48 protein-coding genes, 3 tRNA genes and 2 pseudogenes (2 of these 53 cut by a window edge) are annotated in these 56,378 nt (G+C 73.0%); 11 read left to right on the top strand and 42 right to left on the bottom strand.

The genetic code is table 11. The features are described 5' to 3' along the window. Together KVS67_RS02105 and KVS67_RS02100 are read right to left on the bottom strand one after the other, a co-directional pair. Positions 1-1,399 carry the 5' portion of an APC family permease gene (locus tag KVS67_RS02105; RefSeq protein WP_063189600.1) on the bottom strand. It extends 263 nt beyond the left edge of the window, so 1,399 of the gene's 1,662 nt are visible here — the first part of the coding sequence; its start codon is at positions 1,397-1,399; its stop codon lies beyond the left edge, outside the window. Between the two features lie 26 nt (positions 1,400-1,425). Next, positions 1,426-2,958, bottom strand: coding sequence for an NAD(P)/FAD-dependent oxidoreductase (locus tag KVS67_RS02100; protein ID WP_063189598.1), 1,533 nt, complete (start codon positions 2,956-2,958; stop codon positions 1,426-1,428). A gap of 162 nt (positions 2,959-3,120) precedes the next feature. Between KVS67_RS02100 and KVS67_RS02095 the strand changes: the two genes are divergently transcribed. Next, the gene (locus KVS67_RS02095; protein ID WP_063189596.1) at positions 3,121-3,813 is read left to right on the top strand and encodes a TetR/AcrR family transcriptional regulator; all 693 of its coding nucleotides are present in this window, start codon (positions 3,121-3,123) and stop codon (positions 3,811-3,813) included. A gap of 96 nt (positions 3,814-3,909) precedes the next feature. On the opposite strand, the gene KVS67_RS02090 is transcribed toward KVS67_RS02095, so the two are convergent. From KVS67_RS02090 to KVS67_RS02035, 12 genes are all read right to left on the bottom strand, one after another. After that, the gene (locus tag KVS67_RS02090) at positions 3,910-4,989 is read right to left on the bottom strand and encodes a hypothetical protein (RefSeq protein WP_063189594.1); all 1,080 of its coding nucleotides are present in this window, start codon (positions 4,987-4,989) and stop codon (positions 3,910-3,912) included. A gap of 243 nt (positions 4,990-5,232) precedes the next feature. After that, positions 5,233-5,308: transfer RNA gene (locus KVS67_RS02085), tRNA-Ala, on the bottom strand. 122 nt (positions 5,309-5,430) lie between these two features. Then, positions 5,431-6,096, bottom strand: a complete 666-nt coding sequence (locus KVS67_RS02080) for a histidine phosphatase family protein (protein WP_063189586.1) — start codon at positions 6,094-6,096, stop codon at positions 5,431-5,433. Between the two features lie 13 nt (positions 6,097-6,109). Then, on the bottom strand, positions 6,110-6,535 hold the full coding sequence (gene rsfS, locus KVS67_RS02075) for a ribosome silencing factor (protein ID WP_002853902.1): 426 nt from the start codon (positions 6,533-6,535) through the stop codon (positions 6,110-6,112). Next, entirely contained in the window at positions 6,532-7,179 is a 648-nt protein-coding gene (nadD, locus tag KVS67_RS02070; RefSeq protein WP_087113835.1) for a nicotinate-nucleotide adenylyltransferase, read from the bottom strand. Before nadD ends, rsfS begins: the two co-directional genes overlap by 4 nt. A gap of 74 nt (positions 7,180-7,253) precedes the next feature. Next, positions 7,254-7,475 carry a hypothetical protein gene (locus tag KVS67_RS02065; RefSeq protein ID WP_010078833.1) on the bottom strand — a complete coding sequence of 74 codons (222 nt, stop codon included), beginning with the start codon at positions 7,473-7,475 and terminating at the stop codon, positions 7,254-7,256. Between the two features lie 79 nt (positions 7,476-7,554). Continuing rightward, entirely contained in the window at positions 7,555-8,904 is a 1,350-nt protein-coding gene (locus KVS67_RS02060; RefSeq protein WP_063189581.1) for a glutamate-5-semialdehyde dehydrogenase, read from the bottom strand. A gap of 73 nt (positions 8,905-8,977) precedes the next feature. Next, on the bottom strand, positions 8,978-10,183 hold the full coding sequence (gene proB / locus KVS67_RS02055; protein WP_063189580.1) for a glutamate 5-kinase: 1,206 nt from the start codon (positions 10,181-10,183) through the stop codon (positions 8,978-8,980). 3 nt (positions 10,184-10,186) lie between these two features. Next, on the bottom strand, positions 10,187-11,734 hold the full coding sequence (obgE, locus tag KVS67_RS02050) for a GTPase ObgE (RefSeq protein WP_063189578.1): 1,548 nt from the start codon (positions 11,732-11,734) through the stop codon (positions 10,187-10,189). A 169-nt stretch (positions 11,735-11,903) separates the two neighbouring features. Beyond that, positions 11,904-12,161 (bottom strand): 50S ribosomal protein L27, encoded by a 258-nt coding sequence (rpmA, locus tag KVS67_RS02045; RefSeq protein WP_002853915.1) that lies wholly within the window; start codon positions 12,159-12,161, stop codon positions 11,904-11,906. A 51-nt stretch (positions 12,162-12,212) separates the two neighbouring features. Then, positions 12,213-12,518: a 50S ribosomal protein L21 gene (gene rplU / locus KVS67_RS02040; protein ID WP_002853919.1), complete on the bottom strand. Its 306-nt coding sequence runs from the start codon at positions 12,516-12,518 to the stop codon at positions 12,213-12,215. Positions 12,519-12,750: 232 nt separating this feature from the next. Then, positions 12,751-15,972 carry an Rne/Rng family ribonuclease gene (locus tag KVS67_RS02035; protein ID WP_082836628.1) on the bottom strand — a complete coding sequence of 1,074 codons (3,222 nt, stop codon included), beginning with the start codon at positions 15,970-15,972 and terminating at the stop codon, positions 12,751-12,753. A 397-nt stretch (positions 15,973-16,369) separates the two neighbouring features. On the opposite strand from KVS67_RS02035, the gene KVS67_RS02030 reads away from it, so the two are divergent. After that, positions 16,370-17,029 carry a vitamin K epoxide reductase family protein gene (locus KVS67_RS02030; protein ID WP_063188728.1) on the top strand — a complete coding sequence of 220 codons (660 nt, stop codon included), beginning with the start codon at positions 16,370-16,372 and terminating at the stop codon, positions 17,027-17,029. Between the two features lie 86 nt (positions 17,030-17,115). On the opposite strand, the gene ndk is transcribed toward KVS67_RS02030, so the two are convergent. Together ndk and KVS67_RS02020 are read right to left on the bottom strand one after the other, a co-directional pair. After that, positions 17,116-17,538, bottom strand: a complete 423-nt coding sequence (gene ndk, locus KVS67_RS02025; RefSeq protein ID WP_063188730.1) for a nucleoside-diphosphate kinase — start codon at positions 17,536-17,538, stop codon at positions 17,116-17,118. 75 nt (positions 17,539-17,613) lie between these two features. Next, positions 17,614-17,958 carry a DUF4233 domain-containing protein gene (locus KVS67_RS02020; protein ID WP_354436019.1) on the bottom strand — a complete coding sequence of 115 codons (345 nt, stop codon included), beginning with the start codon at positions 17,956-17,958 and terminating at the stop codon, positions 17,614-17,616. On the opposite strand from KVS67_RS02020, the pseudogene KVS67_RS14375 reads away from it, so the two are divergent. Further along, positions 17,933-17,995, top strand: a pseudogene (locus tag KVS67_RS14375) (hypothetical protein); the annotation flags it as partial. The gene KVS67_RS02020 and the pseudogene KVS67_RS14375 overlap by 26 nt on opposite strands. 115 nt (positions 17,996-18,110) lie before the next feature. On the opposite strand, the gene KVS67_RS02015 reads toward KVS67_RS14375, so the two are convergent. The 13 genes from KVS67_RS02015 to KVS67_RS01955 form a co-directional block, all read right to left on the bottom strand. Beyond that, positions 18,111-19,664, bottom strand: a complete 1,554-nt coding sequence (locus KVS67_RS02015) for a folylpolyglutamate synthase/dihydrofolate synthase family protein (RefSeq protein ID WP_063188734.1) — start codon at positions 19,662-19,664, stop codon at positions 18,111-18,113. Continuing rightward, positions 19,664-23,080: an isoleucine--tRNA ligase gene (gene ileS, locus KVS67_RS02010; RefSeq protein WP_063188736.1), complete on the bottom strand. Its 3,417-nt coding sequence runs from the start codon at positions 23,078-23,080 to the stop codon at positions 19,664-19,666. Before ileS ends, KVS67_RS02015 begins: the two co-directional genes overlap by 1 nt. A gap of 278 nt (positions 23,081-23,358) precedes the next feature. Next, positions 23,359-23,994: a TIGR03085 family metal-binding protein gene (locus KVS67_RS02005; RefSeq protein WP_063188738.1), complete on the bottom strand. Its 636-nt coding sequence runs from the start codon at positions 23,992-23,994 to the stop codon at positions 23,359-23,361. Positions 23,995-24,076: 82 nt separating this feature from the next. Beyond that, on the bottom strand, positions 24,077-25,513 hold the full coding sequence (locus KVS67_RS02000) for an FAD-dependent oxidoreductase (protein WP_166437397.1): 1,437 nt from the start codon (positions 25,511-25,513) through the stop codon (positions 24,077-24,079). Continuing rightward, positions 25,510-26,778: a uroporphyrinogen-III C-methyltransferase gene (gene cobA / locus KVS67_RS01995; RefSeq protein ID WP_063190239.1), complete on the bottom strand. Its 1,269-nt coding sequence runs from the start codon at positions 26,776-26,778 to the stop codon at positions 25,510-25,512. Before cobA ends, KVS67_RS02000 begins: the two co-directional genes overlap by 4 nt. Further along, the gene (locus tag KVS67_RS01990) at positions 26,775-27,698 is read right to left on the bottom strand and encodes an ABC transporter permease (RefSeq protein ID WP_063190238.1); all 924 of its coding nucleotides are present in this window, start codon (positions 27,696-27,698) and stop codon (positions 26,775-26,777) included. Before KVS67_RS01990 ends, cobA begins: the two co-directional genes overlap by 4 nt. After that, positions 27,688-28,413 (bottom strand): ABC transporter ATP-binding protein, encoded by a 726-nt coding sequence (locus tag KVS67_RS01985; protein ID WP_036316899.1) that lies wholly within the window; start codon positions 28,411-28,413, stop codon positions 27,688-27,690. Before KVS67_RS01985 ends, KVS67_RS01990 begins: the two co-directional genes overlap by 11 nt. A gap of 31 nt (positions 28,414-28,444) precedes the next feature. Further along, entirely contained in the window at positions 28,445-29,785 is a 1,341-nt protein-coding gene (locus KVS67_RS01980) for a sulfate adenylyltransferase subunit 1 (protein ID WP_036316896.1), read from the bottom strand. Further along, the gene (cysD, locus tag KVS67_RS01975) at positions 29,785-30,720 is read right to left on the bottom strand and encodes a sulfate adenylyltransferase subunit CysD (RefSeq protein WP_002855962.1); all 936 of its coding nucleotides are present in this window, start codon (positions 30,718-30,720) and stop codon (positions 29,785-29,787) included. The genes KVS67_RS01980 and cysD overlap by 1 nt, the downstream gene beginning before the upstream one ends. A 32-nt stretch (positions 30,721-30,752) precedes the next feature. Next, positions 30,753-31,478, bottom strand: a complete 726-nt coding sequence (locus tag KVS67_RS01970; RefSeq protein ID WP_036316893.1) for a phosphoadenylyl-sulfate reductase — start codon at positions 31,476-31,478, stop codon at positions 30,753-30,755. Continuing rightward, positions 31,475-33,190, bottom strand: coding sequence for a nitrite/sulfite reductase (locus KVS67_RS01965; RefSeq protein WP_036316987.1), 1,716 nt, complete (start codon positions 33,188-33,190; stop codon positions 31,475-31,477). The genes KVS67_RS01970 and KVS67_RS01965 overlap by 4 nt, the downstream gene beginning before the upstream one ends. 117 nt (positions 33,191-33,307) lie before the next feature. Further along, a complete protein-coding gene (locus KVS67_RS01960) occupies positions 33,308-34,057 on the bottom strand; it encodes a sirohydrochlorin chelatase (RefSeq protein WP_036316890.1) in 750 nt (249 codons plus the stop codon). Between the two features lie 43 nt (positions 34,058-34,100). Further along, positions 34,101-34,895 carry an SDR family oxidoreductase gene (locus KVS67_RS01955; protein ID WP_036316887.1) on the bottom strand — a complete coding sequence of 265 codons (795 nt, stop codon included), beginning with the start codon at positions 34,893-34,895 and terminating at the stop codon, positions 34,101-34,103. A 139-nt stretch (positions 34,896-35,034) separates the two neighbouring features. On the opposite strand from KVS67_RS01955, the gene valS reads away from it, so the two are divergent. Together valS and KVS67_RS01945 are read left to right on the top strand one after the other, a co-directional pair. Then, positions 35,035-37,719, top strand: coding sequence for a valine--tRNA ligase (valS, locus tag KVS67_RS01950; RefSeq protein WP_063190237.1), 2,685 nt, complete (start codon positions 35,035-35,037; stop codon positions 37,717-37,719). A 361-nt stretch (positions 37,720-38,080) separates the two neighbouring features. After that, complete coding sequence (locus KVS67_RS01945; protein WP_036316984.1) at positions 38,081-38,416, top strand: membrane protein; 336 nt, start codon at positions 38,081-38,083, stop codon at positions 38,414-38,416. 83 nt (positions 38,417-38,499) lie between these two features. Here the strand turns inward: KVS67_RS01945 and KVS67_RS01940 are convergent, their stop codons facing one another. The 7 genes from KVS67_RS01940 to KVS67_RS01910 all read right to left on the bottom strand — a co-directional run bounded on the left by KVS67_RS01940 (position 38,500) and on the right by KVS67_RS01910 (position 44,742). Then, positions 38,500-39,117, bottom strand: coding sequence for a DsbA family protein (locus KVS67_RS01940; RefSeq protein ID WP_063190236.1), 618 nt, complete (start codon positions 39,115-39,117; stop codon positions 38,500-38,502). Positions 39,118-39,133: 16 nt separating this feature from the next. Then, a complete protein-coding gene (clpX, locus tag KVS67_RS01935; RefSeq protein WP_217564730.1) occupies positions 39,134-40,477 on the bottom strand; it encodes an ATP-dependent Clp protease ATP-binding subunit ClpX in 1,344 nt (447 codons plus the stop codon). Between the two features lie 128 nt (positions 40,478-40,605). Beyond that, positions 40,606-41,271, bottom strand: coding sequence for an ATP-dependent Clp protease proteolytic subunit (locus KVS67_RS01930; protein ID WP_002855988.1), 666 nt, complete (start codon positions 41,269-41,271; stop codon positions 40,606-40,608). Positions 41,272-41,312: 41 nt separating this feature from the next. After that, entirely contained in the window at positions 41,313-41,930 is a 618-nt protein-coding gene (locus tag KVS67_RS01925) for a ClpP family protease (RefSeq protein ID WP_036316875.1), read from the bottom strand. A 264-nt stretch (positions 41,931-42,194) separates the two neighbouring features. Beyond that, complete coding sequence (gene tig, locus KVS67_RS01920; RefSeq protein ID WP_063190234.1) at positions 42,195-43,649, bottom strand: trigger factor; 1,455 nt, start codon at positions 43,647-43,649, stop codon at positions 42,195-42,197. 42 nt (positions 43,650-43,691) lie between these two features. Continuing rightward, positions 43,692-43,765 (bottom strand) — tRNA-Pro (locus KVS67_RS01915). An 83-nt stretch (positions 43,766-43,848) separates the two neighbouring features. Next, on the bottom strand, positions 43,849-44,742 hold the full coding sequence (locus tag KVS67_RS01910; protein WP_063190233.1) for an SDR family oxidoreductase: 894 nt from the start codon (positions 44,740-44,742) through the stop codon (positions 43,849-43,851). A 76-nt stretch (positions 44,743-44,818) separates the two neighbouring features. On the opposite strand from KVS67_RS01910, the gene KVS67_RS01905 reads away from it, so the two are divergent. Beyond that, positions 44,819-44,889: transfer RNA gene (locus KVS67_RS01905), tRNA-Gly, on the top strand. 122 nt (positions 44,890-45,011) lie between these two features. Here the strand turns inward: KVS67_RS01905 and KVS67_RS01900 are convergent. The 4 genes from KVS67_RS01900 to KVS67_RS01885 all read right to left on the bottom strand — a co-directional run bounded on the left by KVS67_RS01900 (position 45,012) and on the right by KVS67_RS01885 (position 48,918). Then, positions 45,012-45,923 carry an Fpg/Nei family DNA glycosylase gene (locus tag KVS67_RS01900; protein WP_063190232.1) on the bottom strand — a complete coding sequence of 304 codons (912 nt, stop codon included), beginning with the start codon at positions 45,921-45,923 and terminating at the stop codon, positions 45,012-45,014. Next, the gene (locus KVS67_RS01895; protein WP_060974239.1) at positions 45,924-46,397 is read right to left on the bottom strand and encodes a ribose-5-phosphate isomerase; all 474 of its coding nucleotides are present in this window, start codon (positions 46,395-46,397) and stop codon (positions 45,924-45,926) included. A gap of 86 nt (positions 46,398-46,483) precedes the next feature. Then, positions 46,484-48,049 carry an NAD(P)/FAD-dependent oxidoreductase gene (locus KVS67_RS01890; RefSeq protein WP_049146108.1) on the bottom strand — a complete coding sequence of 522 codons (1,566 nt, stop codon included), beginning with the start codon at positions 48,047-48,049 and terminating at the stop codon, positions 46,484-46,486. Between the two features lie 14 nt (positions 48,050-48,063). Next, a complete protein-coding gene (locus KVS67_RS01885; protein ID WP_049146105.1) occupies positions 48,064-48,918 on the bottom strand; it encodes an alpha/beta fold hydrolase in 855 nt (284 codons plus the stop codon). Positions 48,919-49,099: 181 nt separating this feature from the next. Between KVS67_RS01885 and KVS67_RS01880 the strand changes: the two genes are divergently transcribed. From KVS67_RS01880 to KVS67_RS01865, 4 genes and pseudogenes are all read left to right on the top strand, one after another. Continuing rightward, positions 49,100-49,870: an IclR family transcriptional regulator gene (locus tag KVS67_RS01880; protein WP_041104802.1), complete on the top strand. Its 771-nt coding sequence runs from the start codon at positions 49,100-49,102 to the stop codon at positions 49,868-49,870. Between the two features lie 137 nt (positions 49,871-50,007). Continuing rightward, positions 50,008-52,647, top strand: a complete 2,640-nt coding sequence (gene pepN / locus KVS67_RS01875; protein ID WP_082836675.1) for an aminopeptidase N — start codon at positions 50,008-50,010, stop codon at positions 52,645-52,647. Positions 52,648-52,783: 136 nt separating this feature from the next. Beyond that, positions 52,784-53,215 (top strand): annotated as a pseudogene (locus tag KVS67_RS01870) (OsmC family protein); the annotation flags it as partial. Between the two features lie 168 nt (positions 53,216-53,383). Then, entirely contained in the window at positions 53,384-53,857 is a 474-nt protein-coding gene (locus KVS67_RS01865; protein WP_197458595.1) for a globin, read from the top strand. Between the two features lie 37 nt (positions 53,858-53,894). On the opposite strand, the gene KVS67_RS01860 is transcribed toward KVS67_RS01865, so the two are convergent. Further along, a complete protein-coding gene (locus KVS67_RS01860) occupies positions 53,895-54,605 on the bottom strand; it encodes a hypothetical protein (RefSeq protein WP_063190231.1) in 711 nt (236 codons plus the stop codon). Between the two features lie 77 nt (positions 54,606-54,682). Between KVS67_RS01860 and KVS67_RS01855 the strand changes: the two genes are divergently transcribed. After that, on the top strand, positions 54,683-55,702 hold the full coding sequence (locus tag KVS67_RS01855; RefSeq protein ID WP_063190230.1) for an acyl-CoA thioesterase II: 1,020 nt from the start codon (positions 54,683-54,685) through the stop codon (positions 55,700-55,702). Positions 55,703-55,888: 186 nt separating this feature from the next. On the opposite strand, the gene ettA is transcribed toward KVS67_RS01855, so the two are convergent. Then, a protein-coding gene (ettA, locus tag KVS67_RS01850) for an energy-dependent translational throttle protein EttA (RefSeq protein WP_063190229.1) crosses the window boundary here: on the bottom strand, positions 55,889-56,378 show its 3' portion. It continues 1,193 nt past the right edge of the window; 490 of the gene's 1,683 nt are visible here — the last part of the coding sequence; its start codon lies off the right edge, out of view; it ends in the stop codon at positions 55,889-55,891.

The raw sequence follows: 56,378 nt of genomic DNA, 5'->3' as shown, positions 1-56,378 counted from the left end.
ACATCACCAGCAGCACGAGGCCGCCGATCAGCGGGAACAGGAAGGTGGTGAGGGCGTTGCCCACCGAGGTGAACCACTCGCGGCGGAAGTACCAGACGCAGGCCAGGGCGGTGATGCCGTAGTAGAAGCAGATCATCAGGCCCAGGGCGGTGATGGTGTCCCACAGGGCGTTCTCGGAGAGCAGCCGCGTGACGACGTAGAAGAGGCCGGCGAAGCCCGCACACACCCAAGTCGCGAAGGCCGGGCTGTTGAACCGGGGGCTCAGCTCGGCGAAGCGCGCGGGCACGGCCCGGTAGAAGCCCATCGCCAGCAGGGTGCGGGCCGGGGAGACCATGGTGGACTGCAGGGAGGCCAGGGAGCTGACGAGGATCGCGCTGGACATGATCACGGCGAAGGGGCCCAGGATCGGGCCGGCGAGGACCGCGAAGATCGACTCCTGGTTGTCCGGGTTGCCCGCGCCCAGGCCCTCGGAGCCGATGCCCGCCCAGGAGATCACGGCCAGGGCGGACAGGATGTAGACGGCGATGATGACGAACACGGTGACGGCGGCGGCCCGGCCGGGGGTGCGCTCGGGGTCCTTGGTCTCCTCGTTCATCGTGAGGGTCACGTCCCAGCCCCAGAACAGGAAGATGGACAGGGAGACGCCGGCCGCGACCACACTGAAGTCGCCCGCGGTGAACGGGTTGAACCAGTCCAGCTGCACCGGGGTGGGGTCGAAGCCCGCACCACGGGAGGACTGCGTCAGGGCGGCGATGGCGAACGCGCCGAGGGCCAGGATCTGGAAGGCCACCAGGATGTACTGCAGGTGCTTGGTGGTCTCCATGCCGCGGTGCGAGATCCATCCGGCCAGGGCCAGGTACACCACGGTCAGGGGGATGTTGACCCACAGGTTGCCGGCCAGGTCCGCGATGGCCTGGCTCCCGGTGATCTGGGCGAGCAGCAGGAACGTGAAGTCGACGGCGACGGCCGCCAGGTTGGACAGCACGATCACGGAGGCCGCGATGAGCCCCCAGCCGCCCATCCACCCGACATACGGCCCGAAGGCGTGCGTGGCCCAGGTGAACGACGTGCCGGAGTCCGGCACCCGTGTGTTCAGCGCCCGGTAGCCGAGGGCCACCAGGAGCATCGGGATGAAGCCGAGCAGCAGGATCGCGGGCACGTGGGTGCCGACGGTGCTGATGGTCGGCCCGAGGCCCGAGGTCAACGTGTAGGCGGGGGCGACGACGGAGACGCCGATCACCACGGCCCCGAGCAGGCCGACCTTGCCGGCCTGGAGCCCCTTGTTGCTCACTCCTCCCGGGTTGAGGAGGTTGACCTGCTCGATGGCGGAGGTGGTCGGGTACACGTGCTCGTGTCCCTCGCTGTCGACGACGCGGCGTCGTGGGGTGGATGCGCTCATGAGGATGTCCTTGTCCGTGGGGCCGGTCAGCCGGTGGGCTGCCCCGCGTCGGTGGCTTCCCGCTCGGCGATGGCCAGGGCGGCGGCCTCGCCCATGCGGATCGCGCCATCCACGTGCTGGTAGCCCTCGGCGGCGATGTCCGAGCACGCGTAGTGGATGGGGCCGGTCGGGCGGTTCTGGAGGTGGCCCCAGCGGGAGAGCCCGCCGAGGTCGTAGCTGGTGGCGTAGGCGCCTCGGGTCCACTCCTCGGCGGCCATGTCCGAGAGGAAGAACGCGATCGGCTCGAGAGTCCGGGGGCCGAGGTACTCGGCCATGGCGCCGAGGATCGCGGCCTTGCGCTCCTCCTCCGGCAGGGCCCACATCTGCTCCGCGTACACGTCGGACACGAAGCCGACGAGGGTGCCGTGCGGGTCCTCCTCGCCCGGGGCGCCACCGGCCAGGTTCTCGCCGCGGTTGGTGTTGTCATAGATCTCCTGGACGAGACGGCCCCCGCCGAAGCACGTGCCGGACAGGCCCTCCTCGCGCCAGAACGGGGTCTCGTACACGGCGTGCACCTTGATGACCAGGCCCATGGAGATGTGCTGGTGCGCGATCTGCTGCTCGCGCGGCATCGGCGGCTCGAAGGAGATGCGGCTGTAGAGGTTCGGCGGGACGGCCAGGACCGCGTAGCGGGCGTGCACCTCGTAGTCGTCAGTGAGCGCCACGACGTCGCCGGCGGCGCCGTCGTGCGCCACGCCGTTGCGCACGTCTGCGGCCACCCCGTTCTTCTCGTCCGCGGTGGTCGGGTCCGGCTCGGCCCAGCGCAGGGTGCGCACCGGCTGGCCGAGGACGACGTCGCCGCCCAGCTCGGCGGCCATGGCCAGGGACACGGACTGCATGCCGCCCTCGACGCGCTTGTCCAGGATGAAGTCCTCGTCCACCAGGTTGCGGAACGACCCGGCCGAGGCGGCCATGAGCAGGGCCTGGAGCATGGAGAAGGTGTGGGAGGGCTTGGTCAGCATGCCGGAGGCGATGTAGATGGAGACGTTGTCGATGGCCTCCGGGTCGTCGGACTGCTGCTCCAGCCAGTGGCGGAAGGAGATCTTGTCCAGCTCGGCGGCCCGCGGGTGCTCCCACGGGGCGGCGGCGTCGATCTCTGCGGTCAGTTCGTCGATCTTGGCGATCAGGCGATCCATCTCCCGGTCCGTCTTCTCGGCCACCGGGAAGTCGAGGCCGTCGTAGACGTGGCGTTCTCCGCGCGGGTCCACATAGACGTTGCGACCCTCACGGAAGCGGGAGAACGTCGGCAGGCCGAGCTCCTCCACCAGGGAGATGAGGCGGGTCTGGTCCGGGGAGATCCACTGGCCGCCGATCTCGATGAAGTGGTCCTTGCCGTCAGTGCCCTCGACCAGGCCATTCCAGGTGCGGCCACCGACGCGCCGGCGCGCCTCCAGGACGGTGACAGACAGGCCCTGGGCCTTCGCGGTGCGGGCGGCCATGAGGCCGGCGGGGCCGGCGCCGATCACGACGACGTCGCTCGTCCGGCGCTCGCGGCCGACGGTGGCGGGGGCGGTGGTCATGGGGGTGCTCCTCTGGCGGGGACGGGGCATCGGGCAGAGCCCTGGTGAATGCCGTTCATTTAGAGTGTCGGCGCTCACTGTACGGGCCGCGCGCCGGGAAGGGAAGGCCGGTCCGTGGCCGGCCTGACACCTCCTGTCCGTCCGACGGGTCAGAATGGCCGGATGGACGAGACCCCTGAACCGCCCCGGACGCGCCGCCGCCGCGGACGACCTCTCTCCCCCGCTCTGAGCCGCGAAGCGATCGCGGACGCGGCGCTCGCGGTCGCCCGCACCGAGGGATACGAAGGGCTCACCATGGCGGCGGTCGGCCGTCGCCTGGGCGTGGCGCCGAGCGCGCTCTACAACCACATCCGCGGCAAACATGAGCTGCTCGTCCTGCTGCAGGACGCCGTGATGGGCGAGGTCTCGCTCACCGAGTTGGAGGCCGCGATCCGGGGCGAGGCGCCCGTCGTCGCCGCCCTGCGGGCGTGGGCGCGCTCCTACCGGGACGTCTTCGCGGCCCATCCGCCGCTGATCCCGCTCATCGCCACCCTGCCGATCGAGGGAGCCCCGTCGACGCAGCGGGTCTACGAGACGGTGTGCGCGGTGCTGGCCCGGACCGGCCTGGCGCCGGAGCAGGTGCTGGCCCGGGTGATCGCGCTCGAGTCGTTCATCTACGGGTCTGCGTACGACGTCGACGCTCCGGCCGACATCTTCGAGGTGGCGGGGGCGCAGGAGCGGCTGCCCGCGCTTGGCGCGGCCGCCGAGGCGTTCCGGGCGGGTGGGGGCACGCGCGCGACGGGGGCGCGGAACCCGTACGCGGACGCACCCTTCGAAGAGGGACTGGACCTGCTGCTCGCGGGCCTCGGCGACTGACGCGCGGGCCGCCGGCCGCGTGTCATGCCGGCACGGACGCGCCGCCCCTCCGCGTGAGAGGGGCGGCGCGTCGACGGATCTGTGTGCGGCGGGCTGTCAGTCGGTCAGACCCAGACGACGGCGGGCCGCGACCAGCACCCCCGCGGCGGCGGCGCCGAGGCCGGCCAGCCACCAGCCGGTGGACTGCCCCGTCTCGACGGTGTCCGGGGTCGTGTGCTGCTCGTCGGCGTCGTCCTCGACCGGAGCGGGCCGCTCCTCCTCGTCCTCCGGAGCCGGGGCGGCCTCGTCGCCCCGGAACGCGGCGAGCGCCGCGGCGGTGTCCGGGTCGGTCAGGTCGAGCGGCTTCCCGTTGAGGACGCCGTCCTCGGCATCGAGGAAGCCGTCGTACGCGGCGGGGATCTCCTCGCCGACGTGCACGGTGACGGTCTGGACATGGGCGACGTGATCGCTGTGGAAGTCGACGGTGAAGGTGTCCGTACCGACGAAGCCCTTCTCGGGGATGTACCAGGCACGGAGCTCGGAGTGCTCCGAGTCACGGAACGCGAAGACCTCGCCGTGGGCCGGCTCGGACACGACCGCCGCGTAGGTGTTCTCCATCGTCGGCGCGGCGACCAGGTGGACGATCTCGGCGCCCTCCACCCCGGGAGCCGACTGCATGGCCGAGTCCCAGACCAGGGGCCGGTCCCCGAGGTGGGCCGCCTGGGGGCCGTCGACGGAATGCACGGCCGCCCCCTGATCGTCGGCGAGGTCGGTGTCCGCCTGGAGCGTGATGCCCATGTTCAGCATCTGCCCGTCGGCCACGACGTCGTACCGCACCAGGCCTGCGCCGGCCGCGCCGAGCGCGCGGCGGGTCTCGAGGACGTCCACCGCACCGCCGTCGATGACGTCCAGGGCGGTGAACTCGACCTCCTGGCCGCCCTCCAGGCGGGTGCCGTCCTCGGCCACCGGGGTGAGCGTGAGCGTGAGGTCCTCCGGGTCGTAGCCGTCGTAGGTCTGGAAGAAGGCGGTGGTGACGTTCTCGTGGTCGACGGCCTGGAAGTAACCGGACTGGGGGCCGTGGGCGTCGTCCCAGGCGGCGGCGGGGCCGGCGAGGGCGACGGTGGTGACGAGGCCGGCGGCGGCGACGGCGGCGGGCAGGTGACGGAGGGAGGGACGACGGGTACGGATGACGGACATGGCAGCTCCTCACTGAGTCGGCCGGACAGGGCCGGCGGCCCCCGCCTCTGCAGCACCGGTGTTCCGGGCTCCACGGGTGGGGACGCCTCGAGTCTGTCCGCCCAGAGCCTGCCGTGAAAGAGCTGTGCGACGTCGATGCGTGATCGACGCTGGACCGCAACCCGGCCGTGACCGGCGGGTCTCGACGGCGAGCTGGCCGTCACGACGACGAAGGCCCGGTCCGCACGGACCGGGCCTTCTGACTGGTGGAGGTAAGGGGATTCGAACCCCTGACCTTCTGCATGCCATGCAGACGCGCTACCAACTGCGCCATACCCCCAGATGTGGGCGTCACCCGCGATGTTCACGCGCCGTTTCCGGCCCGTTCGCCTCGCTGGCAACTCGACCAGCGTACACGGTCCCCCGCGCGGGCGCCAAATCGGCGTCCGGGCCGAGGCGCCCTCAGATGTTGTAGCCCTCGAGGGTCCAGTCGCCCCAGCCCTCGGCCCCGGTGTCGGGAGTGAACGCGCCCTGCAGCACGGCGGCGCGGGCGTTGCCGATCCGCTCCATCGCCGCGAAGGCCTCGCCCTCGTGACGCAGGAGCAGCCCCGTGGCCGCGCGGATCAGCGCACCGTGGGCCACGGCGAGCAGGGTGTGGGCGCCACCGTCGCGCGGGGTGTCCGCCCAGTGCGGGGGCACGTGTCCGCGCAGCGCACGCAGGGCCCGCTCGCCGCCCCCGCGCAGGGTCTCCCCGCCGACGGGACCGGCGTCGAGCGCCGGCTCGGCCCGCCAGAGGCGGTGCTCGTCCGGCCAGCGTTCCGCGATGGCACTGAGCTCCAGGCCCTCCCACTGTCCCCCGGCCAGCTCCATCAGCTCCGGGTCGACGGCCACGGGCGCCGCGCCCACCCGGGCCTCGAGCACGATCTCGGCCGTGCGGCGCGCCCGGGCCAGCGGGGAGCACACGGCCACGAGCTCCTCCGCGTCCTCGATCAGTTCGCCCACGGGCCCGCCGGCGGCGCGGCGCGCCTGGCGCTCCCCCTCGGCGTTCAGCTCGATGTCCGTGTGCCCCTGGTAGCGGTCCAGGGCGTTCCAGTCGGTCTCGCCATGACGCAGCAGGATCAGGCGCATCTCGCGGCCCCGCTCAGGAGGCGTGCGAGGCGGAGGCGCCGTCGTCCTGGGCGGCCGCGTCCGGGCGGGTGCTCTCCTCCGGCAGGCCGAGGTCGATCGCCGGGGTGTCCTTCCACAGGCGGTCCAGCGCGTAGAACTCGCGGTCCTCGCGATGCTGGACGTGCACCACGAAGTGCCCGTAGTCGAGCAGCACCCAGTGGCCGTCGGACCGGCCCTCGCGACGCAGCGGCTTGAGCTGCTCGTCCTTCAGCAGCGCCTCCTCGACGCCGTCGACGATCGCGTTGACCTGACGCTCCGAGGCGCCGGAGGCGATCAGGAAGGCGTCGGTGAGGCCGAGCCGTTCCGCGACGTCGAACGCGACGATGTGCGTGCCGAGCTTGTCCGCGGCGGCGGCCGCGGCGGTGGTGAGGGCGTCCAGGGTGGTCTGGGGAACGGTCACGAGGTCTCCTCTTCCGAGACGTAGAGGTGGTGCTTGGCGATGTACTGGACGACGCCGTCCGGGACGAGATACCAGACGGGCCGGCCCCGGCGGACGCGCTCCCGGCAGTCCGTGGAGGAGATCGCCATGGCGGGGATCTCCATCAGGGACACGTCGGCGCCCAGGCCCATGTCCGAGAGGTCGTGGCCGGGACGGGTGACGCCGACGAAGTGCGCCAGGTCCCAGAGCTCGTCCACGTCCTTCCACGTGAGGATCTGGCCCATCGCGTCCGCGCCGGTGATGAAGAACAGCTCGGCGTCCGGGTGCAGGCGGCGCAGGTCCCGCAGCGTGTCCACGGTGTAGGTGGCGCCGGGGCGGTCGATGTCCACGCGGGAGACAGTGAACCGGGGGTTGGAGGCGGTGGCCACCACGGTCATGAGGTAGCGGTCCTCGGCCGGGGAGACCTGCCGGTCCGACTTCTGCCACGGCTGACCCGTGGGGACGAAGACGACCTCGTCCAGCTCGAACTCGGCGGCCACCTCGGAGGCGGCCACGAGGTGCCCATGGTGGATCGGGTCGAAGGTGCCGCCCATGATGCCGAGGCGACGACGGCGCGCGCCCCCGGCGGTGGGCGCGGGCACGGGGGTGCGGGAGGCGACGGTCATGCGCTCAGGAGACGAACGGACGGCCCGCCACGCAGCCCCCGGCAGGGGCGACGACGCGGCGGGCCGGTGAGACGTCAGTGACCGGAGGTGTGCGAGCCGCGGCCGGTGCCGTGGTGCTGGACCGCGGTGGTGGGCTCGGGCAGGCGCAGCGCGCGGGAGCGCATGGACATGGTGGCGGCCAGGGCGGCCATCAGCAGCGCGAAGACGAGCAGGCCGTACCAGATGGGGTCCATCGGCAGCTCGTTGACGACGTGGTGGCCCTCGGCGGCGGCCAGGATCAGGGAGGTGTTCAGCATGGATGCTCCTCGGTGCAGCGGGTCAGACGGCCGGGCCGGGGCCGGGCCGAAGGGGTCCTGGTGTCCATCGTAGCCCGGCTCAGCGGCGGATCTGCCCGTCGCCGCGCAGGATCCACTTGGTGGTCGTGAGCTCCTCCAGGCCCATGGGCCCGCGGGCGTGCATCTTCTGGGTGGAGATGCCCACTTCGGCGCCGAGGCCGAGCTCGCCGCCGTCGGTGAAGCGCGTGGACGCGTTCACGATGACGGCCGCGGCGTCCACCTGGGTGATGAACCGCTCGGCCGCGGCCAGGTCGTTGGTGACGATGGCCTCGGTGTGGCCCGTGGACCACCGGCCGATGTGCTCGATCGCCCGGTCGAGGGAGTCCACGACGCGCACGGCCATCTCCATGTCCAGGTACTCGGTGCCCCAGTCCTCCTCGGTGGCGTCCACGGCGTCCCGGGCGTGGTCGCCGCGGTCGGCGAGCGTGGGCAGCCAGGCCCGCGCGGCCTCGTCCACGTGCAGCAGCACGCCGGCACGAGTGAGGGCGCGCAGCACCTCTCGGCCCACCTCCTCCGCGTCCCGGTGGAGCAGCAGGGTCTCGGCCGCATTGCACACGGAGGTGCGGTGGGTCTTCGAGTTGAGCACGATGTCCACCGCCATCTGCTTGGGTGCGGAGGCGTCCACGTACAGGTGCACGTTGCCCTCACCCGTCTCGATCACGGGCACCCGGGCCTCACGGACCACGCGCTGGATCAGCTCACGGCCGCCGCGCGGGACGAGGACGTCCACCGCGCCACGGGCGGCCATCAGGGCGGCGACACCGGGACGTCCGAGGTCGTCGATGCCCTGGATGATGTTGGGGTCGAAGCCCTGGTCCACGAGCGCCTCCCGCAGCACCTGGATCAGGACCGCGTTGGTGGACTCCGCGGCCGAGCCGCCGCGCAGGATCACGCCGTTGCCCGACTTCAGGGCGATGCCGGCGATGTCCACCGTGACGTTCGGACGGGCCTCGTACACGGCGCCCACGACGCCCAGGGGCACCCGCACCTGGCTCATCCGCACGCCGTTGGGCAGCGGGCCGCCGCGGACCACGGTGCCCACGGGGTCCGGCAGGCCGGCCAGGGTCTCCAGGGCGAGGGCCAGTGCCTCGACGCGCGCCTCGTCCAGCTTGAGGCGGTCCAGCATGGCCGCCGAGGTGCCGGCCTCGCGGCCGCGGCTGCGGTCCTCGCGGTTGGCCGTGATGATCGCGGCCGCGTTGGCGCGCAGGGCCTCGGCCATGTGGCGCAGGACGGCGTCCTTGCGGACGCGGCCGGCGGTGGCCAGCTCGGGCACGGCCTGACGCGCCCACTCAGCCCGTTGGCGGACGGCCTCCTCGACCTCGGGCGTCGGCGCCTCGGCGTCCTGGCGGCCGGACTGGTCCTGGGGTGCGGTGCTCTCGGGGGTCTGCATGCCTCCAGCCTATCGAGCACCCCGGACGAGGCACGAGGCCCCGGCCCGTCGCCGCGGGCGCGGCCCGTGCCGGTCAGCGCTGCGGCGGAGCCAGGCGCACCCAGTCGTCGGCGTGCACGACGACGCCGTCGTAGCCCGCGCCGAGGTCCTCGCGCAGGTCGGCGGTCGTCCGCCCGAGCATGCCGGGCAGCTGCGACGAGGAGTACTGCACGAGGCCGCGCGCCCGCACCCGGCCGTGCGCGTCCACGATCTCGACGACGTCGCCCGGCGTGAAGTCGCCCGTGCAGCCGGTGATGCCCGCGGCCAGCAGGGAGCGGCCGCGGTCGATCGCCCCGGCCACCGCGCCGTCGTCGATGACGAGCCGGCCCCGGACCTCCGCCGTGAGGCCGAGCCACGCCGCGCGTGCGGACCGGCGGCGGCCGGTGGCGGAGAACCACGTGCCCACGTCCTCCCCCGCGAACGCGGCGCCCGCGTTCACGGCCGAGGTGAGCAGGGTCGGGATGCCGGTGGTGGCCGCGATGCCGGCCGCGTCCACCTTGGTCACCATGCCGCCCGTGCCCACGCCCGCGGAACCGGGCACACGCACGTCGACGCCGGCCAGATCGTCGTCCGAGGTGACCTCCGGGATGCGCCGCGCGTCCGGGTTCGAGGGGTGGCCCGTGTAGAGGGCGTCCACGTCCGAGAGCAGGACCAGCAGGTCCGCCTTGCAGAGGTTGGCGGTGAGGGCCGCGAGGCGGTCGTTGTCACCGAAGCGGATCTCGCGCGTGGCCACGGCGTCGTTCTCGTTCACGATCGGCATCACGTCGAGCGTGAGCAGCCGCGACAGAGCGCGGTGCGCGTTCGTGTACTGGGTGCGCCGCATGAGCTCCTCGGCGGTCAGCAGCACCTGGGCCACCTCGGTGTCGTGCCGGCCGAAGCTCGTGGTGTAGTGCGCCATGAGCTTGCTCTGGCCGACCGCCGCCGAGGCCTGCTGGGTGGCGGTGTCCTTGGGGCGTCGGCCCAGTCCGAGGTGGGGGAAGCCGGCCGCGACGGCACCGGAGGACACGAGCACCACCTGGGTGCCCCTCTGCCGCTCCGCGGCGAGGACGTCCACGAGGCGGTCGATGGCCTCCACGTCCAGGCCGTCCGGGGTGGTCAACGAGGACGAGCCGATCTTCACGACCACCCGGCGTGCGGCCTGCATCGTCTCCCGCGAGGTCACGGGGTTGGCCCGCGGGTCCTCGGAGCCGCGCGTGGCGGGGGTCGGATAGCGGGTGACGACGGTGCGCCGCACGGACATGGATCATCCCTCTCGATCGTCGGTGTCGTTCCACAGGCCGGAGCGTCGCTCGGCCTCCATCTCGGCCCGGGTCGCCGCACGGGCGGCCCGGCGGGCATCCTGCTCGGCGCGCTTCTCCGCGCGGGTCGCGCGGGTGCGCTCGTCGAGCCGCAGGTCGGTGCCACGGGGCCCGGCGAGCAGCTCGGCTCCCGCGGACAGCGTGGGCTCCCAGTCGAAGACGACGCCCGTGACGTCGTCGCCGATCACGACGGCGTCGCCCGGCTTCGCACCGGCCTTGAACAGGCCGTCCTCGACGCCGGCCCGCTGGAGCCGGTCCGCAAGGTAGCCGATCGCCTCGTCGTTCTGGAAGTCCGTCTGGGCGACCCACCGCTCGGGCTTCTCGCCGCGCACGCGGAACAGCGGCTCGAGGTTGCGCTCCTCGCGGCGGATCGTGAATTCGGCCCGCTCGCCACGGCGGCGATGCCGGCGCGGCACCTCGACGGGCGCGGCCGGTGCGGGCTCGACCACCCGGGAACGGGCCTCGGCCACGAGCTCGGCCATGGCGTACTTGAGGGCGTCCAGGCCCTCGCGGGCCAGCGCGGAGATGTCGAAGACCCGCAGGCCGCGGCCCTCGAGCTCGTCGCGGACCATGTCCGCCATCGCGGCGCCGTCGGGCAGGTCGGTCTTGTTCAGGGCGATGAGGCGGGGCCGCTCGTTCAGCGGCACGACGCCCTCCCCGCCCTGGGAGAAGACGGGCTCCACCGCGTAGGCCTCGAGCTCGGCTTCGATGGCCTCGAAGTCGGCGATCGGGTCGCGGTCGGACTCGAGGCTGCCGCAGTCGAGGACGTGCACGAGCGCGGCGCAGCGCTCGACGTGACGCAGGAACTCCAGGCCGAGGCCGCGGCCCTCCGAGGCACCGGGGATCAGGCCCGGGACGTCGGCCACGGTGAAGCGCACGTCGCCGGCCTGCACGACCCCGAGGTTGGGCACGAGCGTGGTGAACGGGTAGTCCGCGATCTTGGGACGGGCCGCAGACAGGGCCGCGATGAGGGAGGACTTGCCGGCCGAGGGGAAGCCCACGAGCGCGACGTCCGCCACGGTCTTGATCTCGAGGGTCAGGTCCCGGCTCTCCCCCGGCAGGCCGAGCAGCGCGAAGCCGGGCGCCTTGCGCTTCACCGAGGCCAGAGCCGCGTTACCGAGGCCTCCCTGACCGCCGGCGGCGGCGACATAGGTCGCGCCCTCCCCCACGAGGTCGGCCACGATGTTGCCCTGCTCGTCCTTGACCACCGTGCCGTCCGGCACGGGCAGCACGAGCGACTGGCCGTTCTTGCCCTCGCGGTGGTCTCCCATGCCCGGCTGGCCGTTCTCGGCGGACCGGTGCGGGGCGTGGTGGTAGTCCAGCAGCGTGGTGGTCTGCGAGTCCACCACGAGGGTGATGTCGCCGCCGTCGCCGCCGTCCCCGCCGTCGGGGCCGCCCAGGGGCTTGAACTTCTCGCGATGCACGGAGACGCACCCGTGCCCGCCGTTGCCGGCGGTGAGGTGGAGGACCACGCGGTCCACGAAGGCTGCCATGGGAGTGCTCCTAGGGGCTGGAGGGATCGGACTCAGACGGCCCAGGGGCCGGAGACGCCGACGGCGGGGGCGGGTCCGGTGGATGCCGGGCCCGCCCCCGCCGGGGCGTCAGGGGGTGCGGGTGTCCTCGCCGGGCGAGGGTCCGCACGCAGACCGCACGAGTGTCAGATCACTCCGCGGCGGGGACGATGTCCACGACCTTGCGGCCGCGGCGCTGGCCGAAGGCCACGGAGCCCGCGGACAGCGCGAAGAGGGTGTCGTCCTTGCCGCGGCCGACGTTGCGGCCCGGGTGGAACTTGGTGCCACGCTGGCGGACGATGATCTCGCCGGCGTTGACGTCCTCGCCGCCGTAGCGCTTGACGCCGAGGTACTGCGGGTTCGAATCGCGGCCGTTCTTCGAGGAACTGCCGGCCTTCTTATGTGCCATTGCTGTTGCCTAACCTCTCGGATGCTCGGTTTCGCCGGTGCCGGTGACGGCTCAGGCGATCCCGGTGATCTTGACCGTGGACAGCTCAGAGCGGTGGCCCTGGCGCTTCTTGTAGCCGGTCTTGTTCTTGTACTTCATGATGACGACCTTCTTGCCACGGGAGTGGGAGACGACCTCGGCGGTCACCTTCACACCGGCGGCATCGGCGCCAGCCTTGACCTCGTCCCCGTCCACCAGCATCAGAGCGGGCAGCTCGACGGAGCCACCGGTCTCAGCGGGAACGCGGTCGAGGGTAACGAGGTCTCCGACGGAAACCTTCTCCTGGCGGCCGCCAGCGCGGACAATCGCGTACACCACTTGGGACTCACTTCTCTCGACGTTTCAATGGATCAGATCGGGTTCTGCTCGCCCGCACCTCGACCGCGGCTGCGTCCGGGTCCGGCGGTCCCTCACCGGGACATGCGGGAGCGTGCGGGCGGTGAACACCGATGGTCCAGCATACTCGCTGCCGGGCGTCCGGACCAAACAGAGGCGTGTCGGCGCGTCGCCGCCGCCCGGGGCGGGCCCGGGGCGGCGGCACCGACGACGGTCAGCGGCCGCGCCGGGCCAGGTCGGCGGCCTTCACCCCGACGCCGAGCATCACCGGGGCGGCACCCTGCGGCTCGGCGGGGGTGGACGCCTCGGCCACGGCCGCGGTGAAGCGGCCGCCCTGGGTGCCGCCGGGCGCGGCCTGGACCTGGACGTGGACGCCGTCGGACGACACGGCGCGACGCGGGCGCCGGCGCGGCGATCCGGGCGCCGGGGCGGTCGGGGCCTCGGCCGGGGCGTCCGCGGCGGACGCCTGTTCCGCGTCCGCCGAGGGCTCCGCCGTCGGGTCGGTCGCCGCAGGCTCCACCATCACGGCCTCCTCGACGGCGGCCGGGGCGGCGGGCTGCTCGTGGACCTCGGTGGCGTCCGTGGACTCCTCGGGCGAGGGCTCGGTGGCCTCCACCGGAGCCGCGTCCGTGCGGTCGGCCGTCCGCTCGGCGGACGCGTCCGCACCGGCGGCCGGACGGACGACGCCGTCGCTCGAGGCCCGGCGGGACCGGCGGCGCCGGGGCGCCGGGGCATCCTCGGCGGGCACGGGCACCGGGGCATCCTCGGCGGGCACGGGCTCCGATGCGTCCTCCGCGGGCGCGGCCGCCGAGGACTCGGCGTCCGCGGCGTCGTGTCGCGACGGCGTGGCGCGCTCCGCGCCCTGGTCCTCGGCGTCGGTCTCGGTCGAGGCCGCCTCGCCGTCCCGCCGGGACCGGCCACGGCCACCCCGGCGACGCCGGGACCGGCGCGGGCGGTCGCCCTGCTCGGCCGCATCCTCCGTGGGCTCGGCCTCGGCATCGGCCTCCGGCTCCGCGACGGCGGCCACGGCCTCCTCGGCCTGCACGACCGGATCCTGGTGCTCAGGGGCCCCAGGGGCCTCGGAGGCGGCCTCCTCCTCGGTCTGACGGGGCTGACCGGCGGACTCGGCGAGCCCATCGTCGTGCGACCGCGCGGCATCCTCGGAGCCCGCGTCCTCGGCGCCGGTGTCCGCCGACTCCTCGGTGCGGCCCCGGCCGCGGCGGCGGCCCCGACGACGCCGGCGACGCGGCGTCTCCTCCTCGTCCGTCCCGGCCGGCTGCCCGGCCTCCGCGGGCCCGGCCGACGCGGCCTCGACGGCCTCGGCCGCGGAGTCCTCGGCGGCGTCCGCCGCCTGCTTGGCGGGGGCGGACTCCTGGGCGGGGGCCTCGTCCTCGGCCACCTTGCCGGAGGCCTTCGCGATCGAGTGCAGGGCGACCCGGGCGGCCTCGGCCCGCTCACGGCGCTGCCGCTCGTCCTCGGAGTCGGCGTGCTCGGCGCCCGTCGTCGTGGCCGCGGCGGCGTGGGTGTGCTCGCCCTCGCCGTTGCCCCGGCGCCGGCGACGACGGCGGCCCTCCGCCTCGCCGCGCTGCTCACCGCCGGAGCGGCCCCGCTCGACGGGGGTGTCCTGGATGAGGATGCCGCGGCCGGCGCAGTGCTCGCAGGTCTCCGAGAACACCTCCACGAGCCCGGTGCCCATGCGCTTGCGCGTCATCTGGACCAGGCCGAGCGAGGTCACCTCGGCGACCTGGTGCTTCGTGCGGTCCCGGCCCAGGCACTCCACGAGACGGCGCAGCACGAGGTCGCGGTTGGCCCCGAGCACCATGTCGATGAAGTCGATGACGATGATGCCGCCGATGTCCCGCAGGCGCAGCTGCCGGACGATCTCCTCGGCGGCCTCGAGGTTGTTCTTGGTGACGGTCTCCTCGAGGTTGCCGCCGGAGCCCGTGAACTTGCCGGTGTTCACGTCCACCACGGTCATGGCCTCGGTGCGGTCGATCACGAGCGAGCCGCCGGAGGGCAGGTACACCTTGCGCTCGAGCGCCTTGTGGAGCTGCTCGTCCACGCGGTGGGTGGCGTACAGGTCCTCGCCGTCGTGGTCCTCCGGCACCCAGTGGTGCAACCGGTCCAGCAGGTGCGGGGCCACGTAGGTCACGTAGGCCTCGATGTTGTCCCACGTGGCCTCGCCCTGCACGAGCATGGCGGAGAAGTCCTCGTTGAAGACGTCGCGGACCGTCTTGATGGTCAGGTCCGGCTCGGCGTAGAGCAGCTCGGGGGCGAGCACCTTGGTGCCGGACGCCTTCTCCTGGATGCCCTCCCACTGGGCGCGCAGACGGTTGATGTCGTTCTGCAGCTCCTGCTCGGAGGTGCCCTCGGCCGCGGTGCGCACGATCACGCCGGCGTCCTGCGGCAGGTGGTCCTTGAGGATCTTCTTCAGACGCGAGCGCTCCACGTCCGGCAGCTTGCGGGAGATGCCGGTCATCGAGCCTCCGGGCACGTACACGAGGTAGCGGCCGGGCAGGGAGACCTGGCTGGTCAGGCGGGCGCCCTTGTGGCCCACCGGGTCCTTGGTGACCTGGACGAGCACGGTGTCGCCGGACTTGAGCGCGTTCTCGATCTTCCTCGGCTTGCCGTCCAGCTGGGCGGCGTCCCAGTTGACCTCGCCCGCGTAGAGCACGGCGTTGCGTCCGCGGCCGATGTCCACGAACGCGGCCTCCATGGACGGCAGCACGTTCTGGACCTTGCCCAGGTACACGTTGCCGATCATCGAGTCCTGCGTGGTGTGTGAGACGAAGTGCTCGGCCAGCACGCCGTCCTCGAGCACGGCGATCTGGATGCGCTGGTCGCGCTGGCGCACGAGCATCTTGCGGTCCACGGCCTCGCGGCGGGCCAGGAACTCAGCCTCGGTGATCACGGTGCGGCGACGCCCGCCCGAGCGGGAGTCGCGGCGGCGCTGGCGCTTCGCCTCGAGCCGGGTGGATCCCTTGACGCTCTGGACGGTGTCCGAGGCGGTGCCGACGACCTGGCGCGGCGCGCGCACGCGGGTGACGGTGTGCTCGGGATCGCCGGCCTCGCCGCCGTCGAGCTCCATGTCCACCTCACCGCGGCGGCGTCGGCGGCGCCGCCGGGAGACCACGGCGCCCTCGACCCGGTCCTCGGACTCTCCGGCGTCCTCGTCCTCGGAGCGCTGCCGGGACGTGGTCTCGGTGCGCAGGACCTCGATCAGGTTCGCCGGCACGGCGAACGGGTCGGTCGGGTCGACCTGCAGCGTCGGCGCGCTCGGCTCCTCGGGCGCGTCCGCGGCGTCGTCGGACGCGGGGGTCCGCTCCGGCTGAACCGCCCCGGCGGCGGTGTCCGCTGCGGTCTGCGTCACGGCCTGCGCGGCCGTCTCCTCCACGCGTTCGTCTGCGCGGGTCGTGTCCTCGTTGTTGGCCGCCATGGCAGCACCTCCCGCCGACCGACGACGCCACACTCGCCGCCGCCCGGCGTGTCCGCGTCCGCCGCCGGCCGCGTTGCCCCGGGCGCCGTGCGCCACGGGTGCGCCGGGAGGCGGACTCCGAGAAGTCATCGGGTGGACCGCGTCGACCGTCAGGGCCCGGCGCGGAACCGCTGCGCCCTCGAGATCGGGGCCTGGGCGTCACGTGCCGTCCGCCGGCCGGCGCACGGACGCACGCGGGCGGGGCCCGGCGTCCACCTCCCGCACGATGCTCGACGCGGGGGCGCCTCGGCGGCGGCCCGACGTCGGGCGCGCAGCGGGCTGCCCCGCGGTGTGGCCACGGGACGGCCAGGGCCGATTCTCTCACATCCGCCCCGGGCATGCGCCTAGAATCGTGTCCATGCCTGCGACCCCGCTGACGGACGACGTCCGCCTCTCCCCTGCCGACGACGTCCCCGCCGAGGAGGCCCGGCTCACCTGGTACGCCCGGCCCGCGGGCACGGCGGCGCTGCTGCTGATCACCTCGCTCGTGGCGCTGGCGGCGACGATCATCATCATCGTCGAGCGCGCGCTCCTCACCGCGGACCCGACGCACCGCACGTCCTGCGACCTCAACCCGTGGGTGTCCTGCGGCCAGGTGATGCAGTCGTGGCAGGCCCACACCTTCGGCTTCCCGAACACGTACATCGGGGTGGTCGCGTTCTCCGTGCTCATCACCGTGGCGGTGTCCCTGCTCGCCGGCGCCCGCTTCGCCCGCTGGTACTGGCTGCTGATGAACGCGGGGATCCTGGCGGGCTTCGCGTTCTGCGTGTGGCTCTGGTACTCGGCCGTCTACAGCATCGGCACCCTCTGCCTCTACTGCATGATCGTGTGGGCCATGGTCATCGCCCAGCTCGTGCTCGTGACGTCCCGGAACCTGCAGACCGGCACGCTGCCGGCCCCGGCCGGTCTCGTCCGCCTCGCCCGGGACTTGGCCTGGCCCGTGATCGTGCTCCTCTACGTCCTGGTGTTCGCCTCGATCCTGCTGGAACTGGGCCTCGGGGTCATCGGGATCGACTGAGCCTAAGCTCCCCCACCGGACACGACGACGGCGGCCGGTCACCCCACCAGGGTGACCGGCCGCCGTCGTGCGGGCCCGGACCGGGCTCAGCCGAACCAGATCGCGAGCTCGCGCTCGGCCGAGAGGGTCGAGTCCGAACCGTGGACGAGGTTCTTCTGGACGGCCTCGCCCCAGTCCCGGCCCAGGTCGCCGCGGATGGTGCCCGGGGCGGCCACGGTGGGATCGGTCTTGCCGGCCAGCGAGCGGAAGCCCTCGATCACCGAATCGCCCGTGACGCGCGCCGCCACGACGGGGCCGGAGGTCATGAACGCCACCAACGGCTCGAAGAACGGCTTGCCCTGGTGCTCCTCGTAGTGCCGCTCCAGCATGGCGCGGGTGGGCGTGAGCATCTTCAGATCGGCGATCACGTAGCCCTTGCGCTCGATGCGCGCGAGGATCTCGCCGACCAGGTTGCGGGCCACCCCGTCCGGCTTGATGAGGACGAGGGTCTCTTCGGTGTGGTGCGTCATGGGGTGTGCTCCTAGCGTCGTCGGACGGCCGCGAGCGCGGTCCGGTTCCCGCCCCACCCTAGTGGGGCCCGGGTCTCAGCGTCCGTGCTCGGCCTCCCAGGCGGCCTCGAGGCGGTCGCGCTGGGCGTTCTCGACGTCCATGGCACCGCCCTTGATCACGGCGTACGCCCACGTCAGCGCGAAGAGGGCCCCCACCACGAACATCGAGTACTCCCAGAAGCCGGAGGCCAGCAGGACGGCCTGGATCGCCCAGCCGATTGCGATGCCGACGGGCTTGCGCACCAGGGCGCAGGTCAGCACCGCGACGACGGCCAGCGCGGAGTAGCCCGCCACGAACCACCAGGCGCCCGGCTCGTCCCGGTGCATGCCGAACAGCATGAGTCCGAGGAAGAAGATGAGCACCGCCTCGAGCATGAGGATCGTGGAGGTGAACAGGGCGCGCACGGAGCGGCGGCGCCGACGAGTGCCGGGGCGCCACTGCCGCTGGGCTCGCGTCTCGCGCGCGGGGCGCCAGGGCTCGTCGCCGAAGCGCCCCTGCTCCGTGGCGCCTCCGGCCTCCGGCTGGTCGTCGGTCATCGGTCCTCCTCCGGCCGGCGGCGGGCGCCGGCGTCGTCGCGGTCCTCGAGCAGCTCGAGGATCTCCGGGTCCAGGTCGTCCTCGTCGGCGTCCGCCAGCCCGACGGCGTCGAGCAGGTCGGCGGGGTCGAGGCCGCGGGCGGCCACGGTGACGGGGCCGGCATGGCGGGGCTCGCCCACGAGGGTGCGGACCTCGGCGGCCAGGGTGATCGAGCCGAGCACGAGCACGCCGCCGCCGGTGCCGGAGGCCAGTTCGTCCGCGCTCGTCTCGAGGGCCTCCGCGCGGCCGACCGCCCACTCGAGGGCGTCCGGCACGGACTCGGTGGCGTACACGTCGTCCTCGGGCCAGCCGGCGTCGACGGCCATGCGGGCCAGCTCCCCGGCCGGGATGGCGCGGGCCGAGGAGGACTGCGTCACCGCGAGGTCCTCCACGTCGTCGCCGAACGCCCGGTAGAGCGCCGCGAGCATGCCCGGCGCGTCCTTCTCCTGGAGGATCCCGACGACCAGCGAGAGGCGGGTGAAGCCGAACGCCTCCTGCACCGCACGGGCCGTGGCCCGCACGCCGTCCGGGTTGTGGGCGGCGTCCACGATGAGCGTGGGGGCGGTGCGCAGCACCTCGAGCCGGCCGGGCGAGGTGACCTGGGACAGCCCCTCGCGCAGCAGCTCCTCGTCCAGCGGTCGCACGCCGCCGCCCAGGAACATCTCCAGGGCCGCCACGGCCACCGCGAGGTTCTGCGCCTGGTGCTCCCCGAGCAGCGGCAGGAACAGGTCCCGGTACTCGGCCGCGAGGCCACGCACGGACACCTGCTGGCCGCCCACGGCCAGGGAGCGCTCGAGCACGCCGAACTCGACGCCCTCGAAGCGGAACGGCACGTCGGCCGCCCGGGCCGCCTCGAGCAGCACCTGGGCGGCGTCGCGCTCCTGGGCGGCGGAGACGAGGGCGCCGCCGGGCTTGATGATGCCGGCCTTCTCCTCGGCGATCTCGGCCTCGGTCTCCCCCAGCAGGTCCGTGTGGTCCAGGGAGATGGGGGTGACCACGGAGACGACGGCGTCCGCGACGTTGGTCGCGTCCGTCACACCCCCGAGGCCCACCTCCAGGACGACGACCTCGACGGGCTCGTCCGCGAACACCGCGAAGCCCAGCGTGGTGACCGCCTCGAAGTACGTCAGCGGGACCTCGCCCGCGGCCTCGAGCTCCGCGTCCACGGTCTGCACGATCGGGAGGATCTCCCCCCACACGCGCACGAAGGTCTCGTCGGCCACCGGGGCGCCGTCGATGCTGATCCGCTCCGTGACGCGCTGCAGGTGCGGCGAGGTGTAGCGCCCGGTGCGCAGCCCGTAGGCACGCAGGACGGCCTCGACCATCCGCGCCGTGGACGTCTTGCCGTTGGTGCCGGTCAGGTGGATCACCGGGGCCGCGTGCTGCGGGTCGCCGAGCAGCGCGAGCACGCGCCGCATCGGCTCGAGCCGCGGCTGCATCTTGTTCTCCGGAGCGCGGGCGAGCAGGTCCCGGTAGACCTCCTCGACCGTGCCCGGGACGTCCCCGCGCATCACGCGTCCGCCTTCGCGACGGTGACGGCCACGGTCTTCATGGCGTCGTCGGCCGGGTCCTTGCGCGGGTCGGCCGCGCCGGAGTCCACGAGCTCCAGGTCCACCGTGAGGGTCTCCTCCGCGACGAGACCGCGGTGGGCCTCGAGCGCCGCCACCACGGCGGTGGGGCCCTCGATCCGCGTGCGCACGCGGTCGGAGACGTCCAGGCCGGCGTCCTTGCGGGCCGCCTGGACGGCGCGGACCACGTCCCGGGCGGTGCCCTCGGCGGCCAGCCCCGCGGAGACCTCGGTGTCCAGCACGAGGAAGCCGGCGGTGCCGGGCAGCACGCCCACCGCGGTCCCCTCGGGGGCACCGGTGGAGACGGTGCGCAGCTCGTAGAGCGCGGGGGCCAGGGTCACGGTCTCACCGTCGGCGAGCGTGACCGCCAGGCCCTCGGCCGTCTCCTCGTACGCGCCGGCGTCGACCGCCTGCTTCACGAGCGGCACCTGCCTGCCGAACGCCTTGCCGAGCTCGCGGAAGTTCAGCTTCAGCTCCGTGCCGATGCCGTAGCGGGCGATCGCCGCCTCCGAGAGCTCGGTGAGCTCGACGTCCTTGAGGTTCAGCTCGTCCGCCACGATGCGGGCGTAGGTGCCCTCGAGGCCCGCCGCGTCCGGGACGACGACGGACAGGCGGGGCAGCGGCAGGCGCACCCGGCGCCCGGCCCCCTTGCGCAGGGCCGAGCCGGCCGAGCTGATGCGGCGCACCGCGTCCATCCGGGCCACGAGGGAGTCCGCCTCGGGCCCGTGCGGGAACAGGTCGGCGTCCGGGTAGTCGGTCAGGTGGACCGAGCGGCCACCGGTGAGACCGCGCCAGATCTCCTCGGCGATCAGCGGCATCAGCGGTGCGGCGGCCCGGGCGAAGGCCTCCAGGACGGTGTAGAGGACGTCGAAGGCGACGGTGTCCTCGTCGAAGAACCGCTCACGGGACCGGCGGATGTACCAGTTGGTCAGCGTGTCCATGAAGCCGCGCAGCGCGTCCGTGGCGTCCGAGACCTCGTAGGCGTCCAGGCCGGTCTTGACCTCCCGCAGCATGCGGCCCGTGGCGGCCAGGATGTACTGGTCCAGGGGGTCCTCGGCGGTGTGCTGCTCCTGCGCGCGGTACCCCTCGGGGCGGGCGCCGCCGTCGTGCGCGGTGTTCGCGTAGAGGGTGAAGAAGTGGTAGGCGTTCCACGCCGGCAGCAGCACCTGGCGGACGCCCTCGCGGATGCCCTCCTCCGTGACGATCAGGTTGCCGCCGCGCAGGATGGGGCTGGCCATGAGGAACCAGCGCATGGCGTCCGCGCCGTCGCGGTCCAGGACCTCCGTGACGTCCGGGTAGTTGCGCAGCGACTTGGACATCTTCTGTCCGTCCGAGCCGAGCACGATGCCGTGCGAGATCACGTTGGAGAACGCCGGCCGGTCGAACAGGGCGGTCGCCAGGATGTGCATGGTGTAGAACCAGCCGCGCGTCTGGCCGATGTACTCCACGATGAAGTCCGCCGGGTTGTGCGTGGGGAACCAGTCCGCGCGCTCGAACGGGTAGTGCACCTGGGCGTACGGCATGGAGCCGGAGTCGAACCAGACGTCCAGCACGTCCTCGACGCGGCGCATGACCGCACCGGCCGCGGCGGCCTCGGGGTCCGGGTGGGGGCGGGTGAGGTCGTCCACCCACGGGCGGTGCAGGTCCACCTCGCCCTGGGCGTTGCGCGGCAGGCGGCCGAAGGCCTCCTCGATCTCCGCGAGCGAGCCGTAGACCTCCTGGCGGGGGAAGTCGGGGTGGTCGGACTCCCACACCGGGATGGGCGAGCCCCAGTACCGGTTGCGGGAGATGGACCAGTCGCGCGCGTTGGCGACCCACGTGCCGAACTGCCCGTGCTTCACGTTGCCGGGGATCCAGGTGATCTCCTCGTTCAGCTCGAGCATGCGCTCCTTGATCTGGGTGACCTTGACGTACCAGGACGTCACCGCGCGGTAGATCAGGGGCGTGCGGCACCGCCAGCAGTGCGGGTAGGAGTGCTCGTAGGAGGCCTCCCGCGCGAGCCGGCCCAGCGAGCGCAGGGCGCGGATGATCGTGCGGTTGGCCTCGAAGACCTGCACGCCGGCGATCTCGCGCAGGTCGCCGCGCCCGACGTCCTCGCGGGCGAACAGCGGCAGGAACCGGGCACCGGAGTCCACGGAGAGCATCACGGGGATGCCGTTGGCCTCGCACACGCGCTGATCGTCCTCACCGTAGGCCGGCGCCTGGTGGACCACGCCGGTGCCGTCCTCGGTGGAGACGTAGTCGTCCACGAGGATGCGGTGGGCGCCCTCGACGCCGAGGTCACGGCCGTTGACGGTGAAGGTCTCCCCGCGGTGGGCGTCGAACACGTCCGTGAACAGCGGCGCGTAGGCCAGGCCGCCGAGGCGGGCGCCGGGGATCGTCTCGGTGACCGCGGCGCGGGCGGCGTCGGCGTCGGCGTAGCCGAGCTCCTTGGCGTGGGCGCCCACGAGGTCCACGGCCAAGAGGAAGCGGTCCCCGTCCGCGGTCGCGCCCTCGGGGCCGGCCGGCACCACGGCGTACTGGATCTGCGGGCCGACGGCGAGGGCCGCGTTGGTCGGCAGCGTCCAGGGCGTGGTGGTCCAGGCCAGGACGTGGACGCCGGCCAGGTGCGCGGCGAGCGCCGCGTCGGCGCCGCCGTCGGGCACGAGGGCGGGGTCCGCCGGGAGGCCGGTGATCGGGAACGTGACGGTGACCGAGGGGTCCTGGCGCATCTTGTAGACGTCGTCGTCCATGCGCAGCTCGTGGTTGGACAGCGGGGTCTCGTCGTTCCAGCAGTAGGGCAGGACGCGGAAGCCGCGGTAGGTCAGGCCCTTGCGGTGCAGCTCGGAGAAGGCCCAGATCACGGACTCCATGAAGTCCGGGGTGAGGGTCTTGTAGTCGTTCTCGAAGTCGACCCAGCGGGCCTGGCGGGTCACGTAGTCCTGCCACTGGTCCGTGTACTTCAGGACCGAGGAGCGGCAGGCGTCGTTGAACGTGTCGATGCCCATGGCCTCGATCTCGGACTTGTCCGTCATGCCCAGCTGCTTCATCGCCTCGAGCTCGGCGGGCAGGCCGTGGGTGTCCCAGCCGAAGCGGCGCTCCACGCGGCGGCCCTGCTGCGTCTGGTAGCGGGCCACGAGGTCCTTGACGTACCCGGTGAGCAGGTGGCCGTAGTGCGGCAGGCCGTTGGCGAAGGGCGGGCCGTCGTAGAAGACGAACTCGTTCTGCGAACCGTCCTCGTTCCGGGCGGGACGCTGGTCGATCGAGGCCTGGAAGGTGCCGTCCTCGTCCCAGTACGCCAGGATGCGGCGCTCGATCTCCGGGAAGCGCGGGGAGGCGGGGGTGCGGCCGTCAGGGGCGGAGGAGGCGAGGGGATACACGGGGGTCCTTTGCGTCCGGGGCGTCGGTTCCGTGCAAGGACGCCCGAGGGCCCGACCCTCCGGCCGGCCGCGGACGCGGTACCACCTTGCTTGCCGGCGTCGGGAGGTCCCCGGGGTGCTGGCCGCTTGATGACTGCTGTGACGGGCTTACCCGTCCGGTTCTACTGGGGCCGTGCGGCCCGTTCTTCCGGAGGCTCGCCGGTGATGGCCGGGTCGACGCCTGTGCCCGCCAGTGTAGTGGACGCTGCGCCGGCCCGTGGCCGCGGGGCCGGAGCGCGTCAGAGGGCGGTGCGCACGGCCGCCGACGCGTCGCCGTCGATCTCCACGTGCACGGCGTCCCGGCCCGAGGCCCAGAGGAGGAGCTCCCCGACCTCGCCGGTCACCGTGACGGGCGCCCGCAGCGCCACGGCCCCACGGGTGACGGTGACCGGGGCGCGGCCCGGGCCCTGGAGGACCACCGGCGCCGTGGACGTGCGCAGGAACAGCGGGGCCATGCGACGCAGCGAGCGGTAGAGGGCGTCCTCCTCGTCCGGGGAGAACGCGCGCGGGGCGGGCAACGAGCCGCCGGCCGAGGACTCGCCGCGCCGGACGTCCTCGAGGTGGATGAAGTGCTCGGCCGCGTTCACGTGCCTGTCCGCCGCCCGCATGGGGTTCAGCGCCGACGGGCCCGCGGCCCACTCCCGCACGACCTCGGCGTAGTCGCGGCGCTTGGTCGCCGCGGTCAGGCGGTCGAGGTGGCGGGACAGCGGCGGGATGAACAGGGCGGCGAAGGCGTCGGGCCGGCGCTCCCGCAGCCAGAGGTGGGCGGCGAGGTCGCGGGTGCTCCAGCCGCCGCACAGGGTGGGCGCGTGGGGGCCCTTCTCGAGCAGGAGGTCAGCGAGGCGGGCGCGTTCGGCTGCGGCGAAGGTGGTCATGGGCACCACGGTAGGGAGCGGGCCGCGGCGCGGGCGAGGGGTGGCGCCCCGCCGCGGCCTCGCATCCACCCGACGGGAGGGCTCAGCCTCCGGCGCCGAGGAGGACGCTCTCCCGGGAGATGCGGGTCATCTCCTCCCGGTCCACGACCTTCACCCGCTCCCGCGCCACCGGCCCGGCCTCCGTCGCCCGCGCACCCAAGGACTTCTCATGCTCATCCAGAGCATGCCAACCGGCCCACGTCGTGTACGGCACCTCACGGGACTCGAGCAGCTCGATCACCGACTCCTCCGACGGCTCCTGAGCCCGCCACAGCCCCGGCTCGTCCTCGATCAGATGCTTGATCGTCTCCAGGGAGTCACCCTTGGTGTGCCCGATCAACCCCACCGGACCCCGCTTGATCCACCCCGAGGCATACAGACCCGGCACCGGGACACCGTCCGCGTCCAGCACCCGGCCCTGCGCGTTCGGGATCACCCCGCGCACCTCATCGAACTCCACCCCCTCCACCGGGGACCCGAAGTAGCCCACCGCCCGGTACACCGCCTGCACCGGGTAGTCCACGGTCTCCCCCGTCGGACGGACCCCACCGGAGCCGTCCAACTCCATCCGGCGCATCCGCAGGCCGTCCACCCGGCCGTCGCCGTCCTCGTCCAGGAACTCCTCGGGGGCCTGGAGGAAATGCAGGTGCAGCCGACGCGAGGCGCTCTGCTGACGGTCCTCCTGCTCCATGAGCCAGTTCGTCAGCGTCCCCACCATCGTGCGGACCTGGTTGTTCTCCTCGATCGCCTTCTCCGAGGCCTCATCGAAGTCGAAGTCCTCCTCGTACAACACGATGTCCACATCCCGGGAATGCGCCAGCTCCCGCAGCTCCAACGGGGTGAACTTCACCTGCGCCGGCCCGCGGCGACCGAACACGTGCACATCCGTGACCGGGGAAGCGGCCAGGTCCCGGTACACGTTGTCCGGGATCTCGGTGGGCAACAGGTCCTCGGCATGCTTGGACAGGATCCGGGCCACATCCAGGGCCACGTTCCCGTTGCCGATCACCGCCACCTGCGTGGCCTCCAACGGCCAGTGCCGCGGCACATCCGGGTGCCCGTCATACCAGGACGCGAAGTCCGCGCCACCGAACGAGCCGGCCAACTCCACCCCGGGCACGTCCAGGGCCGCGTCCCGCACCGCACCGGTGGAGAACACGATCGCGTCGTAATGCCGACGCAGATCCGCCAGGCTCAGGTCCGTGCCGTAGTCCACATTCCCCAGGAAACGGATGTCCCCGCGGTCCATGACCTTGTGCAGCGCGGTCACGATGCCCTTGATGCGCGGATGGTCCGGGGCCACCCCGTAACGGATCAGACCGAACGGGGCCGGGTACCGGTCGAACAGGTCGATGCTGACACGGAAGTCCCGCTCCTCCTTGGTCAGGATGTCCGCCGTGTACACCCCGGCGGGTCCGGCACCGATGATGGCGATGCGCAACGGGCGGTCGGGCCTCGAGGACGAGGGGGTCGGGGTCATGCTCGTGCTCCTTCGGAGGTCGGGTTCAGGGTCGAGATCGGGGCAGGGATGCCGGCCGCAGGCGCGCCGGTGGCGTAGGGGCTCAGGCGCACGACGTCGCCCACGACGATCACGGCGGGGTTCTCCACACCGACGGCGGCCGCCTGCGCGGCGATGGTCTCCACCGTGCCCACGGTCACCCGCTGGTCCGGCATCCAGCCGCGCTCGATGATCGCCACGGGCGTCGCACCGTCGAGGCCGCGCTCCGTCAGTCGGCGCGCGGTGTCCGCGAGCCGGCGCACGCCCATCAGCAGGACGAGCGTGTGGTCGGCCCGGGTGGGCACTTCGGACAGCTCTTCGTGGCCGGTCACCAGCGTGAAGCCGGTGGCGACGCCGCGATGGGTGACCGGGATCCCCGCGGCGGCGGGCACCGAGACGGCGCTCGTGACACCGGGGACCACCTCGACGTCGACGCCATGGGCGCGGCAGTGCGCAGCCTCCTCGCCGCCGCGGCCGAGCACGTACGGGTCGCCGCCCTTGAGCCGGACGACGAGGCGGCCGGCCCGGGCCTCCCGGACCAGGACGGCGTTGATCTCGTCCTGCGTGGCCAGGTGGTTCCCGGGGGCCTTGCCGACCTCGATCACGGGCACCGCCGGGTCCAGCTCGGCCAGGAGGGCCCGCGGGCCCAGCCGGTCGGCGACCACCACGTCGGCCTCCGCGAGCAGCTGTCGGCCGCGCACGGTGATGAGCCCGGAGTCGCCGGGGCCGCCGCCGACGAGGGCCACGCGACCGGGCTCCGAGGACGCGCGCCGCCGGCGCAGCGGCAGCCGCCCCGTGGACAGGGCGAGGGCGATCGCGTCCTTCAGGGCGCGGGCGCGGCGAGGGTCTCCCCCGGCGTTGACGGCCACGGTCACGTCCCCGGCCCGGACGACGGCGGGCGTCCAGGCGGCGGAGGACTCGGCGTCGGAGGCGTCGACGCACCAGACGCGGCGGGCCTCGGCGTCGGAGGCCACGGCCCCGTCCACGGCCCGGTCGCCGGTGGCGGTCTGGGCGAACCAGACCCCGTCGAGGTCGGACGGGCGGTAGGGGCGGCGGTGCAGGGTGAGCAGGCCGGCCGCCGCGAGCCGCTCCACCTCCTCCCCCGGCTCCGGGGCCACCACGGTGACGAGTGCGCCGGCGTCGAGGAGGGCGCCCACGCGGCGGCCGGCCACGCGCCCGCCGCCCACGATCAGGACGGGCCGGCCGAGCAGACGCAGGGAGGTGGGGTACAGATCGGACGCGGTCATCGCGTGCTCCCTTCCAGCAGCCCCCGGCGGCGCAGCATGCGCCGCTCGACGGGGCCGAATGCGGTCAGTTCGACGAGGACGCCGACGGTCAGGATGGCCAGGACGGCGCAGAGGACGACGGCGAGGTCGGACGCGGCACGTCCCTCGTGGAGCAGGGTCCCGAGTCCCACGCCCATGGGCCCGCCGACGGCGATGATCTCGGCGGCCATGAGGCCTCGCCACGCGAAGGCCCAGCCCTGGCGCAGGCCGGAGACGAAGGCGGGCAGGGCGGCCGGGAGGACCACCAGCAGGGCGGTCTCGAGACGCGAGGCGCCCAGCACCCGGGCCGCGCGACGCAGCTGCGGCGGCACCTGGTCCGTGCCGGTGGTGAGGCCGGCGACCACGGCGGGGACGGCGCCGGTGAGCATCACGAAGTACGCGGTGGCGTCGCTGAGGCCGAACCACAGCACCGCGAGCGGCACCCAGGCCACGTTCGGCAGCACCATCAGGGCCGTGAGCAGCGGGCCGAACGCCCGCCGCAGGACGCTGACCTGTCCGAGCACCAGGCCCAGCCCGACGCCGACGACCACGGCGAGTGCGAAGCCGACGACGGCGCGGCCCACCGACGTCGCCACTGCCTGCTGGACGAGGCCCTGGGCCCACAGCGTCCCGAAGGCCCCGACGACGTCGCCGGGACCGGTGATCGGCTCACCGCGCGCACCGGCCAGCCACGCGAAGGCCTGCCAGATCGCCACGAGCAGGACGACGGCGGCCACCGGGAGCAGGACCCGGCTCCAGTCCCACCCGGCCAGACCCGTCCGACGGGTCGAGTCGACGGCCTGGAGCGCGTCGAGGCCGCTGTCGAGCTCGCGCAGCTCGTCGTCGGTGGCGGCCCCCGGCGCGCGGCCGGGGGCGTCGAGGGTGGGGGTGTCAGTGCGCATGGCGACGGATCTCCTGACCGAGTCGGGCGGTGATGGCGGCCGTGAGGGCGGCCGCGGCGGGCGCGTCGTGGCGGGCGGCCGCGGGCACGTCCCATTCGGCGACGACGCGACCCGGACGTGAGGACAGCAGCAGCACCCGCTGGCCGAGGCGGACGGCCTCGGCCACGTTGTGGGTGACGAACACGACCGTCCGACCGGTCTGCCGCCACACGCGCTCGAGCTCCCCATGCAGCAGGTCGCGGGTGATCGCGTCCAAGGCCGCGAACGGCTCGTCCATGAGCAGCAGGGGGCGGTCCTGGGCGAGGGCCCGGGCCAGGGCGACGCGCTGGCGCATGCCGCCGGAGAGCTGGTGGGGTCGCAGGTCGGCGGCGTCGTCGAGGTGGACGAGGCGCAGCAGCTCCCCGGCACGCTCCCGACGCTCCCCCGCGGCCACACCGGCGAAGCGGAGGGCGAGCTCGATGTTGCCGCGGGCGGTGAGCCACGGGAAGAGGGCGGCGTCCTGGAACATGAACGCGGCCCCCTCCCGGGGGGTCTTGACGACGCCCGCGGTGGGCGCCTCGAGCCGGGCGACGAGGTTCAGCAGGGTGGACTTGCCGCACCCGGACGCACCGAGCAGGCAGACGAACTCGCCCGGCTCGATCCGCACGGAGACGTCCTCCAGCACGGGCGTGGGCCCGCCGAAGCTCTTGCCCACGTCCTCCATCACCACCGTCATGACCGCTCCCGTCGCGCCGTCGTCATCCGGATCAGGCCTCGTCGCCGCCGCGCACCATGCCGGCGGCGAGCGTGGCCCCGTCGTGGGGGTCGATCACGAGGAACGCCCCGGTGCGCCGATGCACGGCGTAGGGCTCCACGGGCAGCGGCGCGGCCAGGTGCAGGCGCACCTGTCCGATGTCGTTGAGCCCGAGGGTCTCGGCCGGGTCGAGCCGCAGGGTGTCGAGGTCGAGCCGACCGGCCACCTCCTGGACGAGCGCCCGGACGACGGCGGTGCCGTGCTTGACGAGGACCTGCTGCCCGACGCGCAGCGGTGCGGCGGAGAGCCAGCACAGCGCGGCGGCCACCTCCGCGGTGGGGCGCGGGGCGGTGTCCGCGGCGGCGATCGTGTCCCCGCGGGCCACGTCCACCTCGTCGGCCAGGCGCAGGACCACCGACTGCGGGGAGGAGGCCTCCTCGAGGGATTCCCCGGCGGCGTCCACGCCCACCACGGTGGTGGTGCGCGCCGGCTGCCCCGGGGTGAGGACGGCGACGGCGTCCCCGGGCCGGACGGTGCCCGCGACCACCTGCCCGGCGTAGCCGCGGTAGTCGCGGAACACCTCGGGGTCGAGGCCGGGGGCCAGGGCGCCCTGGGGGCGCACCACGAGCTGCACCGGGAAGCGGAAGGAGGCGGCGGCGTCGTCCTCGGCGTCCGCCCCGGGCAGGGACTCGAGCAGCTCCATGAGCGTGGGGCCGGTGTACCAGTCCGTCCGCTCGGAGCGGGTGACCACGTTGTCGCCCTGCAGGGCGGACACCGGGACGCTCACCGCGTCGGAGAGGCCGAGCTCCCGGGCCACGCGCCGGACGTCCTCGGCGATCGCGGTGAAGACCTCCTCGGCGTAGTCCACGAGATCGATCTTGTTGACGGCGACGATCACGTGCGGCACCCGCAGCAGGGCCACCACGCTGAGGTGGCGCCGGGTCTGCTCCACCACGCCCTTGCGGGCGTCCACGAGCAGCACGACCGCATCGGCCGTCGAGGCGCCCGTGACGGTGTTCCGGGTGTACTGCACGTGCCCGGGGCAGTCGGCCAGCACGAAGGTGCGCCGGTCCGTGGCGAAGTACCGGTACGCGACGTCGATCGTGATCCCCTGCTCCCGCTCGGCGCGCAGGCCGTCGGTCAGCAGCGCCAGGTCCAGCCCGCCCTCGGCACCGCCGAAGCCGCGCTCGGCGGAGGTGCGGGCCACGGCCTCGAGCTGGTCGGCCAGGACGGCCTTGGAGTCGTGCAGGAGGCGGCCCACGAGGGTGGACTTGCCGTCGTCGACCGAGCCGGCCGTGGCCAGGCGGAACAGGGTCCCGGCGGGGGCGTGCCGGTCCAGCAGTGCGGTGCTCATCAGAAGTACCCGTCCTTCTTGCGATCTTCCATGGCCGCCTCGGAGATGCGGTCGTCGGCGCGGGTGGCCCCGCGTTCGGTCAGGGTGGAGGCGGCGACCTCGAGCACGACGTCCTCGACGGTGGCGGCCTCCGAGAGGACGGCGCCGGTGCAGGACATGTCGCCCACCGTGCGGTAGCGCACCGTCCGCGTGGTGACCTCCTCGCCCTCGGCCGGGCGGGAGTGCTCCCCCACGGCGCGCCACATGCCGTCGCGGCGGAAGACCTCCCGCTCGTGCGCGTAGTAGATGGAGGGCAGCTCGATGCCCTCGCGGGCGATGTACCGCCACACGTCCAGCTCGGTCCAGTTGCTGATGGGGAACGCGCGGACGTGCTGGCCGGGGGTGTGACGGCCGTTGTAGAGGTTCCACAGCTCGGGGCGCTGGTTGCGCGGGTCCCACTGGCCGAACGCGTCCCGCAGGCTGATGATCCGCTCCTTGGCCCGCGCCTTGTCCTCGTCACGGCGGCCTCCCCCGAAGACGGCGTCGAACCGGTTGGTCCGGATCGTGTCCAGCAGGGGGGTGGTCTGCAGGGTGTTGCGGGTGCCGTCGGCGCGCTCACGCAGCTCGCCGCGGTCGATGTACTCCTGCACGGAGCCCACCACGAGCCGCAGGCCGAGCCGCTCCACCGTGCGGTCGCGGAACTCGAGGACCTCGGGGAAGTTGTGGCCGGTGTCCACGTGGACCACCGGGAAGGGGATCCTCCCCGGCCAGAAGGCCTTCGCGGCCAGGTGGAGCATCACCACGGAGTCCTTGCCGCCCGAGAAGAGCATGGCGGGGCGCTCGAACTCGGCCACCACCTCGCGGATGATGTGGATCGCCTCGGCCTCCAGGGCGTCCTGGACGTCGGGCCCGGCGGGGCTCACGGTCCCCGGGTCGGGGGCATGGGTGAGGGTCATCGTGTCTCCTTGGTCTGTCTCGGGTGCGGCGCTCAGACGTGGATGCCGCACTCGGTCTTCGCGGTCCCGGCCCAGCGCCCGGCACGGGGGTCCTCCCCGGGGGCGACGGGGCGGGTGCAGGGGCGGCAGCCGATCGAGGGGTAGCCGTTCTGCAGGAGCAGGTTCACGGGCACGTCGTGGTCCGTGGCGTAGCCGACCAGGTCGTCGAAGCTCCACGGGGCGACGGGGTTGACCTTGACCATGCCGTGGGCCTCGTCCCAGCCCACCAGCGGGGTGTTCGTGCGCGTCGGCGCCTCGTCCCGGCGGACGCCGGTGAACCACAGGTCGTATCCGGCCAGCGCCCGGTTGAGGGGCTCGACCTTGCGCATCGCGCAGCACAGCCCCGGGTCGCGGGCGAACAGGTCCTTGCCGTGGCGCTCGTCCTGCTCGGCCACGGTCAGCTCCGGGAGCACGTCCACCACGGTGACGGCGAGGCGGCGGGCCACCTCGTCGCGCGTCGCGAGCGTCTCGGTGAAGTGGTAGCCGGTGTCCAGGAAGAGGACGTCCACGCCGGGCATCCGCTGCGCCACCAGGTGCGGCAGGACGGCGTCGGCCATGGAGCAGGCCACGGCCGCCCGGCGGAGGTCCACATGGCGGGCGGCCCAGTCGACCACCGCCTCGGCGGGGGCGTCCCAGCCGAGCTCGGCGGCGCCGGACTCCGCGAGCGCCTGCAGGCGCTCGAGGTCCTCGGTCGGACGGGTGGGGGGAACGGTGCTCATCGGAGGGCCTCCTCGTCGACTCGGTGCGCCCACCGGGCGAAGGTCTCGCCCGGCTCACGCTGCTCGTCGTACCGGCGGACGACGCGCTCGACGTAGTCGACCAGCCCGTCCGCGCGGACCTTCAAGCCGCGGACGCTGCGTCCGAGGCCGGCCTCGGCGCGGTCCACGGAGGCCAGCCCGCCGCCCAGGTGAACCTGGAAGCCGGGCGTCTGGCCGCCGTCGTCGTCCGGGAGCAGCTGGCCCTTCAGGCCGATGTCCGCGGTCTGGATGCGGGCGCAGGAGTTGGGGCAGCCGTTCACATGCAGGCTCAGCCGCTCGGGGAGGCGGTCGGCGAGGTCGGCCAGGCGCTCCTCGAGCTGGGCGATCGCGGCGGTGGCGGTGTCCTTCGTGTCCACGATGGCGAGCTTGCAGAACTCCAGGCCCGTGCAGGCGATGGTGGAGCGGCGGAATACGGACGGCTCCGGGTCCAGTCCCAGCTCCTTCAAGCCGGCCACGACGGCGTCCACCCGGTCCCGCTCCACGTCCAGCACCACGATCTTCTGGTGGGGGGTGGTGCGCAGCCGCGTGGAGCCGTGGGCCTCGAGCAGGTCCGCGAGGGCGGTGAGGGTGGTGCCGCTGGAGCGGCCGACGACGGGAGCGGCGCCGATGTAGAAGCGGCCGTCCTTCTGCTCGTGGACCCCCACGTGGTCGCCGGGACGGGTGGGCGGGGCCGGGGCGGGTCCGTCGGGCAGGGCGTAGCCGAGGTACTCCTCCTCCAGCACGGTGCGGAACCTCTCCGGCCCCCAGTCCTCGAGCAGGTACTTCATGCGGGCCTTGTTGCGCAGGCGCCGGTAGCCGTAGTCACGGAAGATGCTCACGACGGCGTGCCACACCTCGGGGGCGCGCTCGGCCGAGACGAAGGCACCGATCCGGTCGGCCAGGCGGGCCTTCGTGGACAGGCCGCCGCCGACCCACAGGTCGTAACCGGGGCCCAGCTCGGGGTGCACCACGCCGATCAGGGAGACGTCGTTGATCTCGTGGACCACGTCCTGGGAGGGGTGTCCGGTGATGGCGGTCTTGAACTTGCGGGGCAGGTTGGAGATCTCGAGGTCGCCGATCCAGCGGTCCGCGATCTCCCGGATCACGGGCGTGGGGTCGATGATCTCGTCCGCGGCGATCCCGGCCACCGGTGAGCCGAGGATCACGCGCGGCACGTCGCCGCAGGCCTCGGTGGTGGACAGGCCCACGGACTCCAGGCGCCGCCAGATCTCGGGGACGTCCTCGACGCGGATCCAGTGCAGCTGGACGTTCTGCCGGTCGGTGATGTCCGCGGTGTCACGGCCGAAGTCGGTGGAGATCCCGCCGATCACGCGCAGCTGCTCGGTGGTGAGGTCGCCGCCGTCGATGCGCACGCGCAGCATGAAGTAGCGGTCCTCAAGTTCGTGGGGCTCCAGGGTGGCGGTCTTGCCGCCGTCGATCCCCTGCCGACGCTGGGTGTACAGGCCCCACCAGCGGAAGCGGCCGTGCAGGTCGTCCGAGGGGATCGAGTCGAAGCCCTCGTGGGCGTAGACCTGCTCGATGCGCTCGCGGACGTTCAGGCCGTCGTCCTGCTGCTTGAACTCCTCGTTGTGGTTCAGGGGGGCGGTCCCGTCCACCTTCCACTGGCCGTGCGGCTTGGCGGAGGGACGGCGCGGAGTGCGCGCCGGCCTCGACGTCTCGTTCACCTGGGTCATGGCCGCCACGCTAGGAACCCGGCATGCCGGCCCCAAGATCGTCGACGCGGTTCGTCACGTTCCCGGGGCCGGGCCGCGGCGGGGACCCGGTCCGGCCCCGGTCGTGTGACGGACGGCTCAGCGGCCTCCGGCGGCTCCCCTCGGGGCCTCTACGAGGGCGGACCGCAGCCGGTCCAGGGCGATCCGCGCCACCAGCGGATGCGGCAGCAGGGGGTCGGTGACCGCGTCCGCGCCGGCCTCGCCGAGCCGGTCGTGGAAGTACCCGGGGGCCAGCAGGTGGGCGGCCACCACGGCGCGACGGCCGGCGGCGTGCACCCGGGCGACGGCGTCGGGCACACGGGGGGTCGCCGCCGCCCCGAACGCCGCGGTCACGGGCAGTCCCGTGGCCCGGGCCAGGGCCCCGGCCAGGGCGTGCACCTGGGCCTGGCCGTCCGCGGCGCGGGTGCCGGCCGCCGCCAGGATGACGTCCGATGTCGCGGCCTCACCGGCCGGCACCGCCCGGGCCACCCGCTCGGCCAGAACGGTCACCAGGCGCGGCTCGACGTCGTCCCCGGCCCCGGCCAGCGGTGCGGCGGCGATCGTGCCGGGTCGGGCGGCTGCGGCGTGGTGGATGTCGTGGTGGACGTGATGGCCCAGGGACAGCAGCAGCGGCACGATCACGGCCGGCTCCCCCGGGGGCAGGGCCGCCACGACCTCGTCGAGGGAGGGGCTCTGCACGTCCACGTAGGCCTCGTGGACCTGGGCGCCCGGCCCCTCGGCGGCCAGGAGGGCCGCCAGGTCGGCACGGAGGCCGTCGATCACGTCGCGGCCGGCCGCGTCGTGCGTGCCGTGGGCGCAGGCGATCACGTGCAGCACGGGCGCGCTCATGCCGAGCCCACCGCGTCGGCCCACACGTTCTGCGGCCCGCCGCTCACCGGCGGATCACCTTGTGCTGGGCGGCCTGGGCGACCGGCCGCATCACGATCTGATCCAGGTTCACGTGGTGGGGCAGCTCGACGGCGTGGACGCACACCTCGGCGACGTCCTCGGCGGTGAGCGGCTTCTCCACGCCCGCATACACGGCGTCCGCGGCGGACTGGTCGCCGCCCAGGCGGTTGCGGGAGAACTCCTCGGTGTGGACCATGCCCGGCAGCACCTCGATCACCCGCACGTTGTGCTCGGCCTCCTCCAGGCGCAGCGCGCCGGTGAGCCCGTGCTGGCCCATCTTCGCGGCGTTGTAGCCGGCGCCGCCCTCGTAGGCGGTGACGGCGGCGGTCGAGGTCAGGTTGAGCACGGTGCCCTCGCCGTGGGCGCGGAGCATGGGCAGGAACGCCTGGCACATCGTGAGGGTGCCGAGCACGTTGACGCGGTACATCCACTCCCAGTCGGCGCGGTCGCCGTCGCCCACCGCGTCCGTGCCGAGCGCGCCGCCGGCGATGTTGACGAGGGTGTCGGCGCCGCCGTCGGCCTCGACGCGCGAGGCCAGCGCGGCGACGGCGGCCTCGTCCGTGACGTCCAGGGCGGCGGGGACGACGTCGCCGCTCACGCCCTCGGCCCGGGCGTCGGCAGCGAGGGTCTCGAGGCGCTCGGCCCGGCGGCCGACCGCGTACACGCGCCAGCCGCGGCGGGCGAGCTCGAGGGCCGTGGCGCGGCCGATGCCGCTCGTGGCCCCCGTCACGACGGCGGCGCGGGCGGGGTTCTTCGCAGGTTCATGGGTGTGGCTCACGCCTCCGACCGTAGCCGAGCCGCGCCGTTCGGAGCACCGCCCGGATCACCTCCGCCAGGTCGAGCGACTGAAAGGGCGGGACGTCCCGGGCGTCGTCGCAGGCCCGGCCCGCCGCCCCGGTCATGGGAGGATGGCGGGCATGGCTGAGAACACGCAGGGCACAGACACGCCCATCGACGCATCGACCCCGTCCACCCCCGCCGCCGGCGCCGTGGCCGTGCCGGACAAGCCGGCCCTCGAGGGCCTCGAGGAGAAGCTGACCGCCCGCTGGGCCGACGAGCGCACCTACGCGTTCGACACGCAGACCACCCGCGAGCAGGTCTACTCGATCGACACTCCCCCGCCGACCGCCTCCGGCTCGCTGCACGTGGGCCACGTCTTCTCCTACACGCAGACCGACGTGCTCGCCCGCTACCAGCGCATGAACGGCAAGAACGTGTTCTACCCGATGGGCTGGGACGACAACGGCCTGCCCACCGAGCGCCGCGTGCAGAACTACTACGGCGTCCGCTGCGACCCCGCCAAGCCGTACGTGGAGGGCTACCGCCCGCCGGAGAAGCCGGCGAAGAACCAGCGCGACTGGGACGTGATCTCCCGCAAGAACTTCATCGAGCTCTGCGAGGAGCTCGCCGTCGAGGACGAGAAGGTCTTCGAGGACCTCTTCACCCGTCTCGGCCTGTCCGTCGACTGGGACATGACCTACCGGACCATCGACGACGTCTCCCGCGCCGTCTCCCAGCGCGCCTTCCTGGCCGGCATCGCCTCGGGCGACGCCTATCTGGCCGAGGCCCCCACCATGTGGGACGTGACCTTCCGCACCGCCGTGGCCCAGGCCGAGCTCGAGGACCGCGAGGTCCCCGGCGCCTACCACCGCTACGCCTTCACCGCTGCGGACGGCGAGCAGGTCTTCATCGAGACCACCCGCCCCGAGCTGCTGGCCTCCTGCTCCGGCCTGGTCGCCCACCCGGACGACGAGCGCTACCAGCACCTGTTCGGCACGACCGTCACCTCCCCGCTGTACGGCGTGGAGGTCGAGGTCTTCCCGCACCCGCTGGCCAAGCCGGACAAGGGCTCCGGCATCGCCATGGTCTGCACCTTCGGCGATCTCAACGACGTCACCTGGTGGCGCGAGCTGCAGCTGCCGACCCGCACCCTGATCGGCCGTGACGGCCGCTTCGCCGCCGACACCCCCGAGTGGATCACCACGGACGCCGGCCGACAGGCCTATGCGGACACCGTGGCCGGCAAGACCGTCTTCTCCGCCAAGCAGGGTGTGGTGGACGCCCTCACCGCGGCCGGCCTGCTGGACGGAGAGCCGAAGAAGATCATGCACGCCGTGAACTTCTACGAGAAGGGCGACAAGCCGCTCGAGGTCGTCACCTCCCGCCAGTGGTACATCCGCAACGGCGGCCGCGACGCCGACCGCCGCGCGGAGCTGATCGAGCGCGGCCGCGAGCTCTCCTGGCACCCGGAGCACATGCGCCACCGCTATGAGAACTGGGTCGAGGGCCTCAACGGTGACTGGCTCGTCTCCCGCCAGCGCTTCTTCGGGGTGCCGATCCCGGTCTGGTACCCGCTGGACGCGGAGGGTGAGCCCGACTATGAGAACCCGATCCTCCCGGCCGACGAGCAGCTCCCCGTGGACCCGGCCGCCGAGGCCGCCCCGGGCTACTCCGAGGACCAGCGCGACGTCCCCGGCGGCTTCACCGGCGACCCGGACGTCCTGGACACCTGGGCCACCTCCTCGCTGACCCCGCAGATCGTGGGCCGCTGGTCCCGTGACGAGGCGTTCTTCAACAACGTCTTCCCGTTCGATCTGCGCCCGCAGGGCCACGACATCATCCGCACCTGGCTGTTCTCCACCGTAGTGCGCGCCCACGCCCTCAACGGCTCCGTGCCGTGGACGGACACCGCGCTCTCCGGCTGGATCCTCGACCCGGACCGCAAGAAGATGTCCAAGTCCAAGGGCAACGTGGTGGTCCCGACCGACATCCTGGACCAGTTCGGCTCGGACGCCGTCCGCTACTGGGCCGCCTCGGCCCGCCTCGGCGCGGACACCGCCTACGAGGTGGCGCAGATGAAGATCGGCCGCCGACTGGCCATCAAGCTGCTCAACGCCGCCAAGTTCGTTCTGAACCTGGGCGCCACGCAGGACGCCGTCATCCGCACGGCCGACGACGCCGCGGCCATCACCAACCCGCTGGACGCCTCCCTGCTGGCGCGCCTCGCGGCCACCGTGGAGCAGGCGACCCGCGCGTTCGAGGCCTACGACTACGCGCGTGCCCTCAACGTGACCGAGCAGTTCTTCTGGGCCTTCACGGACGACTACGTGGAGCTCGTGAAGGACCGTGCCTACGGTGGCCACGGCGAGGCCGAGCAGGCCTCGGTGGTGACCACGCTGGCCACCACCCTGGACGCCCTGCTGCGTCTGCTGGCCCCGTTCCAGCCGTTCGCCACCGAGGAGGTGTGGAGCTGGTGGCGCGCCGGATCCGTGCACACCGCCGCCTGGCCGGGCGCCGCGGACGAGGCGGCGGCCCTGTCCTACGCCGCCTCCGCCGGCGACGCCGAGGTCCTGCCCACCGTGGCGCAGGTCCTGGGCGGCGTCCGCAAGGCGAAGTCCGAGGCCAAGGTGAAGCAGCGGACCGAGGTGCGCTCCGCCGTGGTGACCGGACCGGCCGAGTGGCTCGAGAAGCTGCGCGGCGGCCTGGCGGACCTCAAGGCGGCCGGCAACATCGCGGACCTGTCCCTCACGCAGGGCGAGGCCGGCGAGTCCGCGCCGCTGACCGTCTCCGACGTGCAGCTCGCACCGGTCGAGGACGACTGATCCGCGCCGCGCGTTCCCGGAAGGTGTCTCGGGAGCGCACGCGGCACGACGACGGCCCCGTCGCCCATCACGGGCGGCGGGGCCGTCGTCGCGCCCGTGCTGCGAACCCGAGTCTGCCCGTCAGCGTGGGATGTTCGTGGCCGGGATCCGGTAGGGCACAGCGCACGTCGGACAGTCCGCCGCCGGATCGGAGTTCGTCGGGAGGCGGCCCTCCCGGGGGTGTCGTGGTGCACCTCCCGGTCGTGCTCCTGCCGCATGTCGCAGTGCGGTCACCGCGGCAGGGGTGGACACTGAGAGGATGAGACCGACACCCGATCCCGCCCCGGCCGGCCGCCGCGCCTGCGACTCCTCCGCCCGGCGGATGTCCGCCGCCCTCGCCGCCATGGGCGTGCTCCACTTCGTCCGACCTGAGCCCTTCGACGGGCTGATCCCGCCGTTCCTGCCCGGCTCGGCCCGCGCGTGGACCCACGGCTCCGGCGTGGCCGAGCTGGCCGTGGCGGGTCTGCTGGCCGTCCCGCGCACCCGGCGCGCGGGCGGACGCGCCGCGCAGGCGCTCTTCCTCGGCGTGTGGCCCGGCAATGCGTGGATGGCCTGGCGGTGGCGACGCCGGCCCTGGCCGGCGCAACTGGTCTCCCTCGGGCGGCTGCCCCTGCAGGTCCCCCTGATCCGCGCGGCCGGCAGAGTGGCGCGCAGCTGACCCCCGCCGCCCCGCACCCCGACGACGCCGGCCCCACACCTTCGCGCTGAAGGTGTGGGGCCGGTCTCGTGCGAGCCGGGGGCTCAGTCGAACTGCGGATCCGTGGTGCGGGCCCGCTTGATCTCGTAGAAGTACGGGAAGTTGGCCAGGGCGACGGCGCCGTCGAAGATGCGGCCCGCCTCCTCGCCGCGCGGGATGCGGGTCATCACGGGACCGAAGAAGGCCGTGCCGTTGAACGCCACGACGGGCGTGCCGACGTCGTTGCCCACGAGGTCCTCCGCCTCCTTCTGGCTGGCGCGCAGCTGCTCGTCGGCCACGTCGGTGCGGGCGGCGTCCAGGATGTCCGCGTCGTGGCCCAGTTCCTCGAGGGCCTCGGCCACCACGGCCTCGTAGTCCGTGCGGCCCTGCTCGTGGATGCGGGTGCCGACCGCGGTGTACCACGGGCCGAGCGCCTCGGCACCGTGCCGCTCGCGCACCTGCACGGCGGCGCGGGCCGGCAGCCAGGCCTTCTCGAGGCGGGCCAGGTAGTCGGGGTCCAGGTCGCGGCCCTCGTTCAGGACGGCGAGCGACATGATCTTGAAGACCACCCGCACGTCGCGCACCTTCTGGACCTCCAGGATCCACCGGGAGGTGATCCAGGCGAACGGGCACGTGGCGTCGAAGTAGAAGTCGACGGTGGGCTGCTGCGTGGTGTCGGTCATGATGTGCTCCTTGCGGTCAGGGAGCCGTCTCGGCTCCGGTCGGTCCTGCTGGGCGACGGCGGTCAGGCGCTCCGGCCGCGTCGACGTCGTTCCACCTCGGCCGGGATGAGCGTGGCTCGGCCTCGCCGCGCACCACGTCCCCGGAGATGACGACCGTGCCCACGTCCGAACGGGAGGGCAGCTCGAACATCACGGGCTTGAGGACGTTCTCCATGATGGAGCGCAGGCCGCGGGCACCGGTGCCGCGGGCCTCGGCCTGGGCGACGACGGCATCCAGGGCGTCCTGCTCGAACTCGAGCTCCACGCCGTCCATGAGGAACATCTTCTGGTACTGCTTCAGCAGGGCGTTCTTCGGTTCGGTCAGCACCCGCACGAGCTGTTCGTGCGTGAGGTCCTCGACGGTGGTGATCACGGGCAGGCGGCCGATGAACTCGGGGATGAGGCCGAACTTCAGCAGGTCCTCCGGCCGCACGTCCGCGTAGGTGACGTCCCCCGCGCCCAGATGGTTCAGGGGCGCGCCGAACCCGATGCCCTTGCGGCCGGCACGGGAACCGATGATCTCGTCCAGGCCCGCGAACGCGCCCGCCACGATGAACAGCACGTTGGACGTGTCGATCTGCAGGAACTCCTGGTGGGGGTGCTTGCGCCCGCCCTGCGGCGGCACCGACGCCACCGCGCCCTCGAGGATCTTCAGCAGGGCCTGCTGCACGCCCTCGCCGGAGACGTCCCGGGTGATGGAGGGGTTCTCGGACTTCCGCGAGATCTTGTCGATCTCGTCGATGTAGATGATGCCCTGCTCGGCCTTCTTCACGTCGTAATCCGCGGCCTGGATGAGCTTGAGGAGGATGTTCTCCACGTCCTCGCCCACATAGCCGGCCTCGGTGAGGCTCGTGGCGTCCGCGACCGCGAACGGGACGTTGAGCCGCCGGGCGAGGGTCTGCGCGAGATACGTCTTGCCGGAGCCGGTGGGGCCGACCATGAGGATGTTCGACTTGCCGACCTCGACGTCCGCGAGGTCGTCCCGCTCGGTGAGGCGGTCGGCCAGGTCACCACTCCGCGCCTGCGGCCCACGCACGCGCTTGTAGTGGTTGTACACGGCGACGGCGAGGGAACGCTTGGCCGCCTCCTGACCGATCACGAAGCTCTCGAGGTGGTCGAAGATCTCCTGCGGGGTGGGCAGGACGGTCTCGTCCGCCTCCGCCGCCTCGCCGAGCTCCTCCTCGATGATCTCGTTGCACAGCTCGATGCACTCGTCGCAGATGTAGACACCCGGGCCGGCGATGAGCTTGCGCACCTGCTTCTGGCTCTTCCCGCAGAACGAGCATTTCAGCAGGTCAGCGCTCTCTCCGATACGCGCCATGGTGGTACTCCTCGAGGGCCGGGCGGAGACGTCCGCCCCGCGCGGGCGGCGTCGCTGTCAGATTCCGTCCAGCATACGACCGTGGACGGACACGTTAAGGGACCGGGCCCCTCGACGGGCGCCGTCGGTCAGGCGGACGGGCGGGTGATCTTGCGGGAGGCGAGGACCTCGTCCACGAGGCCGTACTCGAGGGCCTGCTCGGCCGAGAGGAACTTGTCCCGGTCGATGTCCTGCGAGACCTCCTCGGGCGTGCGGTTGGTGAGGGAGGCCAGCGTCTCCTCCATCCACACGCGCATCCGGTTGATCTCCTGGGCGTGGATCTCCAGGTCGGTGGCGGTGCCGCGGTCGCCCTGCATCGCCGGCTGGTGGATCAGCACGCGCGCGTTGGGCAGCGCCAGGCGCTTGCCGGGGGCGCCCGCGGCCAGCAGCACGGCCGCGGCGGAGGCGGCCTGGCCCAGGCACACGGTCTGCACCTCGGGGCGGATGAACTGCATGGTGTCGTAGATCGCCGTCATGGCCGTGAACGAGCCGCCCGGCGAGTTGATGTACAGGGTGATGTCACGCTCGGAGTCCATCGCCTCGAGCACGAGCAGCTGGGCCATCACGTCGTCGGCCGACGCGTCGTCCACCTGCGCGCCGAGGAAGACGATGCGGTCCTCGAAGAGCTTGGCGTAGGGGTCCTGGCGCTTGAAGCCGTAGGGCGTGCGCTCCTCGAACTGCGGGAGGATGTAGCGCGCGTCCGGCGTGGGCAGGGAGGGCATCCCGGTGGGGAGCCCGGCGGGGAACTGGGTCATTCTTGGTCTCCTGGAGAGGGTCGGGACGGTCCGGGCCGGGCTCAGCCCCGGACGCCGCCGCCGCCGGTCACGGACGCGGCACGGTCGGCGATGTGGTCGATGAAGCCGTACTCGAGGGCCTCCTGCGCGGTGAACCACTTGTCCCGCGCGTTGTCCTCGAGGATGGTCTCCACGGACTGGCCGGTCTGCTCGGCGGTCAGCTCCGCCATCACCTGCTTCATGTGCAGGATCAGCTGGGCCTGGATGCGGATGTCCGACTCGGTGCCGCCGATGCCGCCGGAGGGCTGGTGCATCAGCACGCGCGCGTGGGGGGTGGCGTAGCGCTTGCCCTTGGTGCCGGAGGCGAGCAGGAACTGGCCCATGGACGCGGCGAGGCCGGTGGCCACCGTCACAACGTCGTTGGGGATGTACTGCATCGTGTCGTAGATCGCCATGCCCGCGGTGACGGAGCCGCCCGGGGAGTTGATGTACAGGTAGATGTCCTTCTCCGGGTCCTCGGCCGAGAGCAGGAGCAGCTGGGAGCAGATCGCGTTGGCGTTGTCGTCACGGACGTCCTCGCCCAGCCAGACGATGCGCGACTTCAGCAGCTGGGTGTAGAGGAAATCCTCGCGCTGCGCCGGGTCCACCGAACGCATGCTGGGGGTGATGTCGGTCATCACTTCCGCCTTCCTGTCGAGATGTCCACGGGCCTCCCGAACGGCGGCCGCTCGCGCGGACGGACGGGTCCCTGATCGAGTCCGACACTAGCCGGGCGTCCGGGCCAGCGCGCGGGACGCCGTCGGCGTTTCGCTGTTGGCGCAGGTTGTCGCGGACCCCGCCCGGGGCCGCCCACCGGGGCCCCGGGACGACGACGGCGCCCCCACCGGCGTGGGCGGGGGCGCCGTCGTCGTGGCTCGGCGGGGGTGCGTCCCCACCGGCCGGGATCAGGCCTGCTCGGCCGCCTCGGCGTCGTCGGCCTGCTCGGCCGGGGCCTTCTTGGCCGTCGACTTCTTCTTGGCCGGGGCCTTCTCGGCGGGCTTCTCCTCCGCCTCGTCGGCGCCCTCGGCCTCGGCGCCCTCGGCCTCAGCGTCGAGGGCCTCCTGGCCGCCCGGGGTCACGAACGCCGTCAGGTCCACGGCCTTGCCGTCGGTGTCGGTGACCTCGGCGTACTCGAGGACCTTGGCCAGGGCCTTGCGGCGGCGGACCTCGCCCATGATCATCGGGATCTGCCCGCCCTGGTCGAGCATCATGGCGAACTGGTTCGGGTCCATGCCGTACTCGGAGGAGGTGGCGATGATGTACTCGATCAGCTCACCCTGGTCGACCGTGACCTCCTCGGCCTCGGCGACCTCGTCCAGGATGATCTCGTTGGCGAACGCCTCGCGGGTGTTCTGCTCGAGCTCGGCACGGTGCTCGGCGGTGTCGTGGTCGTCGCCCGCGGTGTGGCCGCCGGCGGAGAAGTGCTGCTCGACCTGCTCGGCGATGACGCCGTCCGGCACCGGGACCTCGACGAGCTTGGCCAGCTCCTCGAGGACCTTGTCGCGGGCCTCGACGCCCTGGCGGCTCACGGCCTCCTCGGCGGCCTGCTTCTTCAGGTCCTCCTTGAGCTCGGCGATGGTGTCGAACTCGGAGGCCAGCTGAGCGAACTCGTCGTCGGCCTCGGGCAGCTCGCGCTCCTTGACGGCCGTCAGCTCCAGCTTGACCACGGCGGTCTCGCCGTCATGCTCGCCGCCGTTGAGCGTGGTCTCGAAGGTGGCGTCCTCGCCGGCGGACAGGCCGTCGAGGGCCTCGTCGATGCCCTCGAGCATGGTGCCGGCGCCCACCTGGTAGGACAGGCCCTCGGCCTGGTCGACCTGCTCGCCGTCGACCGTGGCGGTCAGGTTCATCGTGACGAAGTCGTCCTGGGCGGCCGGGCGGTCCACGTCCTTGAGGGAGCCGAAGCGCGAGCGCAGGGCGTCGAGGGCCTTCTGCTCGTCCTCCTCGGTGGCCTGGGCGGGCTCCACCGTCACCTTGAGGCCCTTGTAGTCGGGCAGCTCGATGGTCGGGCGCACGTCGAACTCGGCGGTGAAGACCACCGGGCCCTCGGCGTTCTCCGCGTCCGGGGTGGCGGTCACGTCGACCTCGGGGCGGGAGATCGGGGTGAGCTCAGCCTCGGCGATGGCGGCGGAGAACCAGGTGTTCAGACCCTCGTTGACGGCCTGGTCCACGACGACCTCGCGGCCGAAGCGCTGCTCGATCAGACGCGCCGGGATCTTGCCCTGGCGGAAGCCCGGGATCTGCACCTGGTTGGCGATGTCCTTGAACGCCTTGTCCAGGGCGGGCTTCACCTCCTCGAACGGCACCTCGACGGTCAGCTTGACGCGGGTCGGGCTGAGGTTCTCTGCGGTGGACTTGACCACGGATGACTCCTGTTGGTGGTGGTGGATGGTCTTGACGTCGAGTCGGGGTGACAGGATTTGAACCTGCGGCCTCACGCTCCCAAAGCGCGCGCTCTACCAAGCTGAGCTACACCCCGCCGTCGTCCCCGACGCCGGCGGGCTCACGCGGTGGAGGCTCGCCGGACACCCGAGGGACTGCCCGAGGGCAGACTGTGGAATCCTAGCGCGCCGTCTCGCGCCCCGCGAAAAGCCGCGACCGCCGGCCCGTGAAGCCGTCCATCGTGGCGTTGACCCCGAGGACGTCCATCGCGCGGTCGAAGACGGGCGCCGGCAGGGCGCGCAGGGGGGCGATCAGGCCGACGGCGCGGGGCAGCAGCAGACGGGTGCGGCCGGCCTCGACGGCGTCCAGCACCTCCTGCGCCACGTGGCGCGGATCCAGCACGGGCAGCAGCCAGGGCACCCGGCTGCGCACGCCCGCGAACATCCCGGTGTCGATGTAGAAGGGGCAGACGGCGAGGGAGGTGACGCGGCTGCCGTCCTTGCGCAGCTCCGCGGCGAGGGACTCGGCGAAGCCGACCGCGGCGTGCTTGGTGGCGGAATAGTCCGTCTGGCGCGCGACGCCGACCAACCCCGCGGCCGAGGCCACCGTGACCACGGCCCCGCGGTCCCGGGCCCGCATTCCGGGCAGGACCGCCCGGGTCAGCCAGTACGGCGCGAGTGCGTTCACCTCGAAGGTGCGGCGGATGCCCTCCTCCGTGGCGTCCTCGAGGCGCACGCCCGTCACGACGCCCGCGTTGTTCACGGCGACGTCCACCTCTCCGGCGCGGGCGGCGGCGGCCTCGACGGCGGCCGCGTCCGTCACGTCCACGCGCTCGGCCCGGGCGTCCGCGCCCTGAGACCGGATCTCGGCGGCGACGGCCTCAGCCCCCTGCAGGTCGAGGTCCCAGACGACGACGCGGCCCGCGCCGCGGCGGGCGGCCCCCAGGGCGATCAGTCGACCGATGCCGGACGCGCCGCCCGTCACGAGGACGGTGGCGCCGCGCAGGGACAGGGGACGACGGCCGGCGAGGGCGGACGCGGCCCTGCGGAGGGCGGGACGGGAGCCGTGCATCATGCCTCTTCCCCCACGGCCGACGCGGGCCCGCCGTGATACGGTGTCAGCCGCTGGTCCGCGCCGAGCGCGGCCCCGCGGGGATGTAGCTCAATGGTAGAGCCCCAGTCTTCCAAACTGGCTACGCGGGTTCGATTCCCGTCATCCCCTCCGGACCTCATGAGCCGGGTCATCGTGTGCACACGATGGCCCGGCTCATGGCTTTCTCGGTTGCGTCGTCGTCCGCGCCGGTGCCTTGACCGCTGTGCCCGGTCGGGCCTGCTACAGGCCCCTCAGCTCTGACAGGTGAGGCACCGGTAGAGCTTCCGGGCCGCCATCTCCTCCACCACGATCGTCTCGCGCCCGCACACGAGGCACGCCAGGCCCTGCCGCTGGTACACGTAGCTCGCGTGCTCGGGCCAGGCCGCTTCGGCAGGGATCCCCGGCCGGTGCTCGGGCCGGGTGGTGACGATCCGCCCGAGCCGCACGCCCTCCCGCATGAGCGCGGCGTTGTCCGCCCAGAGGGACTCCAGCTCCGACGCGGAGACGTCCCGGGCCGGCCGCCACGGGTCGATGCCGACCCGGAACAGCGCCTCGGCCCGGAAGATGTTGCCGATCCCGCTGACGGCCGCCTGGTCCATCAGCACGACGCCGATCGGCCGCCGTGTCCGCCGGGCGAGGTCGTAGAACGGCGCGGGATCGTCGTCGCTCAGCGGATCCGGGCCCAGGCCGGCGACGACGTCGGCAGCCTCGGCCGGAGTGAGCGCGCGGCACCGGCTCGCGCCGATCAGGTCGGCCCAGCCGTGCTCGGCGCGCAGTCGCAGCCGGACCGTGGCGGCCGGCGGCGGGGGCTGGACCCAGCCGTCGGCGTCGCGAGCGGGCTCGGCGGCCGGGGCGCCGTCGTCGTGGACCTCCCGCTCGCCGATCCGGCGGGGTGCGCCGATCGAGGACGCGGCCGCGAAGTCCTGATCCCCGCCGAAGGTCCACGCCCCGTACATGCCCAGGTGGACGTGGAGCACGTGGCCGCCGGAGACGTCGGCGAAGAAGTGCTTGCCGTGGGCCCGGGCGCGCTTCAGGACCTGGCCGTCGAGCAGGGCGGCCCCCTCGGCGAAGCGGCCCTGCGGACTCGTGGCGCGGATCCGGCGGCCGCCGAAGACGTCGGTGAACTGGCGCGCGAGACGGTGGACGGAGTGGCCCTCAGGCACTCACATCAGCACCTCTCCGGTGGTCTCGTAGTGCGCGATCTTCCCGATGCGGCGCACGTGGCGCTCGTCCTGGGAGAACGGTTCGGCCAGGAACGCCTCGATGAGCTCGGTGGCCTCCTCGAGCGAGTGCTGTCGACCGCCGACGGCCACGACGTTCGCGTCGTTGTGCGCGCGGGCCAGCCGCGCCGTGTCCAGGTTCCAGGCCAGGGCGGCGCGGACGCCGGCCACCTTGTTGGCGGCGATCTGCTCGCCGTTGCCGGAGCCGCCCAGCACGATGCCGAGCGAGTCCAGTCCCTGCTCGCGGTCGGCGACGACGGCGCGGGCGGCGTTGATGCAGAAGCCCGGGTAGTCGTCCTGCGCGTCGTACTCGGTGGGTCCGTGGTCCACCATCTCGTAGCCAGCGGTGGTGAGGTGCTCCACCAGGTGGGCGGACAGCTCCATGCCGGCGTGGTCGGTGGCGATGTGGACGCGCATGCGCAGACTCCTCCAGAAGGACGACGGTCGGGTGGGGTCAGTCTACTGACGGCCCCACCCGACCCCCTGCCCCGGGGCGGGCCGGCTCAGATCAGCGCGACCGATCGCTCGGGCTCGCGCACCGGCATGGGCTCGGGCTCCCCACTCGCCGAGGAGAGGAAGCCCTCCCCGGTGAAGTGGCCGTTGCGGGCGCGGAAGTCGTAGGCGTAGTCGGGCCAGATCAGCGTCAACTTGCCCGAGCGGGGGTCGACGTACCAGGAGTGGCAGCCGCCGTCCACGAGCCACACCGAGGTGGCGGCCCGCTCCTGGAGACGGTCCACGTACTCCTCCTGGGCGAGTGTCTCGGGGACCATCGTCCTAATTCCCTCGTGCTCCACCCGGTCCAGGGCCTCCAAGATGTACGCGATCTGCGACTCGATGATGTAGACGATCGAGTTGTGCCCCAGCGAGGTGTTCGGCCCGTTGATGGCGAACAGATTCGGGAATCCCGCCACGGCCGTGGAGTCGAACGCCGCCATGCCGCTGCTCCAGTGATCGGCCAGGGAACGGCCCTCACCGTCGTGGACGCGCTCGGCGAACGGCGGCTGGGCCGCCTCGAAGCCGGTGCAGAGGACGACGACGTCGACCTCGTACCCGTGACCGCTCACGCCGAACAGCCGGCTCCCCTCGACGCGGTCCAGCGCGCTGTCCTCCAGGGTGACGTTGTCCCGGGCCATGGCCGGGTAGTAGTCGTTGGAGACGAGCACACGCTTGCAGCCCGGCAGGTACCGCGGCGTGAGGCGCTCGCGGAGCTCGGGGTCAGAGACCGCGGCGGCCAGGTGCCCGAGGGCCTGGGCCCGGACCTGGTCCAGTGCGGCCGGCACACCGCGGCGCTGGGCATAGTTCGACTCGGCGAACCAGAAGATGTCGTCGCGCTCGCGCTGCATGGTGTGCGGGGCGCGCTCGAACATGCGGCGCACGGCCGCGGAGTACGGCTTGACCACGCGCGGGGTGACCCACGCGGGGGTGCGCTGGAAGACGACGAGCTCGGCCGCCGTCGCCGCCAGCTCGGGGATGACCTGGATCGCGGAGGCGCCGGTGCCGACGACGGCGACACGCTTGCCCTTCAGGTCCACCGTGTGGTCCCAGCGGGCGGAATGGATGACCTCGCCCTCGAAGGCGTCGAGACCCGGGACGTCCGGCAGGCGGGGGTCGGCGAGGTGCCCGGTGCCCATGATGAGCCAGCGTCCCGTGTAGGTCCCGCGCGGCGTCCGCACCGTCCACCGCTCCGTCTCGGGGTCCCAGTGCGCTTCGAGCATGTCCGCCCCGAGACGCAGGTGCGGGGTGAGGCCCTCGTCCTCGGAGAAGCGCACGAGGTAGTCCTGGATCTCCGGACCCGGTGTGTAGAAGCCCGACCACTGCGGGTTCGGCGCGAAGGAGAAGCTGTAGAGGTGGCTCGGGACGTCGCACGCGGCACCCGGGTAGGTGTTGTCCCTCCAGGTCCCGCCGACCTGCTGGGCGCGGTCCAGGATGAGGAAGTCCTCGCGGCCGTGACGCCGCAGCTGGGCGCCCATGCCGAGGCCGGCGAATCCGGAGCCGATGATGAGGATCTCGGCGGACTCGTCGCGCGGTGCGGGGCGCACGTCGGTGGTGGTGGTCATGGCGGTGGTCATGGCTGGCCCCTCTCTCAGGCGTGGGTCTCGGGGATGATCGCGCCGGCCGGGTGGCGGTCGGGCTCGCGCAGGTACAGGTCGACGATCTGCATGAGTTCGGCCGGGCGCTCGAGGAAGAAGGCGTGGCCGCTCGTCATGGTCGTCAGCCGCGCGTCGTCGATGATGCCGAGCAGCTCGTACTGGTGATGGGGCGGGACCATGATGTCCTCGGCACAGGAGACGATCAGTGTCCGCGCGGTGACGGCGGAGAGACGGTCGGCGACGTCCACGCGGGCGTTCAGGTCCATCTGCCGGGCGGTGAACTCGTCCGCGGTCAGGGAGGCGAGCGCCCCGTCGAGCATGGCCGGGGTCAGGGAGCGCAGGGCCAGCGGGGACAGGCCGCAGAAGGCCGTGTAACGGGCCAGGGCATCAGGGCTCGTGGCGTACAGGTGCCGCCAGACCTCGTTGCGCAGGCGCTGGTGGACATCCGTCGTCGCCCAGCCGGCCACGAGCACGAGGTTCTCCACACGGCGACCGAGGTCGGCGGCCAGCTGCCCGGCCACGACGGCGCCGAGTGAGTAGCCCAGCAGGTCGAACGCGGCGTCGGGGCCGAGGAGCTCGTCGACGACAGCCCGCACCTGGCCGACCAGCAGGTCGACGGTCAGGTCTGCGGCGGGGTCGGCCGTCGGCGCCCAGTCCACGGCGATGACGCGCGTCCGCGTGGCCATCATCGGGAACAGGTGGCCGAAGTGCGAGGCGGTCGTCCCGCCCGTGCCGTGGACCAGCACGAGAGGCCGGTCGAGCTCCCCGGGTGTCACCGAGTCGTGGCAGGTGACGGAGGCACCGTCCACGCTGACGGTGCGCGTGACGGTCGATGCGGTCAGTGGCATGAGGCTCCTCCTGGAAACCGATATGTGGACTATGGGGACGACACCCGCGATGTGACCCGCCCTACATTTCCCAGCATGGCGCGTTCATTTCTCGGAATGCAAGTAGAGCGGCAATCATTTAGTCCATCAGATGGAACTGGCTCCGACGCCGGAGCTGCGGCACGATCGACCGGTGACCCCTATGACCCCACCCACCGGCGTCCTGCCCCGTGCCGCCCTCGTGATGCGCCTGCTGCACGAGGCCGGACCCGCCGGCCTGCGGCTGAGCCAGCTCGTCCAGCGGACGGGTCTGCCCCAGCCCACCGCCCATCGACTGCTGGCCGACCTGGCGGAGCAGGGTGCCGTGACCCGGCGCGGGGCCGCCTATGCGCTCGGTGATCGGTGGGGCCCGGTCGGGTTCGAACCGGTGACGCCGCGGTGCCTGATCGAACGCGAGGCCAGCCGGGCCGTGGTCCAGGCCGCCGCGGACGAGCTGGGGGACACGGTCTACCTGGCGGCACGGGCTGCGGGCGGAGTGGCCTACCTCCTGCGATGCGACGGCGACTCCCCCGTGCGCGTCTTCACCGTGGAGGTCGGCGAGGTCAAGCGGCTTGCCGCCGGGTACGCCGGCATCGCGCTCCTGGCCGCCCTGCCGCCCGAGCGCCGGCGAGCGGAGGTGGACGCGGTCGTCGCCCGGCCTCCCCGCCGCTGGAACCTGACGGATGACGGGGCCCTGCACGACCTGCTGGACACCCTGCTGCGTCAGATGGACGAGCAGGGGTGGTGCGGCGGTGTGCCGGTCGTGCCCGGGGTGGCCGGAGTCGCCTGTGGCGTCCCGGCGCGGACGGGAGGCATCCCCCAGGTGTCCCTCACCGCCTCGGCGGCCGAGCAGCGGATGCCACCGGCACGCGTGCCCGAGGTGGCTGAGGTGCTGCGTGCGGCGGCGACCCGACTGGCCGAGATCGGGGGCTGAGCACGCCGGCCGGCCCGCCCTTCCGCGGCCGTCCACGACGCCCGGGCCAGGTGGCACACTGGGGAGCACCGTGCCATGGCCCCCATCACAGGCGCCCGGCCGTGCCGCATCCACCCGACCCCAGGAGGAGTCCGACCGTGACCACCGCCGCCGCCATGAACATCACCCGCGAAGAGGCCGCCGCGCGCGCGGCCGCCCTCACCGTGGACGCGTACGAGGTGAGCCTGGACCTCACCCGCGGAGCGGAGCACTTCCACACGGCCACCACCGTGACGTTCGCGGCCACGCAGGACGCGGTGGGCACCCACACGTGGATCGACTTCGTGGCGGAGCAGGCTCCCACGGTGACCCTCAACGGCGAGGCCCTGGACGTGGCGGACTTCGACGGCGCCCGACTGCGGATCGGCCCGCTGGCGGCGCAGAACACCCTCGTGGTCGACGGGCTCGGGGACTACAGCAACACCGGCGAGGGCCTGCACCGGTTCGTGGACCCCGTGGACCAGGAGGTCTACCTCTACACCCAGTTCGAGGTGCCGGACTCCCGCCGCATGTTCGCGGTGTTCGAGCAGCCCGACCTCAAGGCCGCGTTCCGCTTCACGGTGACCGCGCCGGCGCACTGGGCCGTGGTGTCCAACCAGCCGGAGGCCTCCCGCCGCACCCTCGGCGTCGTGGCGAACGAGGAGAACCCGCAGGGGGTGGACGCCGCGGTCTGGGAGTTCAAGCCCACCCCGCGCATCCCCTCCTACATCACCGCGCTCGTCGCCGGCCCGTACGCCTCCGTGCACTCGGAGCTGACCAGCGCCGACGGCCGCACGATCCCCCTCGGCGTCTACTGCCGCGCGTCGCTGGTGGAGCACCTGGATGCGGAGAACGTCTTCGAGCTCACCCGCCAGGGATTCGAGTTCTTCGAGGCCCAGTACGGCCACGCCTACCCGTTCGAGAAGTACGACCAGCTGTTCGTGCCCGAGTTCAACGCCGGCGCGATGGAGAACGCCGGTTGTGTGACCTTCCTCGAGTCGTACGTCTTCCGCGGGACCGTGCCGGAGGCGCTGATCGAGCGCCGCGCCATCACGATCCTCCACGAGCTCGCCCACATGTGGTTCGGCGACCTGGTCACCATGCGCTGGTGGAACGACCTGTGGCTCAACGAGTCGTTCGCCGAGTTCATGTCCACGCTCGCCGCCGCTGAGAACACGCAGTACACCGGCGCCTGGACCACCTTCTCCTCCATGGAGAAGAACTGGGCCTACCGCCAGGACCAGCTCTCCTCCACGCACCCCATCAAGGCCCGGATCCGCGACCTCGACGACGTGCTCGTCAACTTCGACGGCATCACCTACGCCAAGGGCGCCTCGGTGCTCCGCCAGCTCGTGGCCTGGGTGGGCCAGGAGAACTTCATGGTCGGCGTCCGCGCGTACATCGCCAAGCACGCGTGGCAGAACACGGAGCTGCCGGACCTCATGACCGAGCTCGAGGCCGCGTCCGGCCGCGACCTGTCCGAATGGACCCGCGTGTGGCTCGAGACCTCGGGCGTGAACACGCTGCGCACCGAGGTGGAGACGGATGAGGCCGGCACCATCACCGCGCTGCGTCTGCGCCAGAGCGCCCCGGACGGCTCACCGTCGGCGCCCGGCGACGACGTGCTCCGCCCCCACCGTCTGGCCGTGGGCTTCTACGACGTGGACGAAGCCACCGGCCGCCTGATCCGCACCGAGCGCTTCGAGCTCGACGTGGCCGGGGAGGTGACCGAGGTCGTCGAGGCCGCCGCCCGCCGTCGTCCCGCCGTGATCCTGCCCAACGACGACGACCTGGCCTACGCCAAGCTGCGCCTCGACGACGCCTCGTGGGAGGCCGCGTCCACCCGTCTGAAGGATGTGGACGGCTCCCTGGCGCGCACGCTGCTGTGGGGGGCGGCCTGGGACACCGTGCGCGACGGCGAGGCCTCCGCCGCCTGGTTCGTCGACCTCGTCCTCGCCAACGTCGGCCACGAGCGGGACTCCTCCGTGGTGCAGACGCTGCTGCGCCAGCTCGCGACGGCGATCGGCCTGTACCTGCCCGAGGACCAGGCCGAGGCCGTGCGGGTCGCGGCGGCCGACCGTCTGTGGGGCCTCGTCGCGGAGGCCGAGGACGGCTCGGACAACCAGCTGCAGTTCGTCAAGGCGTTCGCCCTGCACGCGCGCACCACGGCGCAGCTGGACCGCCTGTCCGCCCTCGTCGACGGCACCCGCACCGTGCCCGGGCTGGACCTCACCACGGACCTGCGCTGGGAGCTGCTCACCGCGCTGGTGGCGGCCGGCCGCGCCGGGGAGGCCGAGATCGCCGAGGCCGAGCGCGCCGACGCGACCGCCACGGGCGCGCTCGCCGCGATCCAGGCCCGGGCCGCCGTGCCGACGGCCGAGGCGAAGCGCGCGGTCTGGGACCGGGTGATGGCCGGCGAACTGTCCAACACGGAGCAGCGCCAGGCCCTGATCGGGTTCGCCCGGGTCCATGACGCCGCGCTGATCGCGCCCTTCGCGGACGCCTACTTCGAGGGCGTCGAGGCGATGTGGGACTCCCGTTCTCACGAGATGGCCGAGACCGCCGCGACGCTGGGCTACCCGACCGCCCAGGTCACCCCGGAGATCGCCGACCGCGCCACCGACCTGTCCGAGCGGCTGGCCGACACCCGCGCGGGGCTGTCCCGCGTCCTCGCCGAGGGCCGGGACGAGACGGTCCGCGCCCTGGCCGCGCGCGAGCACGCGACGGCGCACGTGCATCAGGTCCACGCCGGGGCCTGAGCCGCGCGGCGGCGGCAGCCGCGGCTGACGCCTCTGCTGGCGCTTCCGGGGGCGGTGCCGGTGGGCATTCCACGCAAGATGCCCTCCAGCACCACCCCCGCCGCCGTCGAGGCGCAGGCTGGCTAGGCTGGAACCCATGAAGCACACCTTCTCCCTGCGCACCGAGTGGACGGGCGACCGCGGCTCGGGCACCTCCGGCGTCCGCGACTACGACCGCTCCGTGGTGATCCAGGACGCCGCCGTCGGCGAGATCCAGGCCTCGGCCGCCCGCCCCTTCCGCGGCGACGACTCGAAGTGGAACCCGGAGACCCTCCTGCTCGGCGCGCTCGCCGAGTGCCACGTGCTCTCGTACCTCCATGTCGCGGCGACCTCCGGGGTCGTGGTCACGGGGATGACGTGCGGGGTCGAGGGCGAGCTCGAGGTGGACGGCGACGGCGCCGGGCGGTTCATCGCGATCACGCTGCGGCCCGAGGTCACGCTGCAGGACGAGGCCGACCGGGAGCGGGCCGAGGCCCTCCACGCCGAGGCGCACCGGCTGTGCTTCATCGCGAACTCGCTCTCGGCCCCGGTCACCGTCGAGCCGGTCCGCCCCGAGGCCCTGCCCACCGGCACGCCGACGCTGCCGGACCACTCCGCGCGCCTGGGCGCCCCCCTGGCGGTGCTGCGGCCGCGCGTCGCCAAGGGCCCGTCCCGTGTGACGGGCCTGGCGGAGCGGCCCACCGAGGTCGAGCCGGTGATGCAGGAGGGCACGCCCGCCCCGGTGGAGCAGGTGCGCGCCCGCGACGCCGCGGCGGGCCCCGCCGGTGCGACCCCGGGGACCCCGGCCGCGCCCGGTCAGGCCACCAGCTTCTACGACGCCGTCGGCGGCCGCCCGACCTTCGACCGGCTGACCGCCGAGTTCTACGCCCGCGTGCGCGAAGACGAGATCCTCGCCCCGATGTATCCGCAGGACGACTTCGAGGGCGCCCAGCGCCGGCTGCTGATGTTCCTGGAGCAGTACTGGGGCGGACCGCGGACGTACTCCGAGGAGCGCGGCCACCCCCGCCTGCGCATGCGCCACGCCCCGTATCGGATCGACCCGGCCGCGCGCGACGCGTGGCTGCGCCACATGCGCGCCGCCGTGGACACGCTGGAGCTGTCACCGCTGCACGAGGCCGAACTCTGGGACTACCTGGAGCGGGCCGCCCACTCCCTGCAGAACTCGGCCTGACCGGCCCGCGGTCCGCGCCCCGACATGGGGCGCGGGCTCACACCGCCATGGCGGGGCGGCCCAGTACGAAGCCGCCGGGGGTGTCCAGGCGCGTCCACGGCCCCGCCGTGCTGAGCCGGGCGCGGCCGCCGGGCCGCAGGAAGCCCAGCGCGTGCGCGCCGAAGGCCATGCCGGCCGGGAACTGCAGAGCGTCGCCCCCGAGCAGGGGTCCCCACATCTGCGCCCGGATCTTGCGGACCAGCGCCTCCCCCGGGTTCTCGGGCAGGGCGTCCCACACGGCGTCGGCGCCGCGTGTGGCCACCTCGGTCAACTCCTCATCGGCGACCTCGGCCACGGGCGTCCAGCCGCCGCGGGGCGGGGTCAGCGCGGTCCAGGTGACGTGCTCGCGGCCCGGCGGCACGGCGAACGCCAGGTCGACGGGGTCCTGGCCGCGCATCCGGGCGGTGCGCTCGGTGACGGAGCCCAGGGCGACGACGGCGTCCAGGTCCGCCACGCCGTCGGCGGTCGCCAGGGGCACGGTGCGCAGCCCCAGGACGACGGGCACCCCGTCTCCGAGCCCGGCCGGCTGCAGCACGGAGACCCACTGGGCGAGCATCGGGGTGCGGGAGCGCCCTGCCTCAGGCACGACGTGCAGGCGCATCCCCGTGTCGGCGACGCGACGGGCGCGGGTGGCCAGCTGCTCGAGGTCCCGCACAGCGCGGTCGTCGACGAAGCGGAGGACTGGTGCGGCGGCGGAGTGCTCGGTCATGCAAGCATTGTCCCAGGTCCGTCGCGTCCCGGGCCGCCCCGCCGTCGCGGGGTCCATCCACGTCGAAGGAGCCGTTCGTGCCGCAGCGCCATCCCCGTCCCCGCCCCGGTCGCGCACCGGCCCGCCCGGCCTCGGCCCCGAAGGACCCCACCGACGTGCTGCGCGGGATCCTGGAGCTGACGCCGGCCGCGCCGGACCCGGTGACGGGTCAGGTCCGCTTCACGGGCACGACCCCCCGCCAGACGCACGGCCGGGTGTTCGGCGGCCAGGTGCTCGCCCAGGCTCTGGCGGCCGCCTCCCGCACGGTGCCGGCCGCCCGCCCCGCCCACTCGCTCCACGGCTACTTCATCCGCCCCGGGGACGCGCTGCAGCCCATCACGTTCACCGTCGAGACGCTGCGGGACGGCCGCTCCTTCTCCGTCCGCCGGGTGCTGGCCTCCCAGAACGAGAAGGCCATCCTCGCCCTGACCTGCTCCTTCCAGGAGCCCGCCGGCAGCGCGCTGGACCACCAGGTGGCCATGCCGGAGGGAGTGCCCCGGCCCGAGGACCTGCCCACGACGGCGGACGTGCTGGGCGGCATCAACCACCCCGTGGCCCAGGAGTGGGCCTGGTCCCGACCGTTCGACATCCGCCACGTCACCCCGGCCATCTATGTGGACCCGGCCGCGGAGACCGAGAACCGCAACATGGTGTGGATGAAGACCTTCACGCCCCTGGCGGACGACCCCGCGCTGCACCTGGCGGCGCTCACCTACGCCTCGGACTACACGCTCCTCGAGCCGATCCTGCGGCAGCACGGCGTGGCCTGGATCCAGCCCGGCATGTCCGCGGCCTCCCTCGACCACGCGATGTGGTTCCACCGGCCCGCCCGCGTCGACCAGTGGCTGCTCTACGTCCAAGACTCCCCCAGCGCCCAGGGCGCGCGCGGCCTCGGCACGGGCGCCGTGTTCACCGAGGACGGGACGCTCGTGGCCACGGTCGCCCAGGAGGGCATGGTCCGCCTGCCCGAGGGGGCCGCCGCCCGGCGGGCGCGGGTTCGTGGCGCGGCCCAGCGCATGGCCATGCGGACGGTGCTGCGCCGCAGCTGGCGGCGCTGACCCGGCGGTTCCACGGGGGTGAGGCTGCCGATCGGGCCCTGCCACGGGTGAGGCGGCTCGACGTCCGCGCCGCGCGCGGGCCGTTCATGGCGGCCGATGTGCACTCGTCCCGGCACGACGACGGCCCGTCGCGATCACGTGATCGCGGCGGGCCGTCGTCGGCGCGGCGCCCGGGGGCGCGTCGGCTCAGTCGCGCGTGAGCTTGCGGTGCGTCATCCGGTGCGGGCGGGCGGCCTCGGGGCCGAGCCGATCGACCTTGTTGGCCTCGTAGGACTCGAAGTTGCCCTCGTACCAGTACCAGTTGGCCGGGTCCTCCGCGGTGCCCTCGTAGGCCAGCATGTGGGTGGCCACGCGGTCCAGGAACCAGCGGTCGTGCGAGACGACGACGGCGCAGCCCGGGAACTCGAGCAGCGCGTTCTCGAGGGAGGTCAGGGTCTCCACGTCGAGGTCGTTGGTGGGCTCGTCGAGGAGCAGCAGGTTGCCGCCCTCCTTGAGGGTCAGGGCCAGGTTCAGGCGGTTGCGCTCACCGCCGGAGAGCACGCCGGCCTTCTTCTGCTGGTCCGGGCCCTTGAAGCCGAACGCGGACACGTAGGCGCGCGAGGGCATCTCGACGTTGCCGACCTTGATGTAGTCCAGGCCGTCCGAGACGACCTCCCACAGCGACTTCTCGGGGTCG

Source organism: Micrococcus sp. GbtcB5, assembly GCF_019091605.1.
Classification (GTDB): domain Bacteria; phylum Actinomycetota; class Actinomycetes; order Actinomycetales; family Micrococcaceae; genus Micrococcus; species Micrococcus luteus.
This window is presented reverse-complemented; position numbering and strand designations above follow the sequence as displayed.

Bases quoted from the DNA above. Each gene is read 5' to 3' on its own strand.
- cysD (WP_002855962.1), bottom strand. From the start codon at position 30,720: ATGACCCTCACCCATGCCCCCGACCCGGGGACCGTGAGCCCCGCCGGG.
- KVS67_RS01960 (WP_036316890.1), bottom strand. From the start codon at position 34,057: ATGAGCGCGCCCGTGCTGCACGTGATCGCCTGCGCCCACGGCACGCAC.
- KVS67_RS01930 (WP_002855988.1), bottom strand. From the start codon at position 41,271: ATGACCCAGTTCCCCGCCGGGCTCCCCACCGGGATGCCCTCCCTGCCC.
- KVS67_RS01985 (WP_036316899.1), bottom strand. From the start codon at position 28,413: ATGACGGTGGTGATGGAGGACGTGGGCAAGAGCTTCGGCGGGCCCACG.
- KVS67_RS01945 (WP_036316984.1), top strand. From the start codon at position 38,081: ATGTCCGCCGCCCTCGCCGCCATGGGCGTGCTCCACTTCGTCCGACCT.
- KVS67_RS02095 (WP_063189596.1), top strand. From the start codon at position 3,121: ATGGACGAGACCCCTGAACCGCCCCGGACGCGCCGCCGCCGCGGACGA.
- KVS67_RS02080 (WP_063189586.1), bottom strand. From the start codon at position 6,096: ATGCGCCTGATCCTGCTGCGTCATGGCGAGACCGACTGGAACGCCCTG.
- KVS67_RS02100 (WP_063189598.1), bottom strand. From the start codon at position 2,958: ATGACCACCGCCCCCGCCACCGTCGGCCGCGAGCGCCGGACGAGCGAC.
- KVS67_RS01860 (WP_063190231.1), bottom strand. From the start codon at position 54,605: ATGACCGAGCACTCCGCCGCCGCACCAGTCCTCCGCTTCGTCGACGAC.
- KVS67_RS02035 (WP_082836628.1), bottom strand. From the start codon at position 15,972: ATGGCGGCCAACAACGAGGACACGACCCGCGCAGACGAACGCGTGGAG.
- KVS67_RS01910 (WP_063190233.1), bottom strand. From the start codon at position 44,742: ATGATGCACGGCTCCCGTCCCGCCCTCCGCAGGGCCGCGTCCGCCCTC.
- KVS67_RS02005 (WP_063188738.1), bottom strand. From the start codon at position 23,994: ATGACCACCTTCGCCGCAGCCGAACGCGCCCGCCTCGCTGACCTCCTG.
- KVS67_RS02030 (WP_063188728.1), top strand. From the start codon at position 16,370: ATGCCTGCGACCCCGCTGACGGACGACGTCCGCCTCTCCCCTGCCGAC.
- KVS67_RS01880 (WP_041104802.1), top strand. From the start codon at position 49,100: ATGACCCCACCCACCGGCGTCCTGCCCCGTGCCGCCCTCGTGATGCGC.
- clpX (WP_217564730.1), bottom strand. From the start codon at position 40,477: ATGGCGCGTATCGGAGAGAGCGCTGACCTGCTGAAATGCTCGTTCTGC.
- rpmA (WP_002853915.1), bottom strand. From the start codon at position 12,161: ATGGCACATAAGAAGGCCGGCAGTTCCTCGAAGAACGGCCGCGATTCG.
- KVS67_RS02065 (WP_010078833.1), bottom strand. From the start codon at position 7,475: ATGCTGAACACCTCCCTGATCCTGGCCGCCGCCGAGGGCCACCACGTC.
- valS (WP_063190237.1), top strand. From the start codon at position 35,035: ATGGCTGAGAACACGCAGGGCACAGACACGCCCATCGACGCATCGACC.
- KVS67_RS02015 (WP_063188734.1), bottom strand. From the start codon at position 19,664: ATGCGCGGGGACGTCCCGGGCACGGTCGAGGAGGTCTACCGGGACCTG.
- KVS67_RS01980 (WP_036316896.1), bottom strand. From the start codon at position 29,785: ATGAGCACCGCACTGCTGGACCGGCACGCCCCCGCCGGGACCCTGTTC.
- KVS67_RS02090 (WP_063189594.1), bottom strand. From the start codon at position 4,989: ATGTCCGTCATCCGTACCCGTCGTCCCTCCCTCCGTCACCTGCCCGCC.
- proB (WP_063189580.1), bottom strand. From the start codon at position 10,183: ATGTCCGTGCGGCGCACCGTCGTCACCCGCTATCCGACCCCCGCCACG.
- cobA (WP_063190239.1), bottom strand. From the start codon at position 26,778: ATGACCGCGTCCGATCTGTACCCCACCTCCCTGCGTCTGCTCGGCCGG.
- KVS67_RS01885 (WP_049146105.1), bottom strand. From the start codon at position 48,918: ATGCCACTGACCGCATCGACCGTCACGCGCACCGTCAGCGTGGACGGT.
- KVS67_RS01890 (WP_049146108.1), bottom strand. From the start codon at position 48,049: ATGACCACCGCCATGACCACCACCACCGACGTGCGCCCCGCACCGCGC.
- KVS67_RS01895 (WP_060974239.1), bottom strand. From the start codon at position 46,397: ATGCGCGTCCACATCGCCACCGACCACGCCGGCATGGAGCTGTCCGCC.
- KVS67_RS01865 (WP_197458595.1), top strand. From the start codon at position 53,384: ATGCAGGAGGGCACGCCCGCCCCGGTGGAGCAGGTGCGCGCCCGCGAC.
- KVS67_RS02000 (WP_166437397.1), bottom strand. From the start codon at position 25,513: ATGACCCCGACCCCCTCGTCCTCGAGGCCCGACCGCCCGTTGCGCATC.
- KVS67_RS01940 (WP_063190236.1), bottom strand. From the start codon at position 39,117: ATGACCGACACCACGCAGCAGCCCACCGTCGACTTCTACTTCGACGCC.
- obgE (WP_063189578.1), bottom strand. From the start codon at position 11,734: ATGGCAGCCTTCGTGGACCGCGTGGTCCTCCACCTCACCGCCGGCAAC.
- nadD (WP_087113835.1), bottom strand. From the start codon at position 7,179: ATGACCGTCGCCTCCCGCACCCCCGTGCCCGCGCCCACCGCCGGGGGC.
- KVS67_RS01990 (WP_063190238.1), bottom strand. From the start codon at position 27,698: ATGCGCACTGACACCCCCACCCTCGACGCCCCCGGCCGCGCGCCGGGG.
- ndk (WP_063188730.1), bottom strand. From the start codon at position 17,538: ATGACGCACCACACCGAAGAGACCCTCGTCCTCATCAAGCCGGACGGG.
- KVS67_RS01965 (WP_036316987.1), bottom strand. From the start codon at position 33,190: ATGACCCAGGTGAACGAGACGTCGAGGCCGGCGCGCACTCCGCGCCGT.
- KVS67_RS01970 (WP_036316893.1), bottom strand. From the start codon at position 31,478: ATGAGCACCGTTCCCCCCACCCGTCCGACCGAGGACCTCGAGCGCCTG.
- KVS67_RS02060 (WP_063189581.1), bottom strand. From the start codon at position 8,904: ATGCAGACCCCCGAGAGCACCGCACCCCAGGACCAGTCCGGCCGCCAG.